49 protein-coding genes, 1 tRNA gene, 1 other RNA gene and 2 pseudogenes (2 of these 53 only partly in view) are annotated in these 57,671 nt (G+C 33.5%); 32 read left to right on the top strand and 21 right to left on the bottom strand.

The window, feature by feature from the left end:
- The 3 genes from ilvD to ACNQGD_RS06625 form a co-directional block, all read right to left on the bottom strand.
- A protein-coding gene (gene ilvD / locus ACNQGD_RS06615) for a dihydroxy-acid dehydratase (protein WP_417998740.1) crosses the window boundary here: on the bottom strand, positions 1-968 show its 5' portion. The gene continues 706 nt to the left of window position 1, outside the view; only the first 968 of its 1,674 coding nucleotides appear in the window; it begins with the start codon at positions 966-968; the stop codon falls past the left edge of the window.
- 64 nt (positions 969-1,032) lie between these two features.
- Positions 1,033-2,148, bottom strand: a complete 1,116-nt coding sequence (gene leuB / locus ACNQGD_RS06620) for a 3-isopropylmalate dehydrogenase (protein ID WP_417998741.1) — start codon at positions 2,146-2,148, stop codon at positions 1,033-1,035.
- A gap of 38 nt (positions 2,149-2,186) precedes the next feature.
- The gene (locus tag ACNQGD_RS06625; RefSeq protein WP_417998742.1) at positions 2,187-3,362 is read right to left on the bottom strand and encodes a 2-isopropylmalate synthase; all 1,176 of its coding nucleotides are present in this window, start codon (positions 3,360-3,362) and stop codon (positions 2,187-2,189) included.
- 154 nt (positions 3,363-3,516) lie between these two features.
- On the opposite strand from ACNQGD_RS06625, the gene ACNQGD_RS06630 reads away from it, so the two are divergent.
- Positions 3,517-5,061, top strand: coding sequence for a hypothetical protein (locus ACNQGD_RS06630; protein ID WP_417995166.1), 1,545 nt, complete (start codon positions 3,517-3,519; stop codon positions 5,059-5,061).
- A gap of 490 nt (positions 5,062-5,551) precedes the next feature.
- Here ACNQGD_RS06630 and ACNQGD_RS06635 read toward each other — a convergent pair whose 3' ends face one another.
- The gene (locus ACNQGD_RS06635) at positions 5,552-7,528 is read right to left on the bottom strand and encodes an alpha-ketoacid dehydrogenase subunit alpha/beta (RefSeq protein ID WP_417998743.1); all 1,977 of its coding nucleotides are present in this window, start codon (positions 7,526-7,528) and stop codon (positions 5,552-5,554) included.
- 170 nt (positions 7,529-7,698) lie between these two features.
- Here ACNQGD_RS06635 and ACNQGD_RS06640 point away from each other — a divergent pair, with 170 nt between their 5' ends.
- The 9 genes and pseudogenes from ACNQGD_RS06640 to ACNQGD_RS06680 all read left to right on the top strand — a co-directional run bounded on the left by ACNQGD_RS06640 (position 7,699) and on the right by ACNQGD_RS06680 (position 16,436).
- A complete protein-coding gene (locus ACNQGD_RS06640) occupies positions 7,699-8,649 on the top strand; it encodes an isopenicillin N synthase family dioxygenase (protein WP_417998744.1) in 951 nt (316 codons plus the stop codon).
- Between the two features lie 148 nt (positions 8,650-8,797).
- Positions 8,798-9,127 carry a translation initiation factor gene (locus ACNQGD_RS06645; protein WP_417998745.1) on the top strand — a complete coding sequence of 110 codons (330 nt, stop codon included), beginning with the start codon at positions 8,798-8,800 and terminating at the stop codon, positions 9,125-9,127.
- 73 nt (positions 9,128-9,200) lie between these two features.
- Complete coding sequence (locus ACNQGD_RS06650; RefSeq protein WP_417998746.1) at positions 9,201-10,067, top strand: nucleoside phosphorylase; 867 nt, start codon at positions 9,201-9,203, stop codon at positions 10,065-10,067.
- Between the two features lie 53 nt (positions 10,068-10,120).
- The gene (locus ACNQGD_RS06655) at positions 10,121-10,501 is read left to right on the top strand and encodes a VOC family protein (RefSeq protein WP_417998747.1); all 381 of its coding nucleotides are present in this window, start codon (positions 10,121-10,123) and stop codon (positions 10,499-10,501) included.
- Positions 10,502-10,596: 95 nt separating this feature from the next.
- A complete protein-coding gene (locus ACNQGD_RS06660; RefSeq protein WP_417998748.1) occupies positions 10,597-11,721 on the top strand; it encodes an SDR family oxidoreductase in 1,125 nt (374 codons plus the stop codon).
- A 114-nt stretch (positions 11,722-11,835) separates the two neighbouring features.
- Complete coding sequence (locus ACNQGD_RS06665; protein WP_417998749.1) at positions 11,836-12,687, top strand: substrate-binding domain-containing protein; 852 nt, start codon at positions 11,836-11,838, stop codon at positions 12,685-12,687.
- A 21-nt stretch (positions 12,688-12,708) separates the two neighbouring features.
- Positions 12,709-13,641, top strand: a complete 933-nt coding sequence (locus ACNQGD_RS06670) for a transglutaminase (RefSeq protein WP_417998750.1) — start codon at positions 12,709-12,711, stop codon at positions 13,639-13,641.
- 138 nt (positions 13,642-13,779) lie between these two features.
- Positions 13,780-16,041, top strand: a pseudogene (locus ACNQGD_RS06675) (acyl-CoA dehydrogenase family protein).
- Positions 16,042-16,112: 71 nt separating this feature from the next.
- Complete coding sequence (locus ACNQGD_RS06680) at positions 16,113-16,436, top strand: nucleoside triphosphate pyrophosphohydrolase family protein (RefSeq protein ID WP_417998751.1); 324 nt, start codon at positions 16,113-16,115, stop codon at positions 16,434-16,436.
- 155 nt (positions 16,437-16,591) lie between these two features.
- Here the strand turns inward: ACNQGD_RS06680 and ACNQGD_RS06685 are convergent, their stop codons facing one another.
- Positions 16,592-17,032 (bottom strand): PepSY-like domain-containing protein, encoded by a 441-nt coding sequence (locus tag ACNQGD_RS06685; RefSeq protein WP_417998752.1) that lies wholly within the window; start codon positions 17,030-17,032, stop codon positions 16,592-16,594.
- 554 nt (positions 17,033-17,586) lie between these two features.
- Here ACNQGD_RS06685 and ACNQGD_RS06690 point away from each other — a divergent pair.
- Positions 17,587-19,008, top strand: a complete 1,422-nt coding sequence (locus tag ACNQGD_RS06690) for an FAD-dependent oxidoreductase (protein WP_417998939.1) — start codon at positions 17,587-17,589, stop codon at positions 19,006-19,008.
- Between the two features lie 235 nt (positions 19,009-19,243).
- Here the strand turns inward: ACNQGD_RS06690 and ACNQGD_RS06695 are convergent, their stop codons facing one another.
- Positions 19,244-19,972, bottom strand: a complete 729-nt coding sequence (locus ACNQGD_RS06695; RefSeq protein WP_417995290.1) for a superoxide dismutase — start codon at positions 19,970-19,972, stop codon at positions 19,244-19,246.
- Between the two features lie 358 nt (positions 19,973-20,330).
- A tRNA-Val gene (locus ACNQGD_RS06700) sits at positions 20,331-20,405 on the bottom strand.
- A gap of 212 nt (positions 20,406-20,617) precedes the next feature.
- Between ACNQGD_RS06700 and ACNQGD_RS06705 the strand changes: the two genes are divergently transcribed.
- Complete coding sequence (locus tag ACNQGD_RS06705; protein ID WP_417998753.1) at positions 20,618-22,405, top strand: ABC transporter ATP-binding protein; 1,788 nt, start codon at positions 20,618-20,620, stop codon at positions 22,403-22,405.
- 100 nt (positions 22,406-22,505) lie between these two features.
- Here ACNQGD_RS06705 and ACNQGD_RS06710 read toward each other — a convergent pair whose 3' ends face one another.
- Entirely contained in the window at positions 22,506-23,675 is a 1,170-nt protein-coding gene (locus ACNQGD_RS06710; RefSeq protein WP_417995118.1) for a proline dehydrogenase family protein, read from the bottom strand.
- A 92-nt stretch (positions 23,676-23,767) separates the two neighbouring features.
- On the opposite strand from ACNQGD_RS06710, the gene aroB reads away from it, so the two are divergent.
- From aroB to ACNQGD_RS06740, 6 genes are all read left to right on the top strand, one after another.
- Positions 23,768-24,835: a 3-dehydroquinate synthase gene (gene aroB, locus ACNQGD_RS06715; protein ID WP_417998754.1), complete on the top strand. Its 1,068-nt coding sequence runs from the start codon at positions 23,768-23,770 to the stop codon at positions 24,833-24,835.
- A 289-nt stretch (positions 24,836-25,124) separates the two neighbouring features.
- Complete coding sequence (locus tag ACNQGD_RS06720) at positions 25,125-26,528, top strand: type III PLP-dependent enzyme domain-containing protein (protein WP_417995120.1); 1,404 nt, start codon at positions 25,125-25,127, stop codon at positions 26,526-26,528.
- Between the two features lie 93 nt (positions 26,529-26,621).
- Positions 26,622-27,593 (top strand): deoxyhypusine synthase family protein, encoded by a 972-nt coding sequence (locus ACNQGD_RS06725; protein WP_073208830.1) that lies wholly within the window; start codon positions 26,622-26,624, stop codon positions 27,591-27,593.
- Between the two features lie 8 nt (positions 27,594-27,601).
- Entirely contained in the window at positions 27,602-28,006 is a 405-nt protein-coding gene (locus ACNQGD_RS06730) for a DNA primase (RefSeq protein WP_417998755.1), read from the top strand.
- Positions 28,007-28,099: 93 nt separating this feature from the next.
- Positions 28,100-30,211, top strand: a complete 2,112-nt coding sequence (gene recQ, locus ACNQGD_RS06735) for a DNA helicase RecQ (RefSeq protein ID WP_417998756.1) — start codon at positions 28,100-28,102, stop codon at positions 30,209-30,211.
- A gap of 9 nt (positions 30,212-30,220) precedes the next feature.
- The gene (locus ACNQGD_RS06740; protein ID WP_417998757.1) at positions 30,221-30,697 is read left to right on the top strand and encodes a DNA-deoxyinosine glycosylase; all 477 of its coding nucleotides are present in this window, start codon (positions 30,221-30,223) and stop codon (positions 30,695-30,697) included.
- A gap of 1 nt (position 30,698) precedes the next feature.
- On the opposite strand, the gene ACNQGD_RS06745 is transcribed toward ACNQGD_RS06740, so the two are convergent.
- The 4 genes from ACNQGD_RS06745 to ACNQGD_RS06760 all read right to left on the bottom strand — a co-directional run bounded on the left by ACNQGD_RS06745 (position 30,699) and on the right by ACNQGD_RS06760 (position 35,618).
- The gene (locus ACNQGD_RS06745; protein ID WP_417998758.1) at positions 30,699-31,214 is read right to left on the bottom strand and encodes a DinB family protein; all 516 of its coding nucleotides are present in this window, start codon (positions 31,212-31,214) and stop codon (positions 30,699-30,701) included.
- A 10-nt stretch (positions 31,215-31,224) separates the two neighbouring features.
- A complete protein-coding gene (locus tag ACNQGD_RS06750; RefSeq protein ID WP_417998759.1) occupies positions 31,225-33,810 on the bottom strand; it encodes a phosphoenolpyruvate carboxylase in 2,586 nt (861 codons plus the stop codon).
- Positions 33,811-33,907: 97 nt separating this feature from the next.
- Positions 33,908-34,387, bottom strand: coding sequence for an Lrp/AsnC family transcriptional regulator (locus tag ACNQGD_RS06755; RefSeq protein ID WP_072943262.1), 480 nt, complete (start codon positions 34,385-34,387; stop codon positions 33,908-33,910).
- 76 nt (positions 34,388-34,463) lie between these two features.
- Entirely contained in the window at positions 34,464-35,618 is a 1,155-nt protein-coding gene (locus tag ACNQGD_RS06760; RefSeq protein ID WP_417998760.1) for a M14 family metallopeptidase, read from the bottom strand.
- A 311-nt stretch (positions 35,619-35,929) separates the two neighbouring features.
- On the opposite strand from ACNQGD_RS06760, the gene ACNQGD_RS06765 reads away from it, so the two are divergent.
- A complete protein-coding gene (locus ACNQGD_RS06765) occupies positions 35,930-36,406 on the top strand; it encodes a helix-turn-helix domain-containing protein (RefSeq protein ID WP_417996258.1) in 477 nt (158 codons plus the stop codon).
- A 68-nt stretch (positions 36,407-36,474) separates the two neighbouring features.
- On the opposite strand, the gene ACNQGD_RS06770 is transcribed toward ACNQGD_RS06765, so the two are convergent.
- Positions 36,475-37,026: a 1-acyl-sn-glycerol-3-phosphate acyltransferase gene (locus tag ACNQGD_RS06770; protein WP_417998761.1), complete on the bottom strand. Its 552-nt coding sequence runs from the start codon at positions 37,024-37,026 to the stop codon at positions 36,475-36,477.
- 61 nt (positions 37,027-37,087) lie between these two features.
- Here ACNQGD_RS06770 and ACNQGD_RS06775 point away from each other — a divergent pair.
- Positions 37,088-37,752, top strand: a pseudogene (locus ACNQGD_RS06775) (spermidine synthase).
- Positions 37,753-37,790: 38 nt separating this feature from the next.
- Here ACNQGD_RS06775 and kdsB read toward each other — a convergent pair.
- Complete coding sequence (gene kdsB / locus ACNQGD_RS06780; protein ID WP_417998762.1) at positions 37,791-38,516, bottom strand: 3-deoxy-manno-octulosonate cytidylyltransferase; 726 nt, start codon at positions 38,514-38,516, stop codon at positions 37,791-37,793.
- A 625-nt stretch (positions 38,517-39,141) separates the two neighbouring features.
- On the opposite strand from kdsB, the gene ACNQGD_RS06785 reads away from it, so the two are divergent.
- The 6 genes from ACNQGD_RS06785 to ACNQGD_RS06810 all read left to right on the top strand — a co-directional run bounded on the left by ACNQGD_RS06785 (position 39,142) and on the right by ACNQGD_RS06810 (position 45,587).
- On the top strand, positions 39,142-39,903 hold the full coding sequence (locus ACNQGD_RS06785; protein ID WP_417994966.1) for a LytR/AlgR family response regulator transcription factor: 762 nt from the start codon (positions 39,142-39,144) through the stop codon (positions 39,901-39,903).
- 83 nt (positions 39,904-39,986) lie between these two features.
- Positions 39,987-40,397 (top strand): response regulator, encoded by a 411-nt coding sequence (locus tag ACNQGD_RS06790; protein ID WP_417998763.1) that lies wholly within the window; start codon positions 39,987-39,989, stop codon positions 40,395-40,397.
- Positions 40,398-40,807: 410 nt separating this feature from the next.
- Positions 40,808-41,326 (top strand): DUF4402 domain-containing protein, encoded by a 519-nt coding sequence (locus tag ACNQGD_RS06795; RefSeq protein WP_417998764.1) that lies wholly within the window; start codon positions 40,808-40,810, stop codon positions 41,324-41,326.
- 111 nt (positions 41,327-41,437) lie between these two features.
- The gene (locus ACNQGD_RS06800) at positions 41,438-41,911 is read left to right on the top strand and encodes a DUF4402 domain-containing protein (RefSeq protein ID WP_417998765.1); all 474 of its coding nucleotides are present in this window, start codon (positions 41,438-41,440) and stop codon (positions 41,909-41,911) included.
- 100 nt (positions 41,912-42,011) lie between these two features.
- A complete protein-coding gene (locus ACNQGD_RS06805; RefSeq protein ID WP_417998766.1) occupies positions 42,012-42,830 on the top strand; it encodes a fimbrial biogenesis chaperone in 819 nt (272 codons plus the stop codon).
- Positions 42,831-43,088: 258 nt separating this feature from the next.
- Positions 43,089-45,587: a hypothetical protein gene (locus ACNQGD_RS06810; RefSeq protein ID WP_417998767.1), complete on the top strand. Its 2,499-nt coding sequence runs from the start codon at positions 43,089-43,091 to the stop codon at positions 45,585-45,587.
- A gap of 6 nt (positions 45,588-45,593) precedes the next feature.
- Here the strand turns inward: ACNQGD_RS06810 and ygiD are convergent, their stop codons facing one another.
- Entirely contained in the window at positions 45,594-46,424 is an 831-nt protein-coding gene (ygiD, locus tag ACNQGD_RS06815; RefSeq protein ID WP_417998768.1) for a 4,5-DOPA-extradiol-dioxygenase, read from the bottom strand.
- 103 nt (positions 46,425-46,527) lie between these two features.
- Entirely contained in the window at positions 46,528-47,949 is a 1,422-nt protein-coding gene (locus tag ACNQGD_RS06820; RefSeq protein ID WP_417998769.1) for an ATP-dependent DNA helicase, read from the bottom strand.
- A 158-nt stretch (positions 47,950-48,107) separates the two neighbouring features.
- Between ACNQGD_RS06820 and ACNQGD_RS06825 the strand changes: the two genes are divergently transcribed.
- Positions 48,108-48,914, top strand: a complete 807-nt coding sequence (locus ACNQGD_RS06825) for a DUF3822 family protein (protein WP_417998770.1) — start codon at positions 48,108-48,110, stop codon at positions 48,912-48,914.
- On the top strand, positions 48,911-49,510 hold the full coding sequence (locus ACNQGD_RS06830) for an RsmD family RNA methyltransferase (protein ID WP_417998771.1): 600 nt from the start codon (positions 48,911-48,913) through the stop codon (positions 49,508-49,510). The genes ACNQGD_RS06825 and ACNQGD_RS06830 overlap by 4 nt, the downstream gene beginning before the upstream one ends.
- Before the next feature lie 16 nt (positions 49,511-49,526).
- On the opposite strand, the gene ACNQGD_RS06835 is transcribed toward ACNQGD_RS06830, so the two are convergent.
- Positions 49,527-50,444 (bottom strand): ketopantoate reductase family protein, encoded by a 918-nt coding sequence (locus ACNQGD_RS06835; protein ID WP_417998772.1) that lies wholly within the window; start codon positions 50,442-50,444, stop codon positions 49,527-49,529.
- A 124-nt stretch (positions 50,445-50,568) separates the two neighbouring features.
- Positions 50,569-50,886, bottom strand: an RNA gene (rnpB, locus tag ACNQGD_RS06840) — RNase P RNA component class A.
- 121 nt (positions 50,887-51,007) lie between these two features.
- Between rnpB and ACNQGD_RS06845 the strand changes: the two genes are divergently transcribed.
- The 4 genes from ACNQGD_RS06845 (at position 51,008) to ACNQGD_RS06860 (ending at position 54,420) form a co-directional block, all read left to right on the top strand.
- Positions 51,008-51,316, top strand: a complete 309-nt coding sequence (locus ACNQGD_RS06845) for a hypothetical protein (protein ID WP_417994956.1) — start codon at positions 51,008-51,010, stop codon at positions 51,314-51,316.
- A gap of 63 nt (positions 51,317-51,379) precedes the next feature.
- Positions 51,380-52,492, top strand: coding sequence for a class I SAM-dependent methyltransferase (locus ACNQGD_RS06850; RefSeq protein WP_417998773.1), 1,113 nt, complete (start codon positions 51,380-51,382; stop codon positions 52,490-52,492).
- Positions 52,493-52,717: 225 nt separating this feature from the next.
- Positions 52,718-53,803 (top strand): DNA polymerase III subunit gamma/tau, encoded by a 1,086-nt coding sequence (dnaX, locus tag ACNQGD_RS06855; protein WP_417998774.1) that lies wholly within the window; start codon positions 52,718-52,720, stop codon positions 53,801-53,803.
- A gap of 200 nt (positions 53,804-54,003) precedes the next feature.
- Entirely contained in the window at positions 54,004-54,420 is a 417-nt protein-coding gene (locus ACNQGD_RS06860) for a DNA polymerase III subunit gamma/tau (RefSeq protein ID WP_417998775.1), read from the top strand.
- 21 nt (positions 54,421-54,441) lie between these two features.
- Here the strand turns inward: ACNQGD_RS06860 and ACNQGD_RS06865 are convergent, their stop codons facing one another.
- The 3 genes from ACNQGD_RS06865 to ACNQGD_RS06875 all read right to left on the bottom strand — a co-directional run.
- Positions 54,442-55,332: a Ppx/GppA phosphatase family protein gene (locus tag ACNQGD_RS06865; RefSeq protein ID WP_417996240.1), complete on the bottom strand. Its 891-nt coding sequence runs from the start codon at positions 55,330-55,332 to the stop codon at positions 54,442-54,444.
- Between the two features lie 100 nt (positions 55,333-55,432).
- A complete protein-coding gene (gene ppk1, locus ACNQGD_RS06870) occupies positions 55,433-57,520 on the bottom strand; it encodes a polyphosphate kinase 1 (protein ID WP_417996239.1) in 2,088 nt (695 codons plus the stop codon).
- On the bottom strand, positions 57,517-57,671 hold the final stretch of the coding sequence (locus ACNQGD_RS06875) for a SixA phosphatase family protein (protein WP_417998776.1). The gene runs 331 nt beyond the window's last position; only the last 155 of its 486 coding nucleotides appear in the window; the start codon falls outside the window, past its right edge; the stop codon is at positions 57,517-57,519. Before ACNQGD_RS06875 ends, ppk1 begins: the two co-directional genes overlap by 4 nt.

Here is a 57,671-nt window from a genome sequence, read left to right on the forward strand (position 1 = left end):
CCACCTACATTATGTAAATCTTCCATTAAGTATTTACCACTTGGTTTCAAGTCGGCAAGCAATGGTGTTTTATCACTAATATCTTGAAAATCTTTTAATGTAAGATCAACGCCTACTGCATGTGCCATTGCAATTAAATGCATAACCGCATTCGTAGAACCTCCTAAGACAGCCACAATTGTAATCGCATTTTCGAATGCTTTACGAGTCATTATGTCTCTGGGCTTAATATCTTTTTCTAACAATATTCTGATGGCTTTACCAGCATCAGCACATTCTTGTTTCTTTTCTGGACTCAAAGCAGGATTAGAAGAACTGTAAGGTAAACTCATCCCTAAAGCTTCAATCGCTGATGACATGGTGTTCGCAGTGTACATACCACCACACGCACCTGCTCCTGGGCAAGCATTTTGTATCACACCTTTGAAATCTTCAGGTGTAATGGTGTTGTTGAATTTTTTTCCTAAAGCTTCAAAAGCAGAAACAATATTCAAATCCTCCCCTTTCCATTTTCCTGGATGAATTGATCCTCCGTAAACCATAATGGAAGGGCGATTTACTCTACCCATAGCCATTAAGGCTCCTGGCATATTTTTATCACAACCTGGAACAGCAATCATTCCATCATACCATTGTGCTCCCATAACGGTTTCGATAGAATCTGCAATTACATCCCGAGAAACTAATGAAAAACGCATTCCATCATTCCCATTTGAAATACCATCACTAACACCAATCGTATTAAAAATTAAACCAACTAAATCTTCTTTCCAGACTCCAGTCTTAATATCTTTAGCCAAATCGTTTAAGTGCATGTTACAAGGGTTTCCATCGTAGCCCATGCTCACGATTCCAACCTGCGCTTTTTTAAGATCTTCTTCAGTTAATCCAATTCCGTACAACATGGCTTGAGAAGCTGGTTGTGTTTCATCTTGCGTGATTATTTTGCTGTATTTATTTAATTCCATTATTATGTTCGTTTGTAAGTAATATGTTTTCTGAAAAATTACAGGTTACATCAATTATTTGTTTTTAAACTATGGTCGATTGGCCTATATAGACATTGTCACTTTTAAAATATAAGTCGTCTTTACTTAGGATATAATTCGAAATAAAGTCCCCTACTTCGTTTGTTCCAAATTTTGAATAAGGATTCAAATCTGCCGTGACAACATTTAATTCTATTGCTTTATGCACTGCTTCGTATACTTTTTGCGATTCTAAATGAAGACCAAAATGTTCCAAAAGCATCGCTGCAGATAGTATTGAAGCAATTGGATTAGCAATATTTTTTCCTTTTACTTCTGGATTGGAACCATGAATAGGCTCAAAAAGCGCATTTGAATTTCCTAAAGATGCTGATGGTAATAATCCTATTGAACCCGTAATTACACTTGCTTCATCTGATAAAATATCCCCAAATAAATTTTCGGTCAAAATGACATCAAATTGTTTTGGATTAATGATTATTTGCATGGCAGCATTATCAACAAAAAGAAAATCTAAGGCTACATCAGGATATCCTTCTGCGATTTCTGTAACTACTTTTCTCCATAATCGTGACGTTTCAAGGATACTGGCTTTATCAACTAAAGTCACCTTTTTTTGTCTTTTTTGTGCAGTTATAAAGGCTAAATGGCTGATGCGAATAATTTCATCTTCAGAATATTCACATAAATCAGAAGCTAAAGTTCCTTGTTCGTTGATCTTTTTTTCACTGAAATAAGATCCTCCCGAAATTTCTCTGAAAATTATAAAATCAGCACCTTCAATTATTTTCCTTTTCAAAGGCGACAAATCCAATAAGTCATTGTATGGTTTTATAGGTCGTATATTTGCATACAATCCTAGCGCTTGTCTTAATTTTAATAATCCTTGTATAGGAAGTAATTTTGAATCTGAATGGGTACCATAATTTGAATCATCAACAGCTCCAAACAATATAGCATCAGTATTCAAACAAAGATTCAATGTTTGTTCCGGCAAAGGATTTCCTGTTTTCTCAATAGCAACTGCACCAATAAGTGCATCTTCAAAAACAAACTCATGATCAAAAACAACACCAATTGCGTACAATGCTTTTTTTGCTTGTAAGATTACCTCCGGACCTATTCCGTCTCCTGAAAGTACTGCTATTTTTAAGTTCATAATAGTAGGATTTAGATTTTATTAAAAATCAAAATATTTTAGTTAAGGATTAATTCCTTATTCATTTTGCAGGCTTCTATTATTTGATGAATATCATTATCAAGTACTTCTTTTTTAATGTCGGCAAACTTTAAAAATTCAAGATACAAAACATCCAATTGTACTTTTGTAAGTTCGTACCCTACTTTTTTGGCTCTGTATGCCAATGCTGCTCTACCACTTCTTGCCGTAAGAACTATAGATGATTCATTGACCCCTACCTCTAAAGGATCCATGATTTCATAAGTCGATCTGTTTTTTATCACACCATCCTGATGAATTCCAGAGCTGTGCGCAAAAGCATTAGCACCAACAATCGCTTTATTAGGTTGCACCATCATTCCCATACTTTCAGAAACCAATCGGCTCATTTCATTCAGTTGGCGGGTATTGATATTGGTATCTAAATTCAAATACGGATGTTGTTTGAAAATCATCACCACTTCTTCAAGTGCTGTATTTCCTGCTCTTTCGCCTATTCCGTTTATGGTACATTCAATTTGTCTGGCTCCATTTACCGCTCCTGCAATTGAATTAGCTGTTGCCATTCCCAAATCATTATGACAATGACAGGACAGAATTACATTATCAATCCCTTTGACGTTTTCTTTTAAATACTTAATTTTTGCACCGTATTCTTCCGGTAAACAATATCCTGTTGTATCTGGAATATTAAGCACAGTGGCACCCGATTTAATTGCTTCCTCACAGACTCGCGCCAAAAATTCATTATCAGTTCTTCCAGCATCTTCGGCATAAAATTCTACATCCTCAACGTAGGATTTAGCATGTGAAACTGCATATTTTGCTCGGGCAATAATATCTTCTCTAGTTGTATTTAGCTTGTGTATAATATGGGATTCTGAAGTACCAATTCCTGTATGAATACGTGGTCTTTTGGCATATTTTAAAGCTTGAGCCGCAACATCAATATCGTTTTTTACCGCTCTTGTCAATCCGCAAACAATAGCATTTTTGACAATTTTGCTTATTTCTGAAACAGATAAAAAATCACCTGGACTTGAAACAGGAAAACCAGCTTCAATAATGTCAACGCCCATTTCGTCTAATCGATTTGCTATAACAAGTTTTTGGTTGGTATCTAATTTACATCCCGGGACTTGTTCGCCATCTCTTAAAGTGGTATCAAAAATTTGAACTTTCTCTCTATTCATTTTCATTTATTTAATGTAATTTCACATCTTGATAACAAAAATATCTTTCATTACTTTAATATAAAACTCAATTTAATGAAATATACTGCTTATAAAACAAATAATAACTTTGTAATCCTTTATAAAACAACACTTTAAGCTACTATATTTTACAATGGCTAACCATCAAAAAGATTTCTTATTTGTATTAATAAAATCACTTTCAAAATCTGAAAAAAGACAATTCAAGATTTTTGCAAGCCGATTGGAAACCAGTTCCAATACAAAATTTATTGAATTATTCAATATTTTAGACAAATCAGAAGTCTATGACGAAAAACTAATTCTGAAAAGCGGCATCATTAAAAAAGTACAATTATCGAATCTAAAATCATATTTGTACAAGCAAATTTTAGTGAGCATCCGATTGAATATTCCCAGTCAGAACATTCGGTACCAGCTTAGAGAACAAATTGATTTTGCGGCCATATTGTACAATAAAGGACTGTACAAGCAGAGTTTAAAAATTTTGGATAAAACAAAGATTTTAGCATTGGAGAATGACGAAAAACTCATGGCGTATGAAATCGTAGAATTCGAAAAATTAATCGAATCACAATACATCACGCGAAGTATTCAAGGACGGGCTGATGAATTAGTTGTTCAAGCTAAAGAACTAAATTACCGCAACACTATTTCCAGTAAATTATCTAATTTATCCTTGCAATTGTATGGTATTATGCTTAAAACCGGCTATGTAAAAAGTGATGAAGAGTATAAATATATAGATGATTATTTCAATAAACATATTTCTAAATTTGATGAGACAAAATTTGGTTTCCGAGAAAAATATTGGTTTTACAACGCCAATCTTTGGAGGAGTTTTTTAGTCCAAGATTTTCTATCGTGCTATAAATATTCTTTAAAATGGGTAACCCTATTTTATGACAATTCCAGTATGATTTATTTGAATCCTGTGTTTTTCCTAAAAGGAAACCATTATTTATTAGAATCTTTATACATGTTAAAATACAAATCAAAATTTAAGAAGTATTTACTATTATTGGAACAAACTATAAAAGATCCGCGTTTCCCCGTAAATGATAATATTGCATCGTTATCATTCTTGTATGTTTATAATAATAAGTTGAATTACCATATTCTAGAAGGGACCTTTGCTGAAAGCGAATATTTAATTCCTGAAGTATTAAATAAATTAAAAATTCACACGGATCATCTTGATGAGCATCACGAAATGTTGTTCTATTATAAATTTGCCTCTATTTATTTTGGAAATGAAAAATATGCGGAATGTATTTTCTACCTAGAGAAAATCATAAACAATAAAAATCTTTCGATGCGAGAAGATTTGATGTGTTTTGCCCGAATTTTGTGTTTAATTGCTCATTATGAATTAGGTAAGGATTATTATCTGGAAAATCAGTTGAAAAATACTTATAAATTCCTCATCAAAATGAATGATTTACATGAAGTGCAAAAAGAAATTATTCGATTTTTGAAAAACTTAAACTCGATTTATCCGACAGATATTAAAAAGGAGTTTATAAAAATGAGAATGCGTTTTATAGAATTAGAAAAAAACACTTATGAGAAAAGGGCTTTCCTTTATTTAGATATTATTTCTTGGCTCGAAAGCAAAATTGAAAATCGTAAGATTAGTGCTATTATTAAGGAAAAAGCCAAATTGATCAATCGATAAGATTTTAATGATTAGTAGTATTTACAATAAGTTATATATTTTACCTTCTAATTCTTTGTATTTAATACTGTGCATTTTATAAATCCTAGCTTCCATCAACTGTTTTTACAAATGTTTCATATTTGTAAACTCATCTTTTAAATAAGAAATTACAACTATTTGATTTTTAAAATAAATATTTATTAAACTTACTGAATTCTGGGTCACATTTTAAACAAACAATAATCATCTTAAAGACTTGACCATTAGCTACATTCAGTTTTATTTTGTTAAAATAAAATTTGCCGTTATAAAAATAAAGTTTAAATTTATGATTACTTAAATCATAAAATTATGAACGGATTTTTCAAAACACTACTAGCAGGTTACGGAGCCAAAAAATTAGGTGGAGGTTGTATTGGAACAATTATACTATTTATAATTATCTATTGGATATTAGGTTATTTTTAGAATCAAAATACTAAAAACAACCCAATTATAAGTTCAATTATTAGTACGCTAAAAGTTGTTTAAGATCCGATTCGAACCTGCCTTTCGGCAAATATTGATCTTCTAATGCTTTTGTAAACGGAATTGGTGTGTCTAAACTTGCCACTCGTTTTACTGGTGCATCAAGATATTTGAAACAATTTTCCATTATCATTGCCGAAATATCACTGGCAATACCTCCAAACATGCTGTCTTCCTGATAAATAATCACTCTTCCCGTTTTCTTTACCGAAGCAAAAATAGCTTCAGTATCCAAAGGCTGTAAAGTTCTTAAATCCAACAAATCAGCCGAAATAGCAGGATTTTTTGTTAAAGTATCCAAAGCCCAATGCACCGCTGCTCCAAACGAAATGATAGTAACATCCGTCCCTTCTTTCAATAAAGCCGCTTTTCCTAGTGGAATTGTATAATAATCAGTAGGAACATCTTGGTAAATACTCCGATACAATTGTTTGTGCTCAAAAAACAATACTGGATTCGGGTCATTTATGGACGTATTCAACAATCCTTTGGCATCATAGGGAAAGGCTGGGTAAACTACTTTTAAACCTGGTGTTTTGGTAAACCAAGCTTCATTAGTTTGCGAGTGAAAAGGTCCCGCTTGCGTCCCTCCGCCACAAGGCATTCGTACCACAACATCGGCTTTTTCTAACCAACGGTAATGTGATTTGGCTAATAAATTCACAATTGGATTAAATCCTGTCGAAACAAAATCAGCAAACTGCATTTCCACAATCGCTTTATAACCATTAATCGATAATCCCATTCCTGCCGAAACCACGGCACTTTCACAAATTGGTGTATTGATGACCCGCTCTTTACCAAACTGTGCTACAAAACCATCAGTAATTTTAAAAGCCCCGCCATATTCCGCAATATCCTGACCCATGATTACGGAGTTATCATGACGCTCCATTGATTGTTTCAAACTAGCAGAAATGGCATCTATAAAACGAATATTTTCTTTTTTATTTGAAGCATTAACTTGCTCAAATACATACGATTTATAAACATCATTTAGCTCTTCACTTAATGAAGCTTCAATTTCCGGTTCCGCATTTGCAATAGCCAGACTTTCGTCAATATCCTTCTTTATTTCAGCATGTAAAGCCGCATCAAAATCAGCTGTAAGAATTCCGTTTTCTGCCAAATACTTTCTATAATTTTCCACAGGATCTTTAATCGCCCACATGTCCATCAACTCTTGTGGAACATATTTAGTACCACTCGCCTCTTCATGCCCGCGCATTCTGAAAGTTTTGAATTCCAATAAAACAGGACGTGGATTTTCTTTCATCGAAGCTTTCAATTCAGATAGCAAATTAAACACTTCCAGAATATTATTTCCATCAATAATATGACTTTCCATTCCGTAACCTTTACCCTTATCGGCCAGGTTTTCGCAACGGTATTGTTCATTTGTAGGTGTTGAAAGTCCGTAACCGTTATTTTCTATCACAAATAAAACCGGTAATTCCCAAACGGAAGCAATATTCAACGCTTCATGAAAATCGCCCTCACTTGTGGCACCTTCACCAGTAAAAACTGCGGTAACTTTTCCGTTTTTCTTGAGTTTATTGGCCAAAGCGATTCCGTCAGCAACGCCTAATTGAGGCCCCAGGTGGGAAATCATACCTATAATCTTGTATTGTTGTGTTCCAAAGTGAAAACTGCGATCACGACCTTTGGTAAAACCATTGGCTTTACCTTGCCATTGTGAAAAAAGGCGGTACAACGGAATGTCTCTTCCAGTGAAAACCCCCAAATTTCTATGCATTGGCAAAATATACTCATCTGAATCTAAAACTGCAGTAACTCCAACAGAAATCGCCTCTTGACCAATTCCAGAGAACCATTTTGATACTTTTCCCTGACGAATAAGAATCAACATCTTTTCTTCAATAAGTCTTGGTTTTAATATCCGTTTGTATAAATCTAATAATTGATTGTCAGTAAGATTTTTTCTGTCAAAAGTCATTTTTTCAGTTTTATTATGTGGTTCAAAGATAAAAAAATATAACAGTTTAGTGCGATTTTGTTATATATTTTTATTTTACTCCAAAGTTTAAAATTAAGATATAAAATTATTCTTTACATTTGTATCTGCAAGGTTTTAGGCCTTCAAGTTATTAAAAAATATTTAAAAGTATGCAAAACATTCCTAGTGTTGACTTGCGTGATTTCCTTTCGGACGACCCGAAACGTAAACAAAAATTTGTAAATGAAATCGGAAGTGCATTTGAAGATATTGGCTTCGTAGCACTCAAAGGGCATTTTTTAAACGACCAACTGGTTGATGAATTGTATGGTGAAATTAGAAACTTTTTCGCTTTGCCTTTAGAAACAAAACACAGTTATGAAATTCCTGGCATTGGCGGACAAAGAGGTTATGTTTCTTTTGGAACAGAACATGCTAAAGGCAGAAAAGAAGGTGATTTGAAGGAGTTTTGGCACTTTGGACAATACGTGTCTGAAGATTCAAAATACGCATCTGAGTATCCTGAAAACGTTGAAGTTAAAGAACTTCCTCGTTTTAATGTTGTAGGTAAAAAAGCCTACCAAATGCTAGAGAAAACAGGAGTTTATGTTTTAAGAGCTTTGGCTTTACACCTTGGTTTAGATGAATTTTATTTTGATCAGTACGCCAAAGACGGAAATTCAATCTTACGACCTATTCATTACCCACCGATTACCTCTGAACCAGCAAACGCTATTAGAGCTGCTGCTCACGGTGATATCAACTTGATTACTTTGTTGATGGGTGCGCAAGGAAAAGGGTTGCAAGTACAAAATCACGATGGAGAATGGATTGATGCTATTGCTGAATCGGATGAATTAGTCATTAATGTGGGCGATATGTTATCGCGTCATACAAATAACAAATTGAAATCGACCATTCATCAAGTGGTAAACCCGCCAAGAGAATTATGGGGAACATCCCGTTATTCTATTCCGTTTTTTATGCATCCGGTGAGCGACATGAAATTGGATTGTTTGGAAAACTGTATTGATGCCGAACATCCAAAAAAATTCGAAGATATTACCGCAGGAGCCTATTTATACGAGCGTTTAGTAGATTTAGGGCTTATTAAAAAATAAACTTAATTTACGTCAAATACTAAAAGACATTAAGTTTATGCTTAATGTCTTTTTGCTTTTTACCATTAAAAAATTAAGGTCATCAAGAGCTGTGAAATTTAATTTTCTTAACTTCTTAATGGTTTAATAATCAATTTATTTATAAAAAATGGACTTACAAGACCAATTAAAAAACCTTTTTCCGGATCACGAACCATCTCCTGAAGATTCAATTGAAGAAGTGGCACACGAATTATACGTTCAGAAAGAACCTATGATTTGCAAATTCGAAAAGCGAAAAGGAAAAGCTACCACTATAATTGAAGGCTACGAAGGTACTGACGAGGATTTTAAAATTCTTGCCAAGGAAATCAAAACCAAATTAAGTGTTGGAGGAACTTTCAAAGATGATTCTATCATCATTCAAGGTGATTATCGTGATAAAATAATGATTATTTTAAAAGAAAAAGGATTTAAAGTAAAACGTGTTGGAGGTTAGAAAAAGTGGTCAGAGTTTAGTTATTAGTATTCAGTTGAGCAACTTTAAACCTTGAACATCAAACAAAAAAATAATGATACAATCATCAGAATTAATATTAAATCCAGACGGAAGCGTATACCATTTGAATTTAAAACCAGAACATATTGCACACGATATCATCTTTGTAGGAGATCAAAATCGCGTGGAGAAAATCACACAATTCTTTGACAGTATCGAATTTTCAACTCAAAAAAGAGAATTCAAAACCCAAACCGGTATTTACAAAGGCAAGCGAATTACAGTAATGTCAACAGGAATTGGTCCTGACAACATTGATATTGTAATCAACGAATTAGATGCTTTAGTAAATATTGATTTAAAAACCCGTCAGCCAAAAGAAAAACTGACTTCATTGAACATCATCCGTATTGGAACTTCAGGCTCTTTACAAGCTGATATTCCTGTGGATAGTTTTGTGATGTCAAAATTTGGATTAGGCTTAGATAACATGCTCCGCTCCTATTTGATTGACGAAGTTTCAAATTTGGAAATGGAAGATGCCTTCGTAAAACATACCAATTGGGATTTACGAAAAGGAAAACCTTACGTGATTGCTTGTTCCGAAAAATTGGAAAAAATGATTGAGAGCGACAAAATGCACAAAGGAATTACCGCAACTGCTGGTGGTTTTTATGGTCCACAAGGACGCGTATTGCGTTTGAATATTCAAGATGAAGCGTTGAATTCTAAAATGGATAATTTTACATTTGGTGACCATCAACTCACAAATTTAGAAATGGAAACCGCAGCTATTTATGGACTTTCGGCGCTTTTAGGGCATCATGCATTGTCATTAAACGCCATCATTGCCAATCGTGCTTCGGGAACATTTAGTGAAGATCCATACAAAGCCGTTGATGAATTGATTGGGTATACGCTGGATAAATTGAGTAAATAGCTTTTGATTTAAGAATGTAGATTAACGATTTTTGATCTCAGATTTATAAAAACATGAACTTACGTATTGCAAGACACATCGACGATTTAGAAAAAATAGAATATTTTTATATTAATATTCTTGGTTTTGAACGTCTTGGAGGTTTTCAAAACCACAACAATTATGATGGTGTTTTTATTGGAAAACCAAAACTAGATTGGCATTTTGAATTTACAAAATCAAACGTAAAAACCAATCATCATTTTGATGAAGATGATATTTTAGTACTCTACCCTGAAACTATTTTAGAATATAATGCCCTAATAAAAAGCATTTTAGAAAGCAATATTTCAATTATAACTTCCAAGAATCCATATTGGAATGAAAACGGAAAAATGTTTCTTGATCCTGATGGATTCCGAATTGTTATTTCTGATTTGAAAACAAAAGATTGATAATTATTGATTGACTATATAATAAACTCGATACGGCTTTAAACCTGAAATATTTAGTATTTAAAACTACCTTTGCTTTTACAACAAAACTAATAATGAAAATAATACTTACAGGTGCAACAGGAGTTTTGGGATCTCATATTATGTATGAAATTCTGGAGCTTTTCATTAACACTAAAATTGATGGAAAACTCTTTATTATTGCCCGAAATAAAGGTAAAAACTCCGCTTTAGATCGAATAAACGAACTTTTATCCAGCAGTTATACGCCTAAAGTCATAAAAGACAAAGGGATCACAAAACTGCACGAATACATTGAAATCATCGATACTGATTTGGCAGTAATTCAAGATACTTTTTCAAGTCAAATAAAAGATGCTTATTTTATCCATTCGGCTGGATTCGTGAATTTGTCTACCGATGAAGAACAACGGGAAAGAATTTTTGATGAAAATACAAAAATCACAAAGACACTTTTTAATCTATTTCATCCTTTTATAAAAAAGTTTATCTACATCGGAACTGCTTTTTCTTCCGGAAACCGAAAAGGATTAATTGATAATGATTTTCATAGTTTAGGATTCAAACCCGAGCATCGCAATGCGTATGAAAATGCTAAATTTCATTCGGAAAATTTTATAGCACAAGAATGTAAAAAAATAGGTTTGCCTTTTCAAATTCTACGTCCTAGTGTGATTGGGGGTAAAATGTTAGGAATTGAAAATCAGTATTTTATTTCTAAATATATGGTTTTTTATCTTTTGGCAAAATTCTTTCATTTCACTTCCCAACGAAAAGGAGAGCAAGAAAATGTGCGTTTTATTGTCAATGAAGACACTGTTTTGAACATTATTCCTGTTGATTATGTGGCTAAAGTGATTGTAAACACCTTCGAAAGAGACGATATTGAGCAACTTAATATTGTACATCATAAAAGTTTCAATATGGTAAATGGATTGCAGTTAATTATGAAGGAAGTTGGTTATACAAATTTCACTTTGATACAAAATTCATTAGACTTCAAATACAAAAACACGATCGAAAAATTGTATTATGAAAGTATTGGCAAACATTTAAACCCTTATTTTACATCAGCTGCCAACGAATACGATACCACTTTATTGAACTCCATTCTGGAAATACCAAAACTGGATCAAGAAGCGTTTACCAATATGATTCGGTATGCGAGAGTGAATAATTTCAAAGATATTAATGTGTAATTTTTGGAGCTAATTCCCGCTGTACATTATAATCTATTGCGCCGAACCCTGGCACAATAGAATTTCCGCTGCCATCAGGGCTAGTTATAACAATTGACGATAAAAATCAAAAAAATGACAACAATAAAAATAGCCGGAGTTCCGGAACATTTCAATCTTCCTTGGCATTTGGCAATAGAAAACGGAGATTTTGAAAAAGAAAATATCGATTTGCATTGGACAGACGTTCCCGAAGGAACCGGAAAAATGTGTAAAATGCTTCGTGAGGGCGAAACAGATATTGCCGTACTCCTAACCGAAGGAATCGTAAAAGATATCGTTGCTGGAAACCCAAGTAAAATAGTTCAGGTTTATGTAGAAAGCCCATTAATTTGGGGAATTCACGTTGCGGAAAAATCAAATTATAAGACATTAGCGGACTTAGAAAACACCAAAGTGGCTATTTCCAGATTGGGATCTGGTTCGCAATTAATGGCGTATGTAAATGCTAATAATCAGGGTTGGGAAGTGGATAATCTTCAGTTTGAAATTATAAATACCATTGACGGAGCAGTTGAAGCTTTGACAAATGAAACTGCCGATTATTTTATGTGGGAACGTTTCATGACCAAACCACTTGTAGACAAAGGTATTTTCCGCAGAATTGCTGATTGCCCAACGCCTTGGCCTTGTTTTGTAATTGCTGTTCGTGAGGAGGTTTTGAAAAAAAATCCTGCCCTTATTTCAAAAATTCTTGCGATCATTAATAAAACTACAGCAGATTTTAAAGATATTCCGAGTATTGACAAAACTTTGGCTTCAAATTACCATCAAAAAATAGAAGATATACGAGAATGGTTGTCACTAACGCAATGGTCACAAAAACCATTATCAGCAGAAATGTTAAACAAAGTTCAAAATCAACTTTTTCAACTTAAAATTATCGATAAAAAAGGTACTTTTGAGGATATTGTAAAAACAGTCTAGATTGCTGGTTTTATTTTGACTATGATAAAAATAAAAGAAATTAATTTTCAGGGTATAAAACAGCGATTTCAGGTCAAAAAACCCTGGGATGACGTTATTATTTTTATCCTGAACATATTAATTGCCATTCCGGTTTTTATCATTTTGCATCAGAACTTAATCAATCCAAATTGGCCCCTTAATATTGACAGAGTAGTTTTATTTCTGATAATGATTGTCATTATTCAAATCATTCTTAGATACTTAAGAACGATTATTCTTTTTTGTATCATTCTATATTTATTGATTTTAATTTACGGTTCAACTATTGGAAACTATGGATTTAACAGCGTTTTTGAAGATTATAATTCAATAATGTACACGATGTCAGACAATCCATATCCACAAGATATTATCATTGCAAAATTGCTTCCCTTTCCCAATAAATCAAAAATTATCAATGCTATAGAATATCAAAATCCAAAAATTAGGAATTTTGCTATTATGGCAACCTCCAAACATTTCAAAGACATAAAAGGGTATTCTGATTATAGAACTATTATACAATGCTTTGCTGTTTTTAAAGAAATAAATAGCAGATGGAACTATGTAAGCGACCCAAAAGCACGGGATTATATCGCTACAGCTACAGAATCACTACTCTATTTTTCTGGCGATTGTGATGATCATTCGATATTAATGGCTGCCAGTATCAAGTCTATAGGTGGAACTCCTCGATTAATCCATACTACAGGACATATTTATCCAGAAATACTGATAGGTTCACTTACTGATTTAGAAAAAGTCAATTTTCTAATTAAGAATGTGTTATTTGTCAATGAAAGTAATGAACAAAAACTTCATTATCATGTTGATGAGCGTGGCCAAATATGGATGAATCTGGATTATACAGCTAAATATCCCGGCGGACCTTTTATGTCCGAAGAAATTTTAGGCGCCTTGACATTGGATTAATATTATTTCATTTTTTCTTCAAAAAATATAATCATATTCTCTTCTTAATTTATAAGTATACCATTATTCCTTCCCTTTGGTCATTAAATTTTCCTATCTTAACCAAACTTAAAATTTTTATTTTATTAAAAGTTTACTATGGAAAATTCAAAGCTCAAAGCCTTTATACCTCTTTTTTATCTGGTGTGGTCAGACGACCTATTAACACAAAAAGAATTCATTACGCTACAAAATTTTATCCGTTCACAAAGCTGGATTTCCGAAAAGGAACAGGAATATCTTCTTTTAAAAGTAGCCATTTCCTCGCCACCATCCAGAGAACAGCTCGCTGATTGGAAAGCTGAAATCGAGCAAATTATTCAAGAAAAGCCTTCAATCAAATCCATTTTTGATATTTCAATTGAGCTTTCAGAAAACGATACCGTCATTAAAGATCTTGTAGCTGCTTTTATAAAACTAGAAAACGATCTGGGAATCTTAGGCGAAGAAGCAATTGGAAATTTTAAAACAAAATCAAAGACTTTTACTTCAAATTATCAAACAGCCAGTACATTCGAAATAGAAAAATTGACACAAATTCTGGATGGAAAACAGTCCGCAATTATTAAGAAGGTCAAGTCAATCATCAGCAGACCAAAGTTTGCCTACGAAACTTCGACAGATACTGCCATTTATCGTGAAAAAGTATACGATTGGTGTAAAATCCTGGCAAAAGAAAATTTAGGTAATATGGCTTATCCAAAGCAATACGGAGGTGGCGAAAACATTGGTGATTATTTTGCCATCATGGAAACATTGAGCTATCATGATTTAAGTCTGGTAATCAAATTTGGGGTTCAATTTGGGCTTTGGGGAATGAGTATACAATCGCTTGGTACCGAAAAACATTATAGTAAATACTTAAAAGATATTGGTTCACTCCAATTGCCCGGCTGTTTTGCAATGACCGAAACCAATCACGGTTCGAATGTAAAAGGAATGGAAACTACAGCGACGTATAACCACGATAAAAAAACTTTTACCATTCATACACCGCATGAAAAGGCGCAGAAAGAATACATTGGTAACGCAGCTGTACACGGTCAAATGGCTACGGTTTTTGCCAAATTGATCATTGCTAAAATTGATTATGGTGTGAATGCCTTTATTGTTCCCATACGGGATCCTAACAGTAAAATCCTGAAAGGTATTACCATTGGTGATTGCGGGCTTAAAATGGGACTCAATGGGGTCGATAACGGGACCATTAGTTTTGAAAATGTTGTCATCCCGAAAGAAAACATGCTGGATCGCTTTGCCTCGGTAAACGATAAAGGGAAATTTGAAAGCCCAATTCCAAGTGACAATCGACGGTTTTTCACAATGCTGGGAACTTTGGTAGGTGGCCGAATTGGGATTCCGAGATCTGCATTGGCTGCAGCCAAATCAGGATTAACAATAGCAATTAAATATAGTGACAAGCGCAGGCAATTTGGCCCCGAAGGAGGCTCAGAAGTCCCAATCTTAAATTACCGCATGCATCAACGCAGACTAATTCCTTTGCTGGCAAAAACCTATGCCATCCATTTTGCATTGCACTATTTGACTTCCCGTTTTATCAATAAAAAGGAGTCTGAGATGCAGGAAATTGAGGCCCTCGCTGCCGGAATGAAAGCCTACTCAACCTGGAGTACCACTGCTATTTTACAAGAATGTCGCGAGGCCTGCGGTGGCAAAGGATATCTATCCCAAAACAGGATAGACGCCTTAAAAAATGACACTGAAATCTATACTACTTTTGAAGGCGATAATACTGTATTGATGCAATTGGTCGCTAAGAATCGTTTATCCGAATTCCGAAAATCATTTGGGGAAATGGATGCGATGGGAATAATTAATTACGTTTATGAAAGTGCCAAGACTGTAATTTCTGAAAAAAATCCAATTGTAACCCGAAAAACAGACGATGTCCATATACTCGATGACGAGTTTCATCTGAATGCTTTTCAACACAGGGAAAAAACGACATTAGCTTCTGCAGCAAAACGATTAAAAAAACTAATCGATAGCGGCCTTGAACCTTATGATGCATTTAATGTTGTACAGCACCAAATGATAGATGTCGCTCAGGCTTATCTCGAACGAATTGTTCTGGAGCAATTTCAAAAAGCCATTCAGGGTATCGAAGACAAAAAAAGTAAAGATATTGTATTGAAATTGAGTCAATTATATGCTCTTTCACAGATTTAAAAAAATAAAGGCTGGTATCTTGAAGATGGCTATATGGAAGGTGCAAAAACAAAAGCCATACGCAAGATGGTGAATCAGCTTTGCTGGGAAATCAGGCCGGATGCCGTTTCTTTAGTAAAAGCATTTGACATTCCTGAAAGTTGTCTATCGGCTCCAATTGCTTTGGATTGATGTAGGCTTTATTCTAAAAAATATTTCTTGAACTGATTTCAACATTTAAAACAAACTAAAAATTTACATTAATGGCATCAATAGACTTTGAACAATTGAAACAACGTTCCTTAAAAATAAGAGAATGCTACCACGAATTAGAACTTATACATCACGGCAGTGAGTGGACCGTAGCAGAAGATGCCTTAGCTTTCCTTACCGATGCAGGCTTAGTAGGAAGACTTGCGATGTCGCAGCAAGGAAGATGGCCAAAAGAAAATACCCAAGATGAACTCAAACACAAATTAGGGGAATCTATCTGGTGGCTCTCCGTTTTGGCTGAGAGAATGAATATTAATATTGAAGAAGCCACAAAAAAATTCTTAACTAAAACTGAAAAATTATTAGAAAAATAAACGACGTATTAAAGACGTTAAGATGCTAAAATCAATTATTGATTGTATAAAATAAGTTTTTAAATTTTTGAGGCAATATTTTAACCTTAAAAAAATCTCTTTATTACTAATGGAGTTTTTTTACTGGCACATAATACCGTTTACGAACTATTTTCTTATAATTTAGTTATTCTCCCTTTTAAAATTTTCCCGTCTTTGGTAAATTCTAAATCAATACCGTTTGTTAAATCCACGTCTAGATCTTTGTGCCCATAATCAATGTGCGTGATTTTTTCATTGGGATAATTCTTTGCCACGTAATCTTTGATTGAGGCAGGAATAAATGCGGTTGGTATTGGTTTATCGCCACCATCTACCTCTCGGTAAGAACCGTCTTTCCAAAATTCCACTTCGGTACCGTCTTTAAGTTTGACTTCATATCCTTTTTCACCATGTTCCGGATCTTTCTTGGCGATATCAACTGATGTATGGCTAAAATATTTTTGCAAGAATTCCTGTGCTACTTTTGGTAATTCAGTGGTTTCTATTCTCTTTTGAGCATTCGCCGATAGTACAAAACCCAATAATAATGCTATAAAAGTAATTTTCGTTTTCATGGTTTGTATATTTAAGTTATCGTATTACTAATTTACGATAAGTAAAAATGCATTCAAATCAATTTAAGAAACCTTTAGTTTTTATGGTGATTTTTTTGAATGCTAACATCTAAGTAAGTCAAAAGTTTAAACGTCGTAAAGTCAAAAGGAGTAATATTACAAACAGTAGTTTAAAATCAATCTGTTGCGTTATTTTGTCTAATTTTTAAACACGACATTATATAATGGTTGTTACTTATATAGACTGTAAGAAATAAAAAAACTCCATTGTTTCTAATGAAGTTTGTCTTGAGGGACTTAAAAACCTGTTAACGACCATTTTTTTGCAGGATTTAAAGAAAATTTCAATAAATAGCGCTATAAAATACTTTTTATTTCAATTTGAAAAAGTAGTTTTGTGCTGTAAATCTTTTATCCTAAAGCTACGCAACTGCCACAAGCGGCAAAACGCTGAAAAATGTAAATTTTTCACGTTAAATCATATAGAAGTTATTAATTAGGACCAGCATTAGTTAAATAAAGAGAAAGTGAAAAATGAAGAGGTAAGCTGGACTATGTGCTTAGAATGTCAAGGAAGAGGCAAGAAAAGTCGAGGCCTAACTAAGAAAGCGCGACTAAACTACCAGATAGCATTAGACCAATTTAAAAAGACGAATGGCGAAGGGACGACTCCAATTCCTCCTAAAGGTCACCTTCACTCCTGCTTGAAATGTTCGGGATCTGGGCTACTTCGTTCTTCCAGTCCTCCTGTAGCTGATGAAGCAAACTACCCACACGTTGCTATTATTGGCGGTGGTATAGGCGGAGTGGCTCTAGCTGTGGCTTGTTTGCACCGCGGAATTCCTTTTACCCTTTATGAGCGAGATACTGACTTTGAGGCTCGATCTCAGGGTTATGGACTCACCTTGCAACAGGCTAGTAAAGCGATCGAAGGATTAGGTATTTTCTCATTAGAAGCAGGGGTAATTTCAACAAGACACGTGGTTCATACTACAGAAGGAAAAGTGATCGGTGAATGGGGGATCAGAAAGTGGATACAGTCAGATGCGAAAACCACTCAGAGACGTACAAATGTGCATATCGCTCGACAATCTTTGCGCTTTGCGCTACTAGAACAACTCGGCAGACAGGATGCTGTACAGTGGGGACACCAGTTAGTCAATTTTAAGGAATCTGAAAGTGGCGGTGTTAATCTCAACTTTCAAGTAAACGGAGAAATGAAGCGCTACAGAGCGGATCTTGTGGTTGGAGCTGATGGTATTCGTAGTTCGGTGCGCAGGTTGCTGATTGGTGAAGATATGACCCCTTTACGGTACCTGGGGTGTATTGTGATATTGGGTATTTGTCCTTTGAAGGCTATCGAAGGTGCTACTAGTACTTTACTGGACTCGGCCACTGTATTTCAAACCGCCAATGGCAATGAGCGAATTTACATAATGCCCTATACGTCAGACTCAGTGATGTGGCAACTTAGCTTCCCAATGCCAGAAAAAGAGGCTAAAGCATTAAATGTTCAAGGACCTCAAGCACTCAAGGAAGAAGCATGTCGTAGAACACAGTGGCATAGCCCTATACCTGAAATTTTAGCAGCGACTCTAGAAACTCAAATTTCTGGATATCCCGTGTATGACCGAGAATTACTTGAGTCAGAATTATTACAAAAAGGCGGATCAATAACTCTGATAGGAGATGCGGCTCACCCAATGAGTCCATTCAAAGGACAGGGGGCGAATCAAGCGTTGCTGGATGCACTTGCACTAGCTCGGGGAATAACAACAGGATGTAGAGCTGCATCTCCATGGAGAAAAGCTGGAGTTAGGGAAAGTGTATTAACTGAGTTTGAATCAGAAATGTTAGAACGATCTGCTACCAAAGTTAAAGATTCAGCCGCCGCCGCACAGTTCCTGCATTCCGATATAGTGCTTCATGAGGGTGATGAGCCGAGAGGACGATGTCTGAAAAAAAAAGACGTATAGCAATATCGTGCTAATTTACCATTTTATCGCTCAGAGTTTTTGCCACAGATTTTAACGAAAAAAAAATATTTTTATACAATCTGACAAATTAATCTCTGATAACCTGTCAAATCTGTAGCAAAGAATATATTTAGGGTTCATTAAAATACGCCATTTAATTTTAATCATTACTTAATTTAAATAGGGCTACAAAACCTTATATAATAGTTGTTTTGAATAATGTGTAATTATCATTTTATTGCGTCAATTTTAACGCATCGTTCAATCGCATCGCTACGTTATCCCAATTGATGATATTAAATAAGGCATCGACAAAATCGGTTCGTTTGTTTTTGTATTTCAAGTAATAGGCATGTTCCCAAACATCAATAACCAATAAAGGAATGGCTCCCCATTGTGTTAGTTTTTCATGGTTTTCGCATTGTAAAATTACCAAACTGTCGCTGTAAGGCTGATACGCTAAAATGCCCCAACCATTGCCATCTACATTTTTTGACGTAGCAGCAATTAAGATTTTAAGTTTATCAAAACTCCCAAAACTTTTTTCTATTCGCCGCAACAAATCACCTTGCGGTAACGTGTTTTTATTGGTAAGATTTGTCCAAAAAATCGAATGTAGTATATGTGATGAAAAATGATGTGATAATTTTTTTGTCCAAAAATCAATGGTTTCCAAATTGTTTTCGTCCAATGCTTTTTTTATCATTTGCAAATCCTTATTCGCTCCTTTTACTGCGCCACCGTGATGAAAAGTATAATGTAGATGTAAGGTTTCGGCATCCATATAAGGTTCTAAAAAACTTTCACTATACGGAAGCGTTTGTTGAATATAATTGCCGTTTGCATCAACCAATTTATCAATTGAATTGTCCGCTAAATTTGTGGCAAATGCATTATTTGTTGGAAGAATTAGCGAAGCTGCACCTAATAAAGTGCTCGATTTTAAAAACTCTTTTCTGTTCATAGTATTAATTTTATAATGATACCTAATACTGCTGAAAAAGCAATAATAGATGGTTCTTGAATTTTATTAATATAAAGTAAAGCAAAAATTACAGCAATAGCTATTAGTGCAGTAAGAATAGCCAAAATAAATAGCTAATGGTCCAGGTGCTAACTGTGCTAAAGCTAACCAAGTCAGATACTTTGCAAAAGCGTGAGTTTGTAAACATGGTGTTCGATGGCAATTTGTACTATGAAAAGGGTATCTATCGAACACCTACGATGTTGAATGTGTTTTCTCATAATGCCGGTAAAATGGAGGAAAAAGGGTGTCTTATATACAAAAAAAAGAGGGAAAACCTTTCGGTAATCCCTCACAGTGGGCGATGAGGGGTTCGAACCCCCGACCCCCTCGGTGTAAACGAGGTGCTCTGAACCAGCTGAGCTAATCGCCCTTGTACAATTTAGATATTTTCATTTCCTTATTGCGAGTGCAAATATACAGTTAGAAATTGTATCTACAAGCAAAACAGTAAAAAAAATTAATATAATATTGACTCTATTTGCTTTTACGCTCTATAATAGCACTTTATGTTAGTAATGAAACGCTACTATTTTTTTGTATTGATTCGTTATAGTCTTACATTTGCGTCATAAACAATAGATAATGGCCAGGTTCAAAGAAAATGATTTACCAAAATCAAAAATTACTGCAAGTTCACTCCAAAAAGCAACCGTAATATTTCAATATGCAGGAAATCACCGTTGGAAATTTTACGTAGGTTTAATTTTTTTATTATTTACAGGCGCGACTGCTCTTGCCTTTCCTAAATTGATGGGAATGTTGATAGATTGTGTAAAAAATAAAGATAACTCACAAGCTAACATGATTGCTGGAGGTCTAATTGTAATCTTATTTCTGCAATCTATTTTTTCGTTTTTCAGATTGTATTTATTTGTCAATTTCACTGAAAACACCTTAGCTAATCTTCGATTATCGCTTTACAGTAATTTGGTAAAACTACCCATGTCTTTCTTCTCTCAAAAACGTGTAGGTGAATTAAACAGCCGAATCAGTTCAGACATAACTCAAATACAAGACACCCTAACGTCTACAATTGCCGAATTCTTAAGACAATTTATTTTAATTATTGGCGGCGTTCTTTTATTAGCAAATGAAAGTATCAAATTAACGTTATTAATGTTATCCGTAGTTCCGCTTGTGGCTGTTGCTGCTGTTATTTTTGGACGGTTCATTAGAAAATATTCAAAAAACGTTCAAGATAAAGTAGCCGAAAGTCAGGTAATCGTTGAGGAAACCATGCAAGGCATCAGTATTGTTAAGGCTTTCGCCAATGAATGGTACGAAATTGCCCGTTATAACGGAAAAATAAAAGAAGTTGTTACCATTGCCATTAAAGGTGGAAAATACAGAGGGTACTTCGCTTCATTTATTATTTTTTGCCTTTTTGGAGCCATTGTAGCTGTAGTTTGGTTTGGTGTTCGATTAAGTATTAGCGGCGAAATGAGTGTGGGACAATTGATTTCTTTTGTACTGTACTCTACATTTGTTGGAGCTTCTTTTGGAGGTATTGCGGAGCTTTATGCCCAAATCCAAAAAGCGATTGGCGCAACAGAACGTGTTTTTGAATTATTGGACGAAACTCCTGAAAAAATTAATTCAGTTCAAGATGTTGCTGAAATTCCAAAAATAAAAGGTAATGTTACGTTCAAAAATGTCGCATTCAGTTATCATTCGAGAAAAGAAATCAAAGTATTGAAAGACGTCAGTTTTACTGCTAATTTCGGGCAAAAAATAGCTATTGTAGGCCCTAGTGGAACCGGAAAATCGACTATTGCTTCCCTTTTATTACGCTTTTACAATATTGATGAAGGAGAAATATTGGTAGATGGGAAAAATATTTATGATTTTGATTTAGAAAACCTTCGTGGAAACATGAGTATTGTACCTCAGGATGTCATATTATTTGGAGGAACCATCAGAGAAAATATTGCTTATGGAAAACCAAATGCTACCGAAGAAGAAATTTTTACTGCTTCAAAACAAGCCAATGCCTATAATTTCATCGAAAGTTTTCCTGAAAAATTTGAAACTATCGTGGGTGAAAGAGGAATTAAACTTTCCGGAGGACAAAGACAACGTATTGCCATTGCCAGAGCATTATTGAAAAATCCAAGTATTTTGATCCTCGATGAAGCCACATCATCATTAGACAGTGAAAGTGAAAAACTAGTTCAGGAAGCGCTTGAAATTCTAATGCAGGGAAGAACCAGTATTATTATCGCACACCGTCTTTCAACCATTCGCAGCGCTGATCAAATTCTGGTTTTGGATAAAGGAAAAATTACCGAACAAGGAACGCATCAAGAATTAATAGCTTTAGAAAATGGTATCTATAAAAATTTAAGCAATTTACAGTTCAGTAATTCTTAAATTTTAGTAGTAATTTGACGTAAAAAAACTCCATTCAGCGTATTGAATGGAGTTTTTTTCTAGGTTATATAACTGAATACTAAAAACTGAATACTGATTTCTATTTCCCTTTTCTTCGGTTACGTTCTGCTTTTATCATCGATAATTCACGACTCGTTTGCCCTGCTACCGAAGTATTTTCCTCCGCACGACGAATCAAGTATGGCATCACGTCTTTTACGGGACCAAAAGGCAGGTATTTAGCAACATTATAGCCATGAGCAGCCAGATTGTAGCTGATGTTATCACTCATTCCATACAATTGACCAAACCAAATTCTGTCATCGTTTGTTTTGATTCCTTTTTGCTGCATCAATTCCATTAAAGTATACGTACTTAACTCATTGTGGGTTCCTGCAAAAATAGACATCGTATCTAAATGCTCAATCATATAGCGAACTGCAGTGTCATAATTTTCATCCGTTGCTTCTTTTGAAGCGCATATTGGCGATGGATATCCTTTTTCTTCGGCACGTGCAATTTCTTTTTCCATGTAAGCACCACGAACCAATTTCATTCCGATGAAGAATCCCTCTTTTTTGGCCTGCTCGTGTAATTTTTTCAAGTAATCCAAACGATCCCAACGATACATTTGCAAAGTATTAAAAACAATGGCTTTTTCTTTATTGTATTTGCGCATCATTTCGGTTACTAAATCATCCGCCGCATCTTGCATCCAACTTTCTTCACCATCAATAAGCAAGGCAACATTTTTAGCATGAGCATCTTTACAAACCAAATCAAAACGGGCCACTACTCTATCCCATTCCGCTTGCTCTTCTGGAGTTAAGGTTTGTTTTTCTCCCAATTTCTCATACAATTCAAAACGACCAAAACCGGTTGGTTTAAAAACTGCAAAAGGAATTGCTTGACGTTCTTTGGCAAATTCAATGGTTTTTAAAGTCATTTCAAGTGCAGCATCAAACTGTTCTTCTTCCTCTTTTCCTTCTACAGAATAATCCAAAACAGATGAAACTCCTTTGGTATACATTTTATCAACTACAGAAAGACAGTCCACTTCATTTACTCCGCCGCAAAAATGGTCAAAAACCGTAGCACGTATCAAACCTTCCACAGGAAGATTTGCTTTAAGGGCAAAATTAGTAACCGCAGTTCCGATTCGCACTAGCGGTTGATTATCAATCATTTTGAAAAGAAAATAAGCTCTATCAAGTTCCGTATCACTTTTTAATGAAAAGGCAACTTGTGTATTATTGAATATTTTTTCCATTATTTGTTACATTTTTGTACAAATATAGACAGAGTTTTGAATATTATTTAGCAAAAATTGCCTTATTTTGCGATTCCAATTAATCCATACAGATGCAATCTATTCAAGCCAACAGTTATCCGATTCATTTCAACGAAAAAGGATATGAAGCCTTAAACCTTCATTTGACAGAAAATAAGTATTCCAAACTTTTTATTATTGTAGACAGTAGTACAAATGAATTCTGTATACCAAAATTTCTCCCTTTTTTAGAGACTGACCTTACTATTGAAATCATTGAATTTGATGCTGGTGAAGAAAATAAAAATATTGAGACTTGCGTCCAAATTTGGAATGTATTAACAGAACTTGGTGCTGACAGAAAAAGTCTTATAATTAATCTGGGCGGTGGCGTTGTTACTGATTTAGGCGGGTTTGTTGCTTCAACATTCAAGCGTGGAGTAGATTTTATTCACATTCCTACTACATTACTGTCAATGGTTGATGCTTCTGTAGGTGGAAAAAACGGAGTTGATTTAGGGAATTTAAAAAACCAAATTGGCGTTATTAATGTTCCAATAATGGTGCTTATCGATACCCAATATCTTGAAACGGTACCTCAGAATGAAATGCGTTCCGGTCTAGCCGAAATGCTAAAACACGGTTTAATATATGATAAAGAATATTGGGAACAATTTTTAGATCTAAAATCTATAGATTTTGCTGATTTTGATGCATTGATTTACCGTTCTGTCGAAATTAAAAATGAAATTGTAATTCAAGATCCAACGGAGAAAAACATTCGAAAATCATTGAATTTTGGTCACACATTGGGCCATGCCATTGAAAGTTATTTTTTGGATAATGAAACTAAAACTACTTTATTGCACGGTGAAGCGATTGCAGTTGGGATGATATTAGAAAGCTACATTTCATTACATAAAAAACTAATCAGTCCAGATGAGTATTTTCAGATAAAATCAAGTATAAAGTCTATATATGACAACATTATTTTTGAGGAAAATGATATTGAAATTATCATGAAATTATTAATACACGACAAAAAAAACGAGTATGGAATCATACAGTTTGCTTTAATAGAAGGTATCGGAAAAATAAAAATCAATCAATCTGTTGAAAATGAATTAATTCTTGAAGCATTTCAGGATTATAAATCTTAATTATTATTTTATAAAAAGGATTGCATTGCGTATATAATATTTTTTACATTTACATCGATGAAAAAAAGTCAAAACAAGCGAAATTATAATTCTAATAAAACCAGAAACAATATGTCTTTTCTAAGAATATTGAAACGGTTTTATTCTATTAAAGGAAACTTTAGTTTTGATATTTTCCAATACATGAAAGCAGAAAACGAGAAACTTCAGATCATTTATGCAAATATCCGAGTTTGAATTTTAGATTAAGTTATTGTTCACAATTCTAACCTATAATTCAAAAAATATAATGAATACAAAATATTCAGATTTAATCAATCAAACCTATTACTTTCCACAAGAAGAATTTACTTTAAGCAAAGATAATCTTCAGTTTCACAATATTGATTTGATGAAATTAGTAGAGAAATATGGTACTCCTTTAAAATTCACATACTTACCTCAAATTTCCAATAATATTAACAAAGCCAAAAGCTGGTTTCGTAAATCAATGGAAAAAAATAAGTACGAAGCAAAATATTACTATTGCTACTGTACAAAAAGTTCTCATTTTGAATACATAATGAATGAGGCTTTCAAAAACAACATTCATATTGAAACATCATCTGCTTTTGACATAAATATTGTCGAGAACTTATTGGCAAACGGTAAAATAAATAAAAGCACCTACATCATTTGTAATGGTTTCAAAAGAGATCAATATATTGAGAACATAGCGCGACTTATTAATACGGGTCATAAAAATACGATTCCAATTATTGATAATTATGAAGAACTCGATTTGCTTCAAGGTCAGATTAAAAACAAATTCAAGATAGGAATTAGAATCGCTGCGGAAGAAGAACCTAAATTTGAGTTTTACACTTCAAGATTAGGAATTGGATACAAAAATATTGTTCCTTTTTACAAAAAAGAAATCAAAGAAAATAAGAAACTGGAACTAAAAATGTTGCACTTTTTTATCAATACCGGTATCAATGACAACGCTTATTACTGGAATGAATTAGTAAAATGTATCAAGGTTTACGTGGCATTAAAAAAAGAATGTCCTACTCTTGACGGATTAAATATTGGGGGTGGTTTTCCAATAAAAAACTCATTGGCGTTTGAGTACGATTATCAATATATGATTGACGAAATCATCAATCAGATAAAAATAGCTTGTGAAGAAGCCGAAGTTGATGTTCCAAATATTTTTACTGAATTTGGTTCGTATACTGTAGGTGAAAGTGGTGGCGCTATTTACCAGATTTTGTATCAAAAACAACAAAATGACAGAGAGAAATGGAACATGATTGATTCCTCTTTTATCACTACTTTACCCGATACTTGGGCAATTAACAAACGCTTTATCATGCTGGCAATTAATCGCTGGAATGACACATACGAGCGGGTTTTATTAGGTGGAATGACTTGTGACAGCGATGATTATTACAATTCAGAGCAGAATATGAATGCCATCTATTTACCAAAGTATAATAAAGAAAAACCATTATATATTGGATTCTTTAATACAGGAGCCTATCAGGAAACTATAGGTGGATATGGAGGTTTACATCACTGTTTAATTCCGCAGCCAAAACACATATTAATAGACAGAGATGAAAACGGATTTTTGGCCACGGAGGTGTTTTCAGAACAACAAACCTCTGAAGATGTCTTGAAAATATTAGGTTACGATAAGAAAAAATAAATTTACAATAATTCAATTAGTCAATTTAAAAATTCGTTAAATTTGAAATATCATTTTTAACATAGTGGTTTTTAAGTATTTAAATTAAAACAAATGAGCAAAGGACCAATCAGTCAGTTTATTGAAAAGCATTATTTGCATTTTAATTCTGCATCTTTAGTTGACGCAGCTAAGGCTTACGAACAACAATTAGCCAATGGTGCAAAAATGATGGTGAGCATGGCTGGAGCTATGAGTACAGCAGAGATTGGAAAGATTTTTTCCGAGATAATTCGTCAGGATAAAGTGCATATTATTTCTTGTACAGGTGCAAATCTTGAAGAAGACATCATGAATTTAGTAGCACATTCTCATTATGAAAGAGTGCCAAACTACCGTGATTTGACTCCTCAAGACGAATGGGATTTACTAGAAAGAGGTTTAAATCGTGTTACAGATACGTGTATTCCAGAGCACGAAGCATTCCGACGTTTGCAAAAGCATATTTACAAAATCTGGAAAGATGCTGATGACAAAGGCGAGAGATATTTTCCGCATGAATTTATGTACAAAATGTTACTTTCAGGCGTTCTTGAAGAATATTATGAAATTGACCTAAAAGACAGTTGGATGTATGCAGCTGCTGAGAAAAATTTACCTATTATTGTACCGGGATGGGAAGACAGTACTATGGGGAATATATTTGCATCGTATGTAATTAAAGGAGATTTAAAAGCTTCTACAATGAAATCCGGTATTGAATATATGGTTTTCTTGTCAGATTGGTATCCAAAAAACAGTACAAACGGTGTGGGTTTCTTTCAAATTGGTGGTGGTATTGCTGGAGATTTTCCAATATGCGTAGTACCAATGTTATACCAAGATATGGAAATGCATGATATTCCGTTTTGGAGTTATTTCTGTCAGATTTCAGATTCAACAACCAGTTATGGTTCATATTCTGGAGCGGTGCCAAATGAAAAAATTACTTGGGGTAAACTAGACATTAAAACACCCAAGTTTATTATTGAGTCCGATGCTACCATTGTAGCACCTTTAATTTTCGCTTATTTATTAGATTTATAGAATATTTTATGAAAAGAGTAATAGTTGATTACGCAAAACTTACCAATGAAATTTTAAACCTGTTGGTTGATAAATTTCCAGATGGTTATGATGATTCAAACATTATTAGTTTTAGAAACGCTAAAAATGAATTAGTTGAAGCAGTTGAAGTACGAACTGACGATACTATTTATTTAGTAAAAGTGAGTACTAAACTTGCTGATAGAATTGAAAATTATGATGAAGATGATGAAATAATCATCGATGAAGTTGTTGAACCTATCAAAGGTCTGGATTTAGACGACGATATCGACGATGATGATGAGGATGACGCTATCGATAAACCAGATTCTGATTCAGGTGATGATGAAGACGACGAAGATGCTGATGAAAAAGATTTCTCAGACGAAGACGATAATGAAGATGAGGATTAATTAATTACTCCAATTTTTTAAATACATTTATAAAAGGAACTCACCGCGAGTTCCTTTTTTTATTATTTTAGACCTCTTAATATACACGCCACAATGACCCATGAAATTTTACACGCCAAACTGAAAGAAAACTTTGGTTTTGAAAAATTCAGACCCAACCAAGAAGACATCATTAATTGTATTCTTTCCGGGCAAGATACATTAGCAATTATGCCAACAGGTGGGGGGAAATCAATTTGCTTTCAATTACCAGCACTGATTTTCCCTGGAATTACAGTAGTGATTTCCCCACTTATCGCTTTGATGAAAGATCAAGTTGATGGCTTAAAAGCTAATGGAATTGAAGCCTGTTTTATCAACAGCAGCCAAACCGAAGACGAACGACAATTTTATATTGAACGCTTAAAATCTAACACAATTAAATTAGTGTACATCGCCCCAGAAAGTTTGTCTTTTCTGGATAACATTTTCAATAGTTTAACCTTGAGTCTTATTGCTATTGATGAAGCACATTGCATTTCATCTTGGGGACATGACTTCCGACCAGCGTATACTAATTTAGGATATCTAAAAAATCGCTTCCCTTCTACTCCAATATTAGCTTTAACTGCGACTGCTGATAAAGCTACACGTAAGGACATTAGCGAACAATTAAATCTAAAAAACCCAAAACTATTTGTAGCTTCTTTTGATCGAAAAAATTTGAGTTTAGAAGTACGACCCGCCCTAGACAGAGTCAAACAAATTATAGATTTCATACAAGAAAAACCAAACGAATCCGGGATCATATATTGTTTAAGCAGAAAAACAACAGAAGAACTTGCTGAAAAATTGCAAAAAATAGGTATTAGTGCCAAAGCTTATCATGCTGGTTTAGACAGTAAAATTCGCTCTAAAACACAAGATGAATTCATTAATGATGATTGCAAAGTAGTGTGCGCTACAATTGCTTTTGGAATGGGAATTGACAAATCAAATGTACGTTGGGTAATTCACTATAATTTACCTAAAAACATCGAAGGATATTATCAGGAAATTGGTCGCGCCGGTCGCGATGGTCTGCCATCAGAAACGGTATTATTCGAAAGTTATGGTGATGTAATTCAATTGCAGAAATTTGCCTCTGAAGGCCTAAATGCCGAACTGCAATTGGCCAAGTTGGAACGAATGAAACAATATGCAGATGCCTTGAGTTGCCGCAGAAAGATTCTGCTTTCTTATTTTGGAGAACTCATTACAGAAAACTGTGGGAATTGCGATATTTGTAAAAATCCGCCGCTATTTTTCGACGGAACGGTGATTGCTCAAAAAGCATTATCAGCAATTATTCGGTTACAGGAAACGGAACCATTACCGGTAATCATTGACTTTTTGCGCGGTTCCAAAAATGCATACATTTACGAAAAAGAATACCAAAACCTAAAAACGTATGGCGTAGGCATTGAACTTTCATGGTATGATTGGAATCAATATTTAATACAATTGATCAATTTAGGATATTGTGAAATCGCTTTTCATCAACAAAACAAAATTAGATTAACAGCCTTTGCTAAAAAAGTTTTATTTGAAGGAGAAAAAGTAAAACTAACCACCGTTCAAAAAATCAATATTCAGCAACAAGAAGCCAAAGAAACCAAAGCTAAATCTGTGGCAAATTCACTTTTTGAAACCTTACGAAAATTACGCTACGAAATTTCCAAAGAAGAAGAAGTTCCTGCGTATGTAATTTTTAGCGATGCGGCTTTGCGCCAAATGGAAACTGAAAGACCAATGAATGATCCCGAATTATTAGCAATTGACGGTGTTGGAAAAGCAAAACTGGAAAAATATGGCGATGTCTTTATAAAAGCAATTATAGATTTTCAGAAATCTAAAGTTGTCAGAAAAAAGAAAGAAGCCACTACCTACAAAGAAACATTAGAACTTTACAAAAACGGACTATCTGTCGAAGAAATTGCTCAAAAAAGAAAATTAGGTTTAAGTACGATTATGTCACATTTAGCAAAATTGTATGTTGATGGGGCTGACATAGATTTGGATTCGTTTATCTCAAAAGAAGAAGTTATGCAAATTGCTGAAGCACAAATAAAACTGGAATCACCAAATACCTTAAAGCCTTATTTTGATTATTTTGAAGAAAAAATAGATTATGGAAAAATCCGATTGGCATTGGCAATATTAGAAAAAGAAAATACAGCACTTTAAAAACTTTATATGATTAATTCATTCCCTCCTTTTGTAAATCCTCAAACCGAAATTTTGATTTTAGGAACAATGCCTGGTATTGCTTCTTTGGAAAAACAGGAATATTATGCGCATAAAAGAAATCATTTTTGGAAAATAATGTACACACTATTGGATAATTTACCTGTGTCAGAAATATTTGAAGAAAAAATAGAATTACTTCAAGCAAATAATATTGGACTGTGGGATGTTTTAGAAAATTGCGAAAGAAAAGGGAGTTTGGACATTCATATCAAAAATCAAAAGGAAAATGATTTTGAATCCTTGTTTAGAGAATTCCCAGGAATCACTAAAATTATTTTCAACGGAAAAGAAAGTCATAAATACTTTCTAAAAAAATTCGGGCAAATAAAAGGCATCACGTATTATGTGATGCCTTCCACTAGTCCCGCTAATACAATGTCTTTTGAAAACAAGCTGAAAAACTGGTCAACTTGTTTTAAATAATTTATAAATATCTTTCTTGAAAAACCTTTTGATGGTGTTTTTGATGTCCAATCATAATAAAACCAATTGCACGAACGGAGACAACAGTATTTGAAGCTGTTCCTGTTCTTTTCATTTGTTCCTCTGATAAACTTTTAAAAAGATATAAATTCGCATGTCTAACCGCTGAAAATTCAGTTAGTAAATCCTGAATACTTCTATTGGCAGCTTCAGTATTAGCAATATAATAATTCTGATCAAATCCTGGTAAAGGCGTTTCATCATTTCTGGAAATTCGCAATGCTCGATACGCAAAAATGCGCTCAGTATCAATCACATGCTGAATAATCTCTTTGATATTCCACTTCCCTTCCGCATATCTATAATCAAACTTATCCATTGGAATATTTTGCACAAAACGGATAAAATCATGCAATGAAATTTCTAATTCTTCCATTAAATTTACTTCTCCTAAAGCATTTATATAAGGAGCATAAAAAGAGGCATATTCGTTTTCGGGTAATTGAGTTGACTTCATATTTTATCGTTTAAGCAGAGTTTCTACTGGCATTTGTATTTCCAAAAAGAGAACGGGTAACAATTTTTTCATACACTTTTATTAACGCCTCATCCGGCTTGTCCTCTTTGTTTAATTCGTTTATACGGAGCAATGCATATTGTTGTATTGTCAATAATGGCAATACAATACGCTCTCTTATTTGTATGGATGCTTTACCATCAGGATAATTCTCCATAAGCTCTTTATGACCTGCAATTTTTAAAAGCAATCGTTTTGTTTCTAAAAATTCATCATAAATAATTTGCCAAAAAGATCCAAATTGAGGGTCTTTTCTCATGTAAGAAGTCAATGGAAAAAATGATTTTGCCAATGACATCATACTATTTTCCAACAAGGTTTTAAAGAACAACGAATTATCATATAAATCCTGAACTTTATTCCACTGATTGGTATCTTCAAAATGCTTTAGCGCCGTACCTACCCCAAAAAATCCAGGTACATTTTGCTTCAATTGACTCCAAGAACCCACAAAAGGAATCGCACGTAAATCAGCAAAATCTAAATGCTCTGATTTACTCCTTTTAGAAGGTCGGCTGCCTATATTTGTTTTAGCATAATATTTCAAAGTACTCATTTGCTCCAAATAAGGAATAAATTTAGGATGATTTTTGAAACTCAAATACTTTTCATACCCTAAACCAGCCAATTGATCTAAAATATCTTTTTCATTAACAGTTAACTCATTTTGTCCCTTACTAAAAACTTGATTCGTAACACCGGCACTTAACAAATTCTCTAAGTTATATCGGCATGAATCTAACGTTCCAAAATTAGAACTAATCGTTTGTCCTTGTACTGTAACCTGAATTTCATTATTTTCAATATTTGGACCTAATGATGCATAGAATTTGTGCGTTTTCCCACCTCCTCGAGCTGGCGGTCCTCCTCGACCATCAAAGAAAATCGCTTTAATACCATATTTTCTGGAAATTGCAGTAAGCTCTTCTTTTGCCTTGTAAATGCTCCAATTTGCCATTAAATACCCACCATCTTTTGTCCCATCAGAAAAACCAAGCATGATAGTTTGCTTGTTGTTTCTATTTGTCAAATGGTTTGCATAAGCAGGATTCGTATATAATTTCTCCATGATTTCATGTGCATTCTGCAAATCATCAACAGATTCGAAAAGCGGAATAATATCGACAGTAGGGTTTTCCCAGTTACTTAAACGGAATAACGCAAAAGTCTCCATTACATTAAGAGCACTTTCATTATTACTTATTATGTACCGGTTTGCACCAAATTCCCCATTATTTTCCTGAATTGTTTTTATGGCCTGAATGGACTCAATCGTAGATCTTGTCATTTCATTTTCAAATACAATCGGATCTAGATTCCCATTTGTATTTGATAATACTGTAAATTTCTCTTCCTCTGTTAATTCAAAATAATTTTTCGGGAAAACAGTTGAATTATTTTTTAAATAAAATGCAACAACATCATTAAACACTGCATCATGAATTTTACTATTTTGACGAATATCTAAAGATGCAAAATGAAAACCAAACAAATTAACTTTTATCAGAAGCGCATCTAACTCATGCAGATACAAAGACTGATGCTGATCTATAACAATTTGTTTTATTTTATTCAATTGTGACTTGAATTCATCCAAAGTGATAAAAATTTCACCTTTTGAATAAAAAACAGACCTGTAAAGTTTTTGTTCTAATTCAGTTACCAAAGTATCTACACCTGAGAAAGTTAATTTTCTTTTTAAATTTCTCATTTCTATATAATAACACTTTAAAATGGACGTTCGCAAACGTTCTGACACTTTCAAAGTAATCTCCGTTGTTACAAATGGATTTCCATCACGGTCACCTCCAGGCCAAAATCCAAGTTTTATCAATGGATTTTTTATGGATTTTCCATTAAAAATATTCTTTTGAAGGTAATGCACCATCTCGCCAGAAGTTTGATAAAATACATTTTCAAGATACCAGATTAAACTTACCGCTTCATCAAAAGGATTTGGTTTTTCGTTTTGAATAAAAGGAGTTTTCCCTAATTGAGCTAGTAATTGTTTAATATCCAGTAAGTTGTTTTTTCGAATAGCTTCGGTCAAATCATTAATAATCCCAAGAACAGCACCAGGATAAAATTGCGTAGGATGTGCTGTTAAAACTGTTCTTACATTAAAATCTTCCAGAAAATCAATCAATTCATCTTCTTTTTCTTTCGCATCAGACTTCTCTTTGATATCTCTTAACGAACCTCTGCCTTCCATATTATTAACAACTGGAAAAGCAGCATCTTCGATAGCATCAAATAATACAATTTGACGTTCGATATATTGAATAAAACGAAACATTAAATCAATTTTATCGGTCTCTGAAGCGCTTTGCAAATATCTTTTGGCAAAAAAATCAACTATTTCCTTAGGGGTTTCCTGTTTTTTGAAACCAATTTCACAAACATCTGTAAATAAAGGAAGTAAAACGCCCGTATTATCAATAGAATCAAAGGGTAATGTTATAAAAACACTATTATAAATGTGGTATTTAGAAAGAACGTCCTGATTGAAACGTTCAATTTTTGGTAGCGTGTACATAATCAGTTGTAGTTGGTTTAATTAGTTAATTTGTCATAAAAAAAACCCCAAGAACTAACTTGAGGTTATATTTATAATATAGCGCATTCAAGATTAATTACATATTTTTAAAAATAGTATGCATCAAGCGCTTCTTATCATTTATACTTTCCTCAAGTGAGATCATAGTTTCAGTTCTGTAAACGCCGTCAATATCATCAATCATAAAGATAACGTCTTTTGCATGCTTGGTATCTTTTGCTCTAATTTTACAAAAGATATTGAATTTCCCTGTAGTAACAGAAGCTACTGTCACAAAAGGAATTTCATTAATCCGCTCTAAAACAAATTTTGTTTGAGAGGTATTGTTTAGAAAAACACCAACATAAGCGATAAAAGAATATCCTAATTTATCATAATCAAGAACTAATGAAGATCCCATGATAATTCCGGCATCCTCCATTTTTTTAACTCTGACATGAACAGTTCCTGCAGAAATCAATAATTTTTTTGCAATATCCGTAAAAGGAACTCTTGTATTATCTATCAACATATCTAAAATCTGGTGATCTACTTCATCTAAACGAAATTTACTCATAATTCTTAAATTAATATTATTAATTGCTATAACAAAGTATAAAAATATACATAAAAACAACAAAAAGACATAAATATTATATTTTTATCATTCCGTTAACAACTTTTATGTTATTATTTAAATAAAAATCAGCTTTTTGATTCAATTTAGGAATATTGTCAAGATCATCTTTGTATAAAGCTCCTTTAGCATCGTATTCAAAATGACCAAAATAATTTTCTAAATCCCCTATTTGTGAAACATAGGCATTAAAATAAATCTGATTTTCAATTAACTCTTCTTTGTATTGAATTGCAAAATTGGTGATTATTTCGATACCATCATAATTTATTTTGATGTTTTTATACATAAAATCATAAAAAACGACTTTATTTTGAGGAATATTCAAATATTTATTAATTCCATTGCTAACTATAACGTTTTCGCAAAGTGTAGTGAAACTAGAAATTAGCGCCATAAAAACATATTTTCGCGTTTCTTCTCTTTCATAATCATTTGCAAAATGCCCCGCTTCAAACAATAAAGTAGGTACTCCTGTGTACTGAAACATGTCTCCAATACAATTTATATTGAACGAATCATCAAAACGACCAATTTGATTTGGCAAGTACTCCTGAAGCACCTCATTTATGCTCGCAATCAAATTAATAGCTTTTAATCTGGATTCGTTTATTTCTCTTTCTTCATTATAAGAAGGTGCTAAAAAAGACAATGTAGCCGGTTTTCCAGTATCGCTTACACCAAAAATAGTACGCTGATCATGAAGATTAAAACAATAATCCGGTTTAAAAGACTCAAAAATCGCTCTTAGTAACTTACTTTCTGGCTGTGTAAGATCCTGTGAATCACGATTTAAATCAACTTTATTAGCATTTTCTCTGGTATATAATGCTGCACCATCCGGATTCAACATTGGAATGCTGTAAAAAGTAAATGTATTCAGTAATTTTTGAGCCAATTCTGAACCACTATGTAACATATTTAAAAAGTCAAATAACGCTTTTGTAGTTGTACCCTCATTTCCATGCATTTGCGACCAAAGGAAAATTTTAGTTTTACCTTTTCCAATTTCATACGAATAAATAGATTTTCCAAGAACTGATTTTCCAATAATTTTAAGCTGATTATTAGTGTTTAGTTTTTGCAATAACGGCTCAATCGAATCCAAAGTAATGTATCGCCCCTGAATGGTTTCTTCTTTATATTGATTGAATAGTTGTTCTAAATTCATGCTGTTTTATTTGATTTACAAAAGTAAACATCTTTGTATTTACATTTGTAAACCATCTTCAATTAGTACATTTCAATGATGTAAACAGTATTTAGTATTTATTCCCAGTAGATCTACTTGCTATAATTGACAATTGTTACCTATTTTTAAAATTGTATTTATATAATTATTTATCAATTAGTTATATTAATTCATATCATTTAAAACTTTACCTTATTTGATGTGATAAATGCTATTTACACTTGTAATTTTGGTGTTTCAATCTATTTTGATTACATTTGTAAATAGTTAATTTTTAATATTAATTTACAATGGTAAACATAGAGGATTTTATAAAAAGATTAGAAATTATACTGGATTACTACAGTTTGAATGCTTCTTCTTTTGCAGATAAAATTGGCGTACAGCGTTCCAGTTTGTCTCACCTACTTTCAGGAAGAAACAAACCCAGCTTGGATTTTATACTTAAAATATTGGAGGTTTTCCCCGATGTGGATTTGTATTGGATTTTGAATGGGAAAGGAAACTTTCCGAAAAATTCAGAACAGTTTGATAAAAAAGAAAACAATGTTGAGCAAATTGTAAAACAAAATATTTCTACTCTTCCTCTTACTGAAATAATTCCTGAGAATTTATTTTCGGAAATAAAAATTCCAAATCCAATTTCTGCATTGGAAACAAAAAAAGCAGAAAATCAAAATACCCTAAAAGATTCCATTTCAAGCGACGTGGAAAAAATTGTATTCTTTTATAAAGATGGTACTTTCAAAGTGTTTAATCCTAATTAAAAATTAGACCGCTTTTAATTAAAAAACGGTCTAAAAAATTTAAACCTAAAAACTGACATAAACTCAATTTATAATTTATATCCTTTTTCCTGAATTTTACCTTCAACACCTATAAAATGTTTCTTCAAAATAGTCATATCGCTTTCGATATTGCCAGATGGTAAAACTGGATTTCCAAGATTGACTTCTTTCTTACCAAAATCAAATGTAACAGGAATAATAGGAACATTTGCTTTCAAAGCAATATAATAAAATCCGGTTTTTAGTTCCGTAACTTTTTTACGGGTTCCTTCAGGGGCAACAGCCAAACGAAAAACTTCTTTTCTTTTAAAAATTGCCGCAATAGAATCGACTTTGTTCAAACCTCCAGAACGATCCAATGGTTCACCGCCCATATATCTAAAATAAAATCCGAAAGGAAAACGAAACAATTCCTTTTTACCCATCCAATTCATTTCTAATCCGGTTATTCCTCTGGTAAAAATTCCCAAATAAAAATCATGCGCACTCGTATGTGGCATCACCATCATGACACATTTTTTGATATCCGCATCAATTGTCCCAACTATTTTCCAACCCATAAGCTTGAAAAATATCCATTTGTAAAATTGTTTCTTCATTCTTTATTATTTAGTACAAAATAAATAATTTATATCTTATTTTTGAGTAAAACCGCCACCAATGATTAAAAAAATATTTAGTTATCTTATTCCGATAAAAATTTATGAAACCAAATCTTCTTTGAGTAAATCGATTGAGGTAACTTGGGCAAATGGAGAATTGGTTTTAGATTCTGAAAATGCAAATTATTCATATGGCAGTTTGCAACGCATCTTAAGGTTAGGATTAAAAAACATTGGATATGAAAAAATAATTCCAATGAATCACATCTTAGTTTTAGGAGTTGCCGGCGGAAGCGTTATAAAAACATTGGTGGATGAAATAAAATATAAAGGAAAAATTACCGGAGTAGAAATTGACCCCGAAATAATAAAAATAGCCAACACCTATTTTAAATTAGATAAAGTGAAGAATCTTGAAATTGTAATTGATGATGCTTTCGAATTTGTTTTAAAACCAAAACCAAATATGATTTAATTATTATCGATATTTTTCAAGATACAACAATGCCTAATTTTCTATTTGAAACCTTTTTCATCAATAGAATTTGCTCTCTTTTAAAAAGTCAAGGTTTTATTCTTTTCAATACAATGTTATTGAATGAAAGCCAAAATCTAAGAAATAAAAAATACGTGTCTGAATTTTACAAAAATCAATTTCAAATAAAAACCATTCCTAGAGTTGAAGTTCACAATGAGTTGATATTAATTGAAAAGCTGTCCTAGTCAAAAAAATATTTTTTACAGGGAAATCGCGCTTAATTTCATAACATCTTTCTGGCTTTTTCTAAATCTTCCGGAGTATCAATTCCGATTCCGATATGGGTAGTTTCAATCATTTTGATTCTTTTTCCAAATTCCAAATAACGCAATTGCTCCAGTTTTTCGGATGCTTCCAAAGATTGCATTGGTAAACTGTAAAAATCCAATAAAGCTTGTTTTCTAAAAGCATAAATCCCGATGTGTTGCATGTACCGAACGCCCACATTTTTCTCTCTTGGATACGGAATCACCGAACGCGAAAAGTACAAAGCAAATCTGTTTTGATCTACCACGACTTTTACATTATTCGGATTATTGATATCGGCTTCATTTGTAATTTCGCGCATCAAGGAAGCCAAATCCACTTTTTTATCCAAATCATTCCTAAAAACTTCAATGACTTCAGCCAAAGGTTGCGCATCGATAAACGGTTCGTCTCCTTGAACATTTATCACAATATCAACATCTAGATTTTCGACTGCTTCCGCAATTCGATCACTTCCCGATTCGTGTTCCTTGATACTTCGAATGGCTTTCCCACCATGAGAAACGATTTCATCATATATTAAATCCGAATCCGTTACCACAAAAACATCATCAAACAATTGCGTGTTTATGGCCGCTTCATAGGTTCTTAAAATGACCGTTTTACCTCCTAAATCCTGCATTAGTTTAGCGGGAAATCGTGTCGAAGCGTAACGGGCGGGAATGACTGCTATTATTTTCATTTTATATGGAATTGCTAAAGTGCTAAGTTAGTATGTTTTTAGGATTTACAAAACTGTTCTGAATTCTCAACCTGAATTTACTTCGTGATATTCCAAAAAACTAATTTTTAGTACAATTATATTACTCTCATGTTATATTAAATAACTAACTGACAATCAGTTGTTATTATATATAGCAAGCACATACTTTCAAAAATAGTTCTTTTTATCAAGAATCAATAGTACCTTGCTGGAAAACCATTAAAATGGATGAATTCTAAAATTACTTTCAAAAAGATCAATAAACTACTATTTGATTGTCAATTCATAATCCTTTTACGGATACAAAAAAATAAAGAATACGAAATTGCATTGTGTTAATGAAACACATCAAAATTAAATTTAAAAAAATGATACTATTTTAGCAAAACAACCTTTTTAACCACACTTAATACAAGAAACGTAACGATTATTACTTTTATTTTTTTTAAAAGAACTACTACATAATATTGCTATTTATTGTTTTATTTTCGAAACACAAAATTATCATTTTATCTTTTTCCTATTATACTTAAGATGAATACTCTACATTAAAATTAATGGTATTCGTCGGTTTTAAAGATAAATTATCCTTAAGTACACCCCTATGATCCCCATTAATGCCGTAATTATTACGAAAGAAAAAGACACTTTACAAATCATTAAAAAATTTGAAAAAGAAAACTTTATGATTCTCAAAATAGTAAACGAAACTACCTCTATAATAGAAGGAATCAATAGTATACAATTACAAAAACCAGATCTCGTGTTATTAGATATTTCCTTTAAAGACGATACTTTTTTTAATATGCTCGATGAATTAGAACTTAGTATTCCTAAACTAGTATTCATTTCTGCTAATAAACAAGATGCTGTAAAAGCATTTAAACAAAATGCGATTGATTTTATTTTAAAACCTGTCGATTTTAATTCTCTCATTTTAGCTGTATACAAAGTAATTAAAAGAACTAAAATGGAGCGATCCTATCAAAATCAGAAAATTAATTCCATTGAGCTATTAAACTCATTAAATCAGCCAAACGATTATGTTGCTGTATCCTCTTTGGATAAAATTGAACTGATTCCTAAGGCTGAAATTATTTACTGCCAAGCAGAAGGAAGATATACTACTTTTTTTCTCCAGAATGGGAAAAAGATTATGTCTAGTAAAAATTTAGGCGAATACAGTACAATACTAAATCCTAACTATTTTTTTAGAATTCACCACTCGTATATTGTTAATTTGCGTCACATAGTGAAAATTTCTAAAAAAGAAGGCTATTTCTGCGAATTTCCTAATGGCGTGCTTTTGGCTGTAGCCAAAAGACGTCAAGAAGATTTTAATAAATTTATTAAACTAAAAGAATAACAACTTCATACTAAAATAATGGAGTTTTTTTTCGTTTTAAAACGATGACTATTCCCATTATGATTGCTCTTAAAACAAAAACTATGAAAAACGAGTTAGAAGCAAAATTTGGAAAAGTAATAATTGTTGATGATAATCCCATCGAACGCTACTGCTCTTCTCGAATGATTCTCAATAATAATTTTGGGAAACAAGTCATCGAGTTTTCACTTGCAAGCAAAGCACTTGCTTATTTAGTAGAAAATCAGGAAAAGGGCAACCAGTTACCTGAGGTAATTTTTATAGATTTATATATGCCCCATTTTTCGGGTTTTGAATTTCTGGAAGCTTATGATAAATTGCCGTTTACGTTGAAAAACAAGGTTAAAGTATTTATTGTTTCGAACACAATTGAAGATCTCGATATTACAAGGGTTTGTAGGGATCCAAATGTGGTTTCTTTTCATCAAAAACCCATTATAAAAGAATTTCTGGATCGAATTATACCCGATTAATATTCTTTTTCTAATTTTAAAAATGAAAGTAAATTCAATTTAAACTTTTTTAAAACTGAAAATTAAATAAGTCATAAAAAACACTTTTTATAAAAACTTTAAATTATTGAATATTCAAATAATTTTAGTTAAATTTAAATTTTTAACGTTTTTTTAGCGTTAAAAAACAAGTACTTCAAAAAAATGATGCCTTTCTTAATGTATATCGAAAGTCTTTTTCTTTCTTATTTTTCACTTATACCTTAGTAGAGATCAGTTATTACTTCTCATTTTACAAATAAAAACTTACTAAATACATTTGTGAGGTAATTAGCAGAGTTGCTTTTACGAAACATATTATTTAAAACTGATTAAGGATCCGGACAAAAGCTGCACTTGCTTCTTAATTTTAACCCCCAAATTATTTTACAATGAAAAAAATTACACTTTTAACTGCAATCCTAATGATTGCATTTACTACTAAGGTTGTCGCTCAGTCCACAGCTACGACTACGGCAGCAACTAGCGCAAGAGTGATTAAGCCAATTACAATTACAAAAGCTGTAGACATGAATTTCGGAAATTTAGTAGCGACTATAGCTGGTGGGGCTATTGCTCTTTCTACTTCAGGGGCGCGTACTGGTGATGCTGCAATCCTTCTAGGAACACAAAACGGAAGTGTGAAAGCCGCTTCATTCACCGTTACTGGAGAAACTGATTTCACCTATGCAATTACTTTACCGTCTGCTTCGTTTAATGTAAGTAACTCTGCCACTACCCCTGCAACAATGTCCGTTGGAACATTTGTTAGCAGTCCAAGTACCACAGGTGCATTAGCATTGGGAACACAAACTCTGATAGTTGGAGCAACAATTACCCTGGGTGCAAATCAGTCATCTGGTAATTATACCAATGGTACTGCATTGGCTGTTACTGTAAATTACAACTAGTAATTTTAAAAAAAAGGTTGTTCCAAAAATGGGACAACCTTGTTTTTAGTTTTTTACTATTGTTGCTTTTCCTGGCAAAACCCAAGGCGGAATCAATGAAACAATGACTCCATGAAAGAGAAAATTTTACTGCTGTTACTTTTTTTTTTACCCTTTGTCAGTTCTTTAATAGCGCAGGTTCCTATCTCCATTTCGAAAAACACAGACATGAATTTTGGTACAATAGCGGCTTCCTCCGTTGGTGGTACAGTGGTATTATCTGCTTCAGGATCAAGATTTGCTACAGGCGGGATAATCCTGCCCTCGATTAATGGAATTGTTTGCGCGGCGCAATTTACCGTAACTGGTGAGCCTGGTTATACTTATGCAATTACGTTACCTACTGATTTTACACTTTATGAATCCGGAGTTAGTCTTGCATCCATGGTTGTTAATGCTTTTACCAGTACACCTTCTGCAACCGGTACTTTAGCAGGTGGTACACAAAATGTTCTTGTTGGAGCAAAGCTAAATGTTGGAGCCTCACAAGCTGCAGGTTCCTATACCAATGTGCTAGGTTTTACAGTGGTTGTAAATTATAATTAGTCGTAACTAGAAGGTGTTCCCGTTTTGCACACCTCTTTTTTCATCTTTAAACCGTTGCTGTCAATACTAAAATTGAAGCTAAAATAATGAATGACTCCCCATGAAAGAGAAAATTTTACTACTGTTACTCTTGTTTTTACCCTTTTTAGGTCCCTTAATGGCGCAAGGGGATTTGATGATTTTCCCAAAACGCCTCGCCTTTGACGGCATTCAAAACAGGGTGCAGAATATTAACCTGTCCAATATCGGGAAAGATACCGCCACCTATAAACTGACGTACAGCGAGATAAAAATGGATCAGGACGGCAAATTTATTTCTATTGAAGAGCCGGAACCCGACCAGCGCTTTGCATCTCCTTATTTGCGATTTTACCCCCGCATGATTACTCTGGCTCCCAATGAATCGCAAACAGTAAAAATACAGCTGATCAAAACCAATGAACTGCAACAAGGGGAATACCGTTCCCATCTTTATTTCCGTGGCGTGCCTAAAAACAAAGTTTTAGAGAAAGAAGATCCCGCCCATAAGCCGGAAGGCTTAAGCATCAGTATAACTCCAGTTTTTGGAATTTCTATTGCCAATATCATTACCATTGGAGAAGCGAACACAGCGGTAACGCTTTCAAATTTAGCAGTTGAACAGTCCGAAGAGGGAATTGCGCTTTCCCTATATTTTAATCGAACCGGTAATATGTCCTCTTATGGCGATATACAGGTCAACCATATTTCGTCCGAAGGAATTACCACTAGCGCAGCCACCGTGAAAGGTTTTGCCATATACGCTCCGGGAAATTTACGCAGAACCAAAATAAAACTCAATACCACCCCAAACATAGATTACACCAAAGGCCAGCTTCAGGTCTTTTATTCCGCACAAGACAAAGGCATGAAATATGCTGAAGGCACCCTCCGTTTATAACACCCAAAAATACATAACCCATGTATTTCTTTACGGTACGTTTATTTATTTTACTGTCCACAATAGCTGTTTTTGAAATGAATTCCTTGATTACTTCCACCTGTTTTAATGAAGACCGCATATTGCATGTTAGAATATATAAAGGGTAAATGTCTCCAAAAAAAACATACTCCACTTAGCAAATGGGCTTCTTTCTTCGGATTGTTTACGCACAAGTCCGGCACTTTTCAATGTCTATTCATTATACTATTCGCAAGTTTGCATTCTTCTGTCAGCGCACAAGAGCTAGACTGTGATGAAGTGCTGGTGTCGCTTCAGGTGAGATACATTGGCAGTACCGAGCTGCCTACAATTATCTGTGGCGAGGAAGTGTATCTTTCGGTACCCGATGTTTTTGATTTTTTAAAGATTAAGAATACCAAAAATGCTACTTACAGCACGGTAGAAGGTTTTTTCATCAATCAGAAGAACAACTTCAAAATAAATGAAATTACCAATCAAATTACGTACAAAGAACAGGTGATCCATCTAAAACCGGGCGATTTGATCCGAACTTCAACCAATTTGTTCCTGAAAGCTTCCTATTTCAATCAAATATTTGGGCTCGAAAATAATTTTATCTTTAGAAGTTTATCCATTGAAATGGTCTCAAAACTCGAACTTCCCGCCATTAGAGAAGCCCGATTGCTAGCAATGCGAGATAACATCAACAAAATGAAACTGGAATTTAAAGCGGATACAACTATTGTACGTGACAAACCGCTACTTCATTTTGGAACTGCAAATTGGGCTGTTAATACTATACAACAATCCGAAGGAAGTCATTCAGAACGATTACTCCTTAATTTAGGCGGCATTGTAGCTGGAGGTGAATTGACTACTTCGCTAAATTACACTAGCGACCAACCCATAGTGGCCAAAAACCAATTTTATCGATGGCGCTATGTGAACAATGAAAACAAATACATTAAGCAGTTCACTTTAGGAAAATTTTCAGCTTCTTCCAAAGCGACAATTTTGTTTCCCATTATCGGAGCTCAGATCACGAATGCCTCTACCCAAATCAGAAAATCTTTTGGTACGTATATCTTGAGCGATCATACTCAAGCTAATTGGACAGTAGAACTTTACATCAACAATGTATTAATCGATTATCTCCAGGCAGATGCAAACGGTTTCTTTTCGTTTAACGTGCCTCTGATGTACGGACGAACAGAAGTTACGCTAAGGTATTATGGACCTTGGGGTGAAGAACAATTTTTTAGCAATCAATTTGTAGTTCCCGCTATTTTCCTTCCAAAAAAAGAAATTGAATACACAATTAGCTCTGGAATTATTGAGGACGGAAAAGGCAGTATTTTTAGCAATGCAAAAGTAAATTATGGCCTTTCCAATCATGTAACTTTGGGCGGTGGAATGGAATATGTTTCTTCTTTAGAATCTAATAAAATTATTCCGTTTTTGAATTCTTCCCTTCGACTCTCGTCTCAATTATTTCTTACAGGAAGCTATTATTCAAAAGTGCTGTATGATTTCAATTTGAATTATACGACACCCAAAAATCTTCGCTTTGACTTTGATTATAGCAAATACGATAAGAACCAACAAGCCGTTCGATTCAATTATTCCGAAATGCGGAAAGCAAGTATTTCCATGCCGCATCACAGTTCTTTTTTTTCGGGAACTTCCCGATTTACCATTCAACAAAACCTATTTAGCACCACTAAATTTACCACTTCTGAATTTCTACTCTCGGGAAATTCATTTGGATTTAATTTTAATTTTACGACCAATGCCTTTTTTACCAAAAATCAAAAACCATTGGTCTACAGCAATATTTCAACCTCGTTCCAACTTCCTAAAAGATTTGTCCTTGTTCCCCAATTGCGCTATAGATATAGTGCCAGTGACGTAACGACACTGCGAACAGAACTGAGAAAACTAATTTTTAAAAAAGGTTTTATTCAGACTTCTTTCGATTATAATTTTAATAATCAAAAAGGTAGTTTTCAAATTGGTTTTACTCATAATTTTGACCATCTCAACACAGCATTTTCCAGTATTATTTATAATAACAGGGCTTCTTTTTCACAGTCTGCCAGTGGCAGTTTAATCTTTGAACCCCAAGCTGATTTTGTACGTTTGAATAACCGAATAAGTGTGGGCAGAGGAAGTATAAAATTTATTCCGTTTTTAGACATTAATGGAAATGGAAAAAAAGAGGAAAAAGAACCTCTGGTAATAGGAGTCCAGATCATAGTAATGGGTGGTGACCCTCAGCTCATTAATCCCGATGGTACCACCATTATAACCGGATTAGAACCCTATATTAAAAATTATGTAGAACTTAATACCGACAAAGTTAATTCTATTGCTTGGCGCATAAATAACAAAACTTTAAATTGTACCTTAAATCCCAATCAATTAAAAATAATTGAAATCCCGGTTGTAGTGATGGGAGAAGTCTCTGGAATGGTGTATCGAAAAGAAAAGAAGCAACTCTTGGGAACTGGAGGTTTAAAAGTCTCTATTTATGATCTGCACAATACATTAATTACCAGTATTCTTTCGGAACCTGATGGTTATTTTAGTTTCTTGGGTTTAAAATCGGGACAATATGTTGCAAAAATAGATGCACTTCAATTAGAAAATTTACAGCTGATGGCTGATCCCTCCTACCAGACTTTTGAAATCGACAACGGAATCGATGGGGCTTTTGTAGATACGCTTGAATTTGTGCTTCAAAAAAATAAATAAGTAAATCTACATAATCTTTACTGAAGTCATGCTCAACGAACCTGCCAATAACTTATCATTGAACAAACTCAGTTCTTCCGATTTTCCTTTTAATCCCAAGGTATATAGTAAAGGTAAATAATGTTCGGGCGTAGGAATCGCTAATTGAAACGCTTTGCTTTGTTTTTCAAAATCAATCAATGGTTGGAAATTCCCGTCCTGTAAATAATTGTTTACCGTTTCCCTTGCTTCAATTGCCCAATCGTACCCGTAATTGTCTTTATCAAAATTGTGATAATCAACCAAACCCAAATTATGAACAATATTACCGCTACCTATAATCAGGATTCCTTTGGTTCGCAACGCACTTAGTTTTTGAGCCAACTCAAAATGGTACTGCCCGGATTTTGTATAATCTATACTCAACTGAATCACGGGAATATTCGCTTCGGGATATAAATGTTTGATGACACTCCAAGCACCGTGATCCAAACCCCAATGTTCGTCCAGCTCTACTTCTACCGGCGACAATAATTGTTTTGTTTCTATCGCTAATTTCGGACTTCCTTTTGCTGGATATTGAACCTCAAATAATGATTGTGGAAAACCACCAAAGTCGTGAATCGTTCGAGGTATTTCCATTGCGGTAACCTTTGTCCCTTTAGTAAACCAATGCGCCGAAATACATAAAATGGCATTCGGTTGTGGTAAGGTTTTAGCTAAGTTTCGAAAACCCGTCACAAACTGATTTTCTTCAATCGCGTTCATCGGGCTTCCGTGTCCCAAAAACAGCACCGGCATTTTTTCAGTATTCGAAAAAGAGCCAGAAATTTTATGTAAGTCGTTTAGTGTGTTCATAAACAAATATTTATTTTTAAACCATTAAGAAATTTAAGTTTTTTAAGGTGTTAATATAATTGCTTAAAAAACTTAAATTTCTTAATGGTTTAATTTAAAAAGATTATTCGACAAAATTCTCATCCTTAAAACCTATCAAATATAATTTATTTTTTGCCCGGGTCATTGCGGTGTACAACCATCGAATATAATCTCTATTGATTCCGTCCGGCAAATACGGTTGTTCTATAAAAACCGTATTCCATTGACCACCTTGAGACTTATGACAGGTTATCGCATACGAGAATTTAACTTGCAGCCCATTGAAATATTCGTTGGCTTTTACTTTTTGGAATTGCTTGAATTTGGTTTCACCTTCATAATCTTTCAACACTTCCTGATACAATCGGTTGGATTCTTCATAAGTCAACGATGGTGATTCACTTTTTATAGTGTCCATCAGTAAAACTGTTTCAAACGGAATCTGATTGGGGTAATCAATCATTCGGATTTTTACTTTGGCAAACTTAAAACCGTACAATTCTTTGATATTGAAAATTTCTAATATTTCGATAATATCACCATTGGCAATAAATCCGGCTTCATCAGAATCTTTCAACCAAAAATAATTATTCTTTACCACCATCAAAAAGTCACCCGTGGAAAGTTCACTTTCTTTATCGAGGATCTTGGTTCTGATTTGCTCATTATACTGATTTGCCCTTTTATTGGAACGAACAATAAAAGCGGTGTCTTCAATACTATAATTACTGTAGGCGGAATTGATCGCATCCTGAATATCGTACCCATCGGTCAAACGCACAATATCTTTGAATTTCTTGACATCAAATTTGAATTCGTCAATAAAGGAATCTTTCAATAACTCCCGAAGCTCCGTTGCATTATGCAAAATCCCGGAACTTTCTTCTTGACGCATGACTTCGTCTAGCTCGATATGTTCCACTTCTTTATCATAATTCATCCCCAAAGTACGGATGTCCAAAGCTGGACTGATATCCAAATTCACCGGAGGCAACTGAGCTGTATCTCCCAATAATATCATCTTACAATTAGTTCCCGAATATACATACGAAATCAAATCATCAAGCAAAGAACTGTTTTCATATAACTTCGAATCGGAATTGGTATCCGAAATCATCGAAGCTTCATCGACGATAAAAATCGTGTTCTTGTGTTTGTTTTGTTGCAACGTAAACGAAACGCCTCCACCGGAAGATTTTTTCGGAAAGTATATTTTTTTATGAATTGTAAAAGCTGGTTTATTCGAATAATTGGCAATCACTTTTGCCGCACGACCTGTTGGCGCCAACAAGACATATTTTTTATTAATGTCCAATAAACTGTTTACAATCGTAGAAATTACAGTCGTTTTTCCAGTTCCGGCATATCCTTTTAATACGAAGATGGTTTTATTATCCGTTTCGGTTAAAAAAATTGCTATTTTTTGAAAAAAAATATCCTGTTTATACGTGGGTTGAAAAGGGAATTTTTTTTGTAAAAGACTATAAAACAGGGAGGAATTCATTTCGTATTATTTGACTGCAAAGTAAAGAATGTTTTTTCAATTTCAATGGCAATAGCAATTTCAATTTTCAATTACTACTATTGATTTTGCCAGTACTATTGCTATTGAAATTGATTTTTAAATTTGTAAGTTTGCGTTGTTGAAAAATCAATAGTATTATGAACATAGCCGAAAAAAAATATAAAAAACTTTCCATTCAAGTTTCCTTGACTGGGCTTTCTTTTTGTTGCTTTGACACGCTAAACAATACGGTGACTTCATTTAAAGAAGTGCATTTTGAGACCTTTCACAAAGCCACAAAAATTGAAGATTTGTTTGCCGATGCTTTTAGAGATCATCCAGAATTAAAGGATTCGTATGATGAAATTTTGGTGATTCACAATAACAACCTTTCCACTTTTGTCCCCACAGCGCTTTTTGATGAGAACTTTTTAGGCAGTTATCTACAATACAATACCAAAGTTTTTGAAACGGATTTTTTTGCTTTTGATGAAATTCCAAACTATCAAATGAATGCGGTGTATATTCCGTATGTGAATATCAATAATTTTTTTATTGACCAATTTGGTTCTTTCGATTACAAACATGCCAATAGTATTTTAGTTTCCAAATTACTGGTAGCATCCAAAAATAAGGATGATAAAAAGATGTTCATTCACATCAATTCTGGCCATTTTGAAATTATTGTGGTTCAGAACCAAAAATTATTACTTTTCAATTCTTTTGATTTTAGCACGCCTGAAGATTTCTTATATTACATCTTATTTACTGCTGAACAATTGAATTTAAATCCCGAAAACTTCCCATTGGAACTAATCGGAACTATTGATACCGAAAGTGATTATTTCAAAATCGCTTACAAATACATTCGCAACGTTTCCCTTATTGATGTGGAAGATTTGCGATGGAACAATTATTTTTCTGAGGCCGAAAACAGAAATCATTTTATACTTTTCAACTCATGAGAATCATTTCAGGAAAATACAAAGGAAGACGCATTTCTCCGCCAAAAGGATTACCTGTTCGCCCTACTACCGATATGTCTAAAGAAGCATTATTCAATGTTTTGAACAACCATTTCAGTTTTGAAGGGCTTAAAATATTAGATTTATTCTCCGGAACTGGAAATATCAGTTACGAGTTTGCCTCAAGAGGAAGCACGCCAATCACTTCAGTTGATGGTGATTTTGGTTGTGTAAAATTCATTAAGCAAGTCGCAGCCGAATATGATTTTAATATTGCTGCCACAAAAAGTGATGTTTTTGCTTATTTAGAAAGATGTAAAACGTCTTATGATATCATTTTTGCAGATCCGCCTTATGCTTTGGACCAAAAAACTTTCGAGAAAATCATCTTATTAGTTTTCGAAAAAGAACTGCTTAATGAAGAAGGAATGATGGTAATCGAACATTCGAAATATACCAAACTGGATCACATGATTCACTTTTCGTTCCAGAAAAGTTACGGAGGTTCTATTTTTAGTTTCTTCGAAATAGGCTCTGGTGAAAATGAAGAAGATTCTGAAAACGAATCAGATGAAAATGATGGTGAAGAAGAATAGTTTTAGCTATTTATTTTTAAGATAGTTTCTCCAATATTTTCTTATATATTGGAGTAGTAACTCCATGTTTTAGACCTTCTTTTACCACATATTCAGTCAAGGAAACTACTTCGGTATTTCTTCCTGCCAATAAATCTCTATGCATAGATGAGGTAGCATCTTTTGGAGTTTTTTCGAGTTTGATAATTGTTTGATTAACAATATCATTTGGTAATGCTAACCCTTTTGCAAAAGCGACAGCGGTTATCTCGTTTAACAATGAAATATAAACTGCTTTATTTTCAGGATGATTCAAAATCTCTCCTATATTTTGATTCAAATAGGAAGTAGCAGAAGCCAATGCGGAAATAAAAATGAACTTTTCCCACACCGTTTCTTCAATATTTTCTACCAAATAACTTTCGATATTGGCGTTTTCAAAAATGGATTGCAGTTCATTCAATTTGGAAACCGGAGCATTTTTAGAACCAAAAAACAGTTTTTCATAAAGGCCTATTTTCTTGATAATTCCTGGAGATTCAATCATCGAAACAATATAAACACAACCTTGTAAAACCGTATTTTCAGAAAATAGTATTTGTATGCGTTTCGTGGCATCGACGCCATTATATAAAGGTAGGATTATCGTGTTTGGCGTAATGCAGTTTTTTATGGATTCAAAACTGGTTTCGATGTCATAGGTTTTAGTGGCACAAATTAGGTAATTCAGATCCCCAATTTCTTCTGGATTATTCGAAACCAAACTAGGAAAAACAGTTATTTCATTAGTATCAGAAATAAGTTTCAATCCGTTTTGAGCTAATGCTTTTTGGGTTTCGCCACGAGCAATAAACACGATTTCGATTGCATCAGAATCAAAATAAGCTTTTGCCAATAATCCTCCAAAATAACCGCCTACTCCGCCCAATCCTAAAATTCCAATTCTTGTTTTCATAACTACTATTTAAAAATTAAACCATTAAGGAATTTAGAAAATTAAGACTTGCGACTTAATAAAACTTAATTTCTTAATGGTTCTTTTAGATTTCACAATCCATGAATTCATTAAATTTTTTAATAAAAAATGCAGACCTGTAAGCCGGATTCTGTCCCCGATAAATCGAAGCCTTATCATTTATCTAGATCCCGAATTACTTCGGGACTCAAGCTATCTACCCTTCAGCAACGAACGAGACGCCCTTAAATGCTGATATACTTGATATTTCACCGCATAGAGTTTACCTGGTTTCACTACAGCATTACCTGTACATACTTTCTGTTGCACTTGTCCTAATCCAATTGCTTGAACCGACGGGGGTTACCCGCTATGCTTCCCTTTGGTGTCCGGACTTTCCTCCCTTTTGATTGCTCAAAACGGCGATAAGGCGGTCTGCGGTGCGAAATTACAACAATTTTTCATGTATCTCAATTTTAGATTATTTACTTTAACATCCATTTCTCAATGACTTAATAATAAATTAGTTACCTTTATAAATAACAATCAATCTTCCATTAATCATGAAACCAACATATCATTATACCACCGTAATAGAAGCCTTAGAAGATCTAAAAGAAAAAGGTTTTACCTATGATTTTAATATTCACCAAGCTGATATTAAAGCCAATCCACATAAATTTGAAGTAAATCACGTCTACCGCTATGAAGGTGATACTGATCCTGGAGAAGAATCAGTGGTTTATGGAATCAGTTCTGATTCAGGTGAAAAAGGAGTATTTGTAGCTGGTTTTTCAGCAAATTCAGATAATGAAGCGGCCATTGTTTTGGAAAAATTATGCATCGAAACCGGCGGGCAATGCAAACTTTAGCAATCGTTTAGCTACTTACTTTTGAGAAATAGAACTTCAAAAAAAATTAATTATTTAAGTTCGATGCTACTTTCTGAAATTATCATACAGCGAATCAAAAAAGAAGGACCAATCTCTTTTCGGGATTTTATGGAGATGGCATTGTATTATCCGGAATTGGGATATTATAATTCCGTGCAAAACAAGATTGGAGCAGATGGTGATTTTTACACCAGTGCAAATCTTACTGCTGATTTTGGTGCTATGATAGGCCGTCAAATCGAAGAAATGTGGCAAAACTTAGAAAAAAAACCTTTTAAAGTCATTGAGTATGGAGCCGGAACAGGTTTATTATGTCATGATATTTTAGCTTATCTCGAGAATAACATCCCTTTAAATGAGAACCTAACCTACTGCATTATCGAGAAAAGTGCCAGTATGCGGGAGATTCAAAAAAAACATTTACACAAAAAAGTAAACTGGTACAATTCCATTAAAGATATCCCTGAAATCAACGGCTGTATTTTATCAAATGAATTGATTGATAATTTCTCTGTTCATCAGGTCATTATGGAAGAACAGCTTAAAGAAGTATTCGTTGATTACAAAGAGGGCTTTGTTGAAATTTTAAAACCTGCAAAGACTGAACTTATCCAATATTTCGAAACATTAAAGGTACAATTACCCAAAGAATTTCGTACCGAAGTTAATTTGGAAGCTGTATCTTGGATAAAAGAAATTTCTCAATCTTTACAAAAAGGCTACGTAATCACCATCGATTATGGATCATTATCGGCTGAATTATATAACAATCGGAGAAGTTTCGGGACGCTCCTGTGTTATTATAAACATCATAAAAGCGACAATCCGTATCAGTTTATTGGTCAACAAGACATTACGACTCATATCAACTTTTCAGCTATATCACATTGGGGTTCACAATACGGAATAGAACCTTGTGGAATTGTGAATCAAGCCGAATTTTTGTTGGCACTAGGTATAAAAGAATATCAAAATTCAGGGTTGAATAATAATCCAAATAATGTAGCATCAGCGATGCAGGAATCACTTATAAATTATAGATTATTAATGGATATGGGTATGAAATTCAAAGTATTAATACAACAAAAAGGAGTTTCTGAATATCCACTTTCGGGATTGAAATTTTTAAATTCTTCAAGAGCTTCCTACACTTAAAATTACAATTTATCAGGAGTAATTTACTTCGTCAGTTCGCTTCGCTCGTGTCCAGCTATCCGTTACAATCTTATTCGCCGAACCCTGACTCATAAGGATTTTTACTTTTATCTGGGCTAGGAAATTTTATGCATAAAAACCATTTTAAAAATTATAAAATCTTTCAAGCCGCAAATTTTTCCATCTTTAAATTAAAACCTATATTTGCTTTCGAATAAAAATTCTATGGAACAATTTGTTGTATCGGCTCGTAAATATCGTCCTCAAACATTTAAAGATGTTGTAGGACAAAAAGCCATTACTACTACTTTATTGAATGCCATAGAAAGCAATCACTTGGCTTCTGCTTTATTATTCACAGGACCTCGTGGCGTTGGAAAAACAACTTGTGCCCGTATTTTGGCTCGAAAAATCAATCAGCCAGGATACGATGATCCAAATGAAGATTTTGCTTTTAATGTTTTCGAATTAGATGCTGCATCCAACAACTCTGTGGATGACATCCGAAATTTAATTGACCAAGTTCGTATTCCGCCACAAACGGGACAATATAAAGTCTACATTATTGATGAGGTTCACATGCTGTCTTCGGCAGCTTTTAATGCTTTCCTGAAAACATTGGAAGAACCGCCAAAGCATGCCATTTTTATATTGGCTACGACCGAAAAACATAAAATTATTCCAACGATTTTATCTCGTTGTCAAATATTTGATTTCAAAAGAATTACCGTAAAAGATGCCAAAGAACATCTTGCCGAAGTAGCCACCAGTCAAGGTGTAAATTTTGAAGATGACGCTTTGCATATCATTGCTCAAAAAGCGGATGGCGCAATGCGTGATGCTTTGTCCATTTTTGACCGAGTAGTTTCTTTTTGTGGAAAAGATTTAACACGTCAGGCCGTTACGGAGAACTTGAATGTGTTGGATTATGAAACCTACATTAACATCACCGATTTGATATTGGAAAACAAAATTCCAGATTTATTAATCGCTTTCAACGAAATTCTTTCCAAAGGATTTGATGCTCATCATTTTGTATCCGGATTGGCCACTCATTTTAGAGATTTATTGGTTTCTAAAACACCGGCTACTTTATCTTTATTAGAAGTTGGGGAACAAGCACAACAAATGTATGGCGTGCAAGCGCAAAAATGCAGTCAAGAATTTCTTTTGAAAGGAATTGAAATTGCAAATGATTGTGATTTAAAATACAAATTGAGCCAAAATCAACGACTTCTTGTTGAACTTTGTCTGATGCAACTTGCCTCTATCACTTTTGATGGAGAAAAAAAAAAGTTGAGCAATATATAATTCCACCTACTTATTATAGAAAGAACGATTACTCTATTGTAGAAAGTCCAAAAGCTAAGGTAGAAAACATTATAGCGCCTCAATACAAAGAGCCTGAAGCTATTGTTGTTCCTGTTCCTTTAGTAAAAATTGACATTCCACAATCTAACGAAGCTAAGGTTTCTGCATTTTCATTATCAAGTATTCGTGCCAAAAAAGCATTGGAAGAAAGTAGTCGAGGCATCGTTAAAGAAGTCACACATTTGCCAACAGAATCTTTTACCGAAACAGAAATGTTACTGCATTGGAACAAATATGCGCAACGTTTAGGAGATAAAGGGTATAAAATTATGGAGTCGTTATTGCTTATTAATGATCCTAAACTAAATGGAACTTCTATAACAATTGAATTGCCTAATGAAGGTTCTAAATTAGATTTTGAAAAAGAATTGAATGGACTTTTGGGACATTTAAAAGGGCATTTGCACAATCATGATATCACAATTGAGGTGATTGTGAATGAAAGTATTGAAAGTAAAAGGAACTTTAACGACCAGGATCGCTACAATAGACTTCATGAAATAAATCCAAATATTGAACTTTTACGAACAACATTTGGATTAGATTTAGATGCTTAGTCTGATAAAATCAGAGAAAAATTATATCTTTCCGCTATACATGGCTTTTACAATACCATCCGAAAGTCCAATTTTAGGGACATAAATATTTCTTGCTCCACTCCATTTCATGGCATTCAGATAAATTCTTGTAGCAGGAATAATTACATCGGCACGATCCGGATTCAAACCTAATTCTGAGATTCTTTGTTCGTACGACAGTGAATTCAAAAAAGCGTATTGGGAATTCATATAAATGTAGGACAATGGCTTTTCCTGTATTTTTCCGGACATCTTGAAAAGCTTATTAATATTTCCTCCAGAACCTATTAAAATGACTTCTTCATATTCTTCCGTATTTGTTTTGATCCATTTTTCAATTTCATCCCATACAACATCACAAACCATATCATTCAATAAACGTACAGTTCCTGCTTTGAAGGATCTTGAATTTATCATTTTACCATTAGAAAATAATGTAAACTCAGTGCTTCCACCACCAACATCTACAAAAAGATACGTCTGGTCCGTTTTTAATAAATGATGCAAATCAGTTGAAGCGATTATTGCTGCTTCTTTTTTACCATCTATAATTTCTATTTTTATATCGGCTTTTTTCTTAATTAGAGCAACGATCTCTTTACCATTATAAGCTTCGCGCATGGCTGAAGTTGCAAAAGCCATATAACGTTCCACTTTATGGACCTTCATCAAAAGATTAAAAGCTTTCATAGCATCACACATTCTTTCCAAGTTTTCTTCTGAAATTTCACCCACAGTAAAGGCATCTTGGCCAAGACGAATTGGAACACGCACTAATGAACTTTTATTAAATTGTGGTTCTTTCCCTTCTTGTTCTACAATATTTACAATCAATAAACGCATGGCATTAGAACCAATATCGATTGCAGCATATCTTTTTATTTTAATCATTTTGGATTTGATTCGTTTATTCTTTTAGAAATTAATTGTCATTTATTACTTCTAAAATTAAAAAATTATTGAAAACATTAAACTAAACTGGAACATATAATTACGCTATTTCTTCCGTTTTTGATTCTAATTCAACTTTATGTTGATAATATTTATAGGTTTCTAATTGTGCCCTAAAAACAGGATTATGATTTCGAACTCTATATTTATTATCTAATTTATACGAATGAAAACGGGCTTTTACATTCCCTTTCCAACCTATATCAAAGTTATCAATTAATTCATTTTTTATTTCCTGATCGTATATTGGACAGGTAACTTCAACACGGCCATCCAGATTTCTAGTCATAAAATCAGCTGATGAAATGTAAACTTCCGTTTGTCCTGCATTTCCAAAAATATAAATTCTAGAATGCTCTAAATAATTATCTACAATACTTATAGCTTCAATATTATGGCTCATTCCTGGAATTCCTGGTATCAATGAACAAATTCCTCTAACTTCAAGTTGAATTTTTACTCCGGCTCTACTGGCTTCGTACAATTTATCTATCATTTCAAAATCAGATAAACTATTCATTTTTAACTTTATGTGTGTTTTCCTTCCTGCTAATGCATGGGTAATTTCTCTGTCAATTAATTTTACAAATCGACTTCTGGTATAATGCGGGGAAACAATAAGATGTTTGTAACGATGTACTCTATAGTTGATATCAAAAAACTCAAATATTCGCATAATATCTTTCAGAATTTGTTGATGACTTGTAAAAAGAGTTACGTCTGTATACACTTTTGCTGTTGATTCATTGAAATTTCCTGTTGAAATAAAACCATATCGTTTTATTTTATTATTCTCATTTCTTTCAATAACACATATTTTACTGTGTACTTTTAATCCTTTTATTCCAAAAATTAATTCAATGCCTTCCGTTTGCATTTGCTCTGCATAAGAAATATTAGAAGCCTCATCAAAACGAGCTTGTAATTCGATTTGAACAGTAACTTTTTTTCCATTTTTGGCAGCATTTATAAGCGAACTAATAATTTGAGAATTTTTAGCCAATCGATATAAAGTAATTTTAATCGTAGTTACTTTTGGGTCTAATGCCGCTTCACGCAAAAACTTAGTCAGATAGGAATAGGATTGATAAGGGGCATTTAGTAAATAATCTTTTTCGCTTATTTTTTCTAACATACTGCCTTCAAGACTTAATCCAGGAATTGGCAAAGGATCATTAGTTTTGTATAATAAATCAAATCGACCCAGATTGGGGAAATTCATGTAATCGCGTCTGTTGTGGTATCTTCCTCCAGGAATAATACTGTCAGTAGAAACGATTTTCATTTTATCAAGAAAAAATTGTAAAGTATCTTCTTCTATTAATTGGTCATAAATAAAGCGAACGGGCTCACCAATTCTACGATCTTTAACACTCAATGATATTTTTTCGATCATGCTCTTGCTTAAATCACTATCGATGTCTAATTGAGCATCTCGGGTAATTTTTATCATGTGTGCAGAAACACTTTTGTAGTCAAAAATATTGAAAATACTGCTCAAATTATGTCTAATCACATCATCTAGGAGTATGATATAATGCTTTTCATTATTTGATGGTAAAACAACAAAACGGTTAATTGTTTTTGGAATTTCGATTACGGCATAACGAACTTCTGAATTTTGATTCATGACCAGTTTAATGGCTAAATATCCCGAAGTATCTTTCAAAACGGGGAATTCTGCTAAATCATTCAAAATTATTGTTACTAATTCAGGACTTAATTTTTGAATAAAAAAGTCTTTCAAAAAAATTTCTTGCTCAATTGTTATATCATTTTCGGTAATAATAAATATATTTTCAGTCTCAAGCTCAGCTTCAATAATATTTAATATTCGTAAACTTTCTGATTGTTGTTGGATTACAATTTCAGTGATATCTTTTACTAATTGCTGAGCAGAAATCCCTCCAAGATACTTTTCTCCAGTTATTCCTGTCAGACTTAATCGTCTGATGGCTGCAAAACGAACTCTAAAAAACTCATCTAAATTATTTGAAAAAATACCTAAAAATCGTAGTCTGTCTAATAGAGGAACTGAATTATCACCAGCTTCTTGAAGTACTCTGGCGTTGAAAGCTAACCAACTTTTTTCTCTGTCAATGTATTTATATTCTAATACTTTATTCATCTTAAATCTTTGGGAAATATTATTTTTTTAATTTTACCTTTTTTAATTTTTTTCCAGTTATCGGTATCAAATTTTAAAGATACAAATCCGCTTGTAGGAATATTATCAACATAATCATCCCCAAATTTATTAACAAAATTTGTAATGGCAC

Origin of the sequence: Flavobacterium glucosi (assembly GCF_048286535.1) — a bacterium.
GTDB lineage: Bacteria > Bacteroidota > Bacteroidia > Flavobacteriales > Flavobacteriaceae > Flavobacterium.

Bases quoted from the DNA above. Each gene is read 5' to 3' on its own strand.
- leuB (WP_417998741.1), bottom strand. From the start codon at position 2,148: ATGAACTTAAAAATAGCAGTACTTTCAGGAGACGGAATAGGTCCGGAG.
- ACNQGD_RS06625 (WP_417998742.1), bottom strand. From the start codon at position 3,362: ATGAATAGAGAGAAAGTTCAAATTTTTGATACCACTTTAAGAGATGGC.
- ACNQGD_RS06630 (WP_417995166.1), top strand. From the start codon at position 3,517: ATGGCTAACCATCAAAAAGATTTCTTATTTGTATTAATAAAATCACTT.
- ACNQGD_RS06635 (WP_417998743.1), bottom strand. From the start codon at position 7,528: ATGACTTTTGACAGAAAAAATCTTACTGACAATCAATTATTAGATTTA.
- ACNQGD_RS06640 (WP_417998744.1), top strand. From the start codon at position 7,699: ATGCAAAACATTCCTAGTGTTGACTTGCGTGATTTCCTTTCGGACGAC.
- ACNQGD_RS06645 (WP_417998745.1), top strand. From the start codon at position 8,798: ATGGACTTACAAGACCAATTAAAAAACCTTTTTCCGGATCACGAACCA.
- ACNQGD_RS06650 (WP_417998746.1), top strand. From the start codon at position 9,201: ATGATACAATCATCAGAATTAATATTAAATCCAGACGGAAGCGTATAC.
- ACNQGD_RS06655 (WP_417998747.1), top strand. From the start codon at position 10,121: ATGAACTTACGTATTGCAAGACACATCGACGATTTAGAAAAAATAGAA.
- ACNQGD_RS06660 (WP_417998748.1), top strand. From the start codon at position 10,597: ATGAAAATAATACTTACAGGTGCAACAGGAGTTTTGGGATCTCATATT.
- ACNQGD_RS06665 (WP_417998749.1), top strand. From the start codon at position 11,836: ATGACAACAATAAAAATAGCCGGAGTTCCGGAACATTTCAATCTTCCT.
- ACNQGD_RS06670 (WP_417998750.1), top strand. From the start codon at position 12,709: ATGATAAAAATAAAAGAAATTAATTTTCAGGGTATAAAACAGCGATTT.
- ACNQGD_RS06680 (WP_417998751.1), top strand. From the start codon at position 16,113: ATGGCATCAATAGACTTTGAACAATTGAAACAACGTTCCTTAAAAATA.
- ACNQGD_RS06685 (WP_417998752.1), bottom strand. From the start codon at position 17,032: ATGAAAACGAAAATTACTTTTATAGCATTATTATTGGGTTTTGTACTA.
- ACNQGD_RS06690 (WP_417998939.1), top strand. From the start codon at position 17,587: ATGTGCTTAGAATGTCAAGGAAGAGGCAAGAAAAGTCGAGGCCTAACT.
- ACNQGD_RS06695 (WP_417995290.1), bottom strand. From the start codon at position 19,972: ATGAACAGAAAAGAGTTTTTAAAATCGAGCACTTTATTAGGTGCAGCT.
- ACNQGD_RS06705 (WP_417998753.1), top strand. From the start codon at position 20,618: ATGGCCAGGTTCAAAGAAAATGATTTACCAAAATCAAAAATTACTGCA.
- ACNQGD_RS06710 (WP_417995118.1), bottom strand. From the start codon at position 23,675: ATGGAAAAAATATTCAATAATACACAAGTTGCCTTTTCATTAAAAAGT.
- aroB (WP_417998754.1), top strand. From the start codon at position 23,768: ATGCAATCTATTCAAGCCAACAGTTATCCGATTCATTTCAACGAAAAA.
- ACNQGD_RS06720 (WP_417995120.1), top strand. From the start codon at position 25,125: ATGAATACAAAATATTCAGATTTAATCAATCAAACCTATTACTTTCCA.
- ACNQGD_RS06725 (WP_073208830.1), top strand. From the start codon at position 26,622: ATGAGCAAAGGACCAATCAGTCAGTTTATTGAAAAGCATTATTTGCAT.
- ACNQGD_RS06730 (WP_417998755.1), top strand. From the start codon at position 27,602: ATGAAAAGAGTAATAGTTGATTACGCAAAACTTACCAATGAAATTTTA.
- recQ (WP_417998756.1), top strand. From the start codon at position 28,100: ATGACCCATGAAATTTTACACGCCAAACTGAAAGAAAACTTTGGTTTT.
- ACNQGD_RS06740 (WP_417998757.1), top strand. From the start codon at position 30,221: ATGATTAATTCATTCCCTCCTTTTGTAAATCCTCAAACCGAAATTTTG.
- ACNQGD_RS06745 (WP_417998758.1), bottom strand. From the start codon at position 31,214: ATGAAGTCAACTCAATTACCCGAAAACGAATATGCCTCTTTTTATGCT.
- ACNQGD_RS06750 (WP_417998759.1), bottom strand. From the start codon at position 33,810: ATGTACACGCTACCAAAAATTGAACGTTTCAATCAGGACGTTCTTTCT.
- ACNQGD_RS06755 (WP_072943262.1), bottom strand. From the start codon at position 34,387: ATGAGTAAATTTCGTTTAGATGAAGTAGATCACCAGATTTTAGATATG.
- ACNQGD_RS06760 (WP_417998760.1), bottom strand. From the start codon at position 35,618: ATGAATTTAGAACAACTATTCAATCAATATAAAGAAGAAACCATTCAG.
- ACNQGD_RS06765 (WP_417996258.1), top strand. From the start codon at position 35,930: ATGGTAAACATAGAGGATTTTATAAAAAGATTAGAAATTATACTGGAT.
- ACNQGD_RS06770 (WP_417998761.1), bottom strand. From the start codon at position 37,026: ATGAAGAAACAATTTTACAAATGGATATTTTTCAAGCTTATGGGTTGG.
- kdsB (WP_417998762.1), bottom strand. From the start codon at position 38,516: ATGAAAATAATAGCAGTCATTCCCGCCCGTTACGCTTCGACACGATTT.
- ACNQGD_RS06785 (WP_417994966.1), top strand. From the start codon at position 39,142: ATGATCCCCATTAATGCCGTAATTATTACGAAAGAAAAAGACACTTTA.
- ACNQGD_RS06790 (WP_417998763.1), top strand. From the start codon at position 39,987: ATGAAAAACGAGTTAGAAGCAAAATTTGGAAAAGTAATAATTGTTGAT.
- ACNQGD_RS06795 (WP_417998764.1), top strand. From the start codon at position 40,808: ATGAAAAAAATTACACTTTTAACTGCAATCCTAATGATTGCATTTACT.
- ACNQGD_RS06800 (WP_417998765.1), top strand. From the start codon at position 41,438: ATGAAAGAGAAAATTTTACTGCTGTTACTTTTTTTTTTACCCTTTGTC.
- ACNQGD_RS06805 (WP_417998766.1), top strand. From the start codon at position 42,012: ATGAAAGAGAAAATTTTACTACTGTTACTCTTGTTTTTACCCTTTTTA.
- ygiD (WP_417998768.1), bottom strand. From the start codon at position 46,424: ATGAACACACTAAACGACTTACATAAAATTTCTGGCTCTTTTTCGAAT.
- ACNQGD_RS06820 (WP_417998769.1), bottom strand. From the start codon at position 47,949: ATGAATTCCTCCCTGTTTTATAGTCTTTTACAAAAAAAATTCCCTTTT.
- ACNQGD_RS06825 (WP_417998770.1), top strand. From the start codon at position 48,108: ATGAACATAGCCGAAAAAAAATATAAAAAACTTTCCATTCAAGTTTCC.
- ACNQGD_RS06830 (WP_417998771.1), top strand. From the start codon at position 48,911: ATGAGAATCATTTCAGGAAAATACAAAGGAAGACGCATTTCTCCGCCA.
- ACNQGD_RS06835 (WP_417998772.1), bottom strand. From the start codon at position 50,444: ATGAAAACAAGAATTGGAATTTTAGGATTGGGCGGAGTAGGCGGTTAT.
- ACNQGD_RS06845 (WP_417994956.1), top strand. From the start codon at position 51,008: ATGAAACCAACATATCATTATACCACCGTAATAGAAGCCTTAGAAGAT.
- ACNQGD_RS06850 (WP_417998773.1), top strand. From the start codon at position 51,380: ATGCTACTTTCTGAAATTATCATACAGCGAATCAAAAAAGAAGGACCA.
- dnaX (WP_417998774.1), top strand. From the start codon at position 52,718: ATGGAACAATTTGTTGTATCGGCTCGTAAATATCGTCCTCAAACATTT.
- ACNQGD_RS06865 (WP_417996240.1), bottom strand. From the start codon at position 55,332: ATGATTAAAATAAAAAGATATGCTGCAATCGATATTGGTTCTAATGCC.
- ppk1 (WP_417996239.1), bottom strand. From the start codon at position 57,520: ATGAATAAAGTATTAGAATATAAATACATTGACAGAGAAAAAAGTTGG.